A 57671-nucleotide genomic window follows, 5' to 3' on the forward strand; every position below is an offset into this window, starting at 1 on the left:
ACGGTGTGGAGCGGTTCTTCTCCAAGGTCGTGGTGGCCACGCCGCAGCATGAACTGCGGTCGCTGGACCGGCCTGACGCCGCTCCGGCCTCCGAGGAGGAGTAGCTCTAGCGCCCGCCCGGTTCGCCGGGCGGGCTCTTAGCCTTGGTTCGGAATCGCCGTAAGTTGCTCACCTTGAGTTGCCGAATTCGACGCCCGTTAAACCCGGCGAGTTTACAATGTCGTCAGAACGCGCACTGTAGGTTGGCGAATGGATGGAAAGCTAAACCAGCTTCAGCGCCTTTTGCCCGATGGCCTCCTGGCGGACGCCCGTTGGCTGCAGCGCCATGGCTACTCACGCAGCCTCGTCGCCAAGTATGTCAAAAGCGGCTGGCTTCAGGCGCCCATCCGAGGGGCCTATCAGCGCGCGGGCGACACATCCGACCAGGCCCTCTCGGCAATTGCGGTCGTCTTGTCGCTGCAGCGTCTGCGCCCTCCCCTCCTCGCGGTCGGTGGCCGGACGGCTTTGGAGCTGCTGGGGCTCGGCCACTATGGTGCTCCTGACGGGCCAACCCAGTTCCACCTCTGCGGCGCTGCGCCGCCGCCAGTCTGGGCACGCAGGCTCTTGGGGAACCGGCTGGTCTATCACCGGCCGACCTTGTTCACGGCCGACCCGCTTCTCGCCGACGATCCGAAAGCCGGGGGGTTCGACCGACATTTCACGCACCCTTCGGCGGGCGGCCTGGAATCCCAGCTCATCATCTCGACGCCGGAACGAGCTCTGCTGGAGGTCCTGGACCTCGTCCCGCAGGTCGCCTCCTTCCATGAGGCTGACGTCCTGATGCAGGGCCTGTCATCCCTCAGCCCTCGGCGCCTTTTCGCGCTCTTGGCCGACTGTCGGAGCGTCAAGGTCAAGCGTCTCGCGCTGTGGTTCGCCGATCGCCACGGCCATGCCTGGGCGAGCCGCCTCGAACGGGGCGCCATCGACCTTGGCAGCGGCAAGCGCGTCCTTGAACCGGGCGGGCGCCTCGACAGCACTTACAACATCACCGTTCCTCGCGAGATGGGGGACGCATGACCGCGGCCTTCCACTCGCGCCCACAGAACCACGCCGGCAGGCCGCCTAAAAGCGGTGCTCGGAAAGTGACCGCGACGGCGGTTTACGGAGAAGTTGCCAATTGGCAACTTCTGGGGCTGAGGCCCCTTCACTTCCCCAAGATCGTCGCTCGTGGTGGGGTTGGTGATGTCTAAGCGCGCGATTCGACAGCAGGAGTTTGATCTGTTCGTCCCTCGGATGAACAGCCTGCCGCTGAAGGATCAGCGCGAGGTGATGGAGCGACCGTTCTTCTCGCTGTCGAAGCGCAAGCGCCTGAAGCCGATCGAATACACCAGCCCCGATGGCGAGGTCTGGGTCCACGTCAGCGCCAACCCCTCCTTCGGCATCGCCACCATCTGGGACGCCGACATCCTGATCTGGGCGACCTCACGCATCAACCAGATGCGGGAGGCCGGCGAGAACGACCTGCCCCGGACCCTGCACACCACGACCTATGATCTGCTCAAGGCGATCAAGCGCGACACGGGCGGCAAGGGTTATCGAGAACTCCAGGCCGCTCTTCAGCGGTTGGAGGCCACGACGATTCAGACTTCGATCCGGGGGACCAAGCGCAACACCAAGGCGCAGTTCGGCTGGCTCGACGAGTGGATGCTGGAGTCGGACGCGGTCACTGGTGCCCCGAAGGGGCTGACCCTCACCTTGTCCAACTGGGTCTATGAGGGGGTCATCAAGGACCGGTCGCTGCTGACGCTGCACGCCGACTACTTCGCCCTCTCCGGCGGTGTTGAGCGCGCCATCTACCGGATCGCCCGCAAGCACGCCGGCGACCAAGCGTCGGGCTGGACGTGCCGGGTGAGCGTGCTGCACGACAAGACCGGCAGCGAGAGCCCGCTGAAGCAGTTCAACTACCTGCTCAAGCGAATCATCGCCGCCAACGACCTGCCCGAATACGACGTCAGTTTCGTCAACGCCGCGGACAACTCGCCGGCCGTCCATTTCATACGCCGCGACGCCGTCGAGCGCGCCGCGATCAAGACGGATCTGGCTCGCCTGGCCGCTGATTCGGAGCGCCGGACCCGTGAGGACGCCCGCACGCTCGCCGTCGATGGCATGTTTGAGAAGCGCAAGGTCCCATCCTCGGGGGAACGGTGACCTATTCCACGGGGGAACGGTGACCTGAGGCACGGGGTTTCAGTGACATTGGGCTCGGGGTATTGGTGACCGAGGCGTTTCTGAAACCCCTGTATCGTATGGGTTTTCTGGGCATTTTGCGGCCTCTAACTCTGTCTAACTTTGTCCCTAAGAAATTCTCTAACGGGGCGCGGCGGACAGGCTGGCTTGCCGTCTCCTTGAACCATGAGGGTTCAGGCTCGGCGCGCTGTTAACTCAATATTCATTGCATCCGACCAGAAACTTGGCAAGTTCGAGCTATCTCGTTAGATATTTGCAAAGGAGGAGGCCATGGCGAAACTTGCACTCGCTGAAAGTGCGGTCTCTGGACCCGTCCTCCTCGACGCCATGACGGCGCTCAGCGACCGCGCCCATGACGTCATCACCCGGCTGCGGGCGACGGTGTTCGCGCCCGGCGAAGAGAAGATCATCGATCTGCGCTTCACAATCACCAAGGCCGCCGAGATGGTGGGCCGGACCTCCGAGGCGATCCGCCAGGCCGAGGCTGATGGCCGCCTCCCCGCCCCCAGGCTCAGCGCTTCGAAGCGGCGGGAAGGCTACAGCCTGGCGGAGATCAACCAGATGCGCGACGTCTTCGGGACCCGGCCGCGTCGAGGCCCCGAGGATCCGCCGATCGTCCTGGCAGTCCAGAACTTCAAAGGCGGCGTCGGCAAGAGCACCCTCACCTGTCATGTTGCGCAGTATCTCGCGCTCAAGGGCTACCGGGTGGCGGTGATCGATTGCGACAGCCAGGCGAGCACCACGACCATCTTCGGGTTCAACCCCGACATCGATATCGACGACGAGCAGACCCTCCTCCCCTTCTTCCGTCACGGCGGTGAACCAGATCTCAAGTATGGCCTGCGCGCTACCGCCTGGCCGGGCATCGATTTGATCCCGGCAAACCTCGGGCTATACCAAGCGGAATATGAGGCGGCAGCACGGCTTCGCGGCAATCCCGACGCCTTGGATCGGCTGCGTCGCGGCGTCGAAAGTATGGCCGATGAGTATGACGTAGTCTTACTGGATCCGCCGCCCGCACTAGGGATGTTGTCGTTGGCAGTACTGCGTGCTGCCAACGCCCTTCTGATCCCAACACCGCCTTCGACCGTAGATTTCGCCTCGACCGCCCACTTCTTGCGAATGATCGTGGAGACCCTGGAGGTCATGCAGAACCATCTGGGCGCGCGGGGCTATCACTTTCTCCGCGTCGTCGCGACCAAGGTCGACGAGGGCAAAAGCGCCCACACCCAGATCCGCGACATGATGGAGGCGGTCTTTGGCGCCGACATGCTGTCGGCCTCGCTGCTCGACTCCGCCGAGATCGACAATGCCAATGTGCAACTGCGCACCGTCTATGAGCTGTCGGGTCCAGCGACGAAGACCTATGAGCGCTGCCGAAACAACCTCGACCGCCTGAATGGCGAGATCGAGCTTTTGATCCGCAAGGCGTGGCCCAGCCATCGGCCGGACCTTCGCCGGCTTGGTCTAGGGTAGGGGAGGGCGGTCATGGCATCCACAACAGGCAAGAACCGCTCCATCCTCGCGGGCCTGGTCGGCCCGGCGGTCACCGAAACCCCGACGCCGGAGCGCGGCGCGCCGGCCACTGAGCGCTTGAACACGCGGCTGACCGGGCTCGCCCGCGTCACGGCCGGCGACATCAAGGAAAAGACGCTCAAGCTGGTCGATCCGACTCGATGCCGGATGTGGGAACGGCACAATCGCCGCTACGATCTGCTCAACGAGAGTGTCTGCGGTGACCTTCTTGAAAGCCTTCGCTCCCAGGGGGAGCAGGAGTTTCCCGCGATCGTGCGGCGGGTCGAGGATGACCCGGCCTTCGATTTTGAGGTCATTTGCGGCGCGCGCCGCCACTGGGCCGTCAGCTACCTCAAGAATGTCGAGCATCGCGATATTCGCTACCTCATCGAAGAGCGCGAGCTCACCGATGAGCAGGCCTTCCGTCTGGCTGATGTCGAGAACCGGTCGCGCAAGGACATCAGCGACTACGAACGGGCCCTGGACTATCGCCACGCCGTAGAAACCTTCTATGGCGGCACCGCTCAGCGAATGGCCGAGCGGCTTGAAGTGCCAAAGGCTTGGCTTTCACGTTTTCTCGACCTCGCTAAGCTGCCGACCGATGTCGTCGAGGCCTTCGGCGATGTGCGGCAACTCCGCGAGAACCATGCCCGCGAGATCAAGCCCCTCCTGGCCGACGGCGCGTCACGCCCTCGGGTGATGGCCGAGGCGAAGCGCCTGGCGGTTCAGCAGGCGGAAATGATCGGCAAAGGTCAGGGTCCTTTGGACGCGCCGAAGGTCATGGTGCTCCTGAAGCGCGCCGCCGCCGGTGACACGATGCCGGTGAGCAAGGCGGGCAAGCCAGGTACGGCAGTGACCAACGCAGCGGGTGCGACCCTGTTCACTCTGGCGACCAAGGGATCCAAAAAGGTGGTCCTGGAACTGGCGCTAGATGCCGCCGCCAGCAACGCGGATTTCGCCGAAGCCTTCCAGCGTGAGCTACTCCGGATGCGGCCCAAGGGCTGAAGTTGCCAATTGGCAACTTTCGAATTGGAGCCCAAAGCGGCTCCTTTTCGCTCCCCGCTATCGCTGAGTTGCCAATTGGCAACTGAGCAAACCGTCGGGGTTTCAGTGACCGGCGCCCGACGGCGCCTTGCGCGGTCCTGTCCCGATCGCGCGAACGGCACCACCCAGAACCGATGCGTCAGCTCTGGTAGGGCAGGGGACTTATTGCCATAAAAGGCACTCAATGAAAGTGCATCCAGCGCTGTATTCCAACGCGCCCACCCCGTGACAGATCGCAACCGGGCGGCGTCTCGTGGGGCTGAGACATGATCCATGGCCTTGTGAGACGCCGGCGACGCAGGCTCCTGGTTATCGCGTTGGCGATGGCCCCGGCCGCGCTGCTGGGCGGCCTGGCCTTGGTCGTTCCGGCTCCGTCGCTGCTGTGGAACCGCTCGGAAAGTGAGCCCAGGGGCCTCTATGCTCGTAGCATCGCGGCCCCAACCCGGGGCCAGATCATCGCCTTTCCAGCCCCGCCATCGGTCCTGACCTACGCCAGCGGTCGCATGGCCTATCTGCGCCATATGCTGATCCTGAAAGAGGTCGCGGCGACGTCCGGGGACACCGTCTGCACCCTCGATGGCAAGCTGGTGATCAACGGCGTGTGGCGCGCGCCCGTGCTCGCCCATGACGGCGAGAGCCGGCCGCTACCGCACTGGCGCGCCTGCCGCCGTCTGGGCGAGGGCGAGTTCTTTGTGTTCTCGAACCGCATCCCCAACAGCTTCGACAGCCGGTACTATGGACCGGTTCGCCGCGAGGCGATCGTCGGCGTCTTCCGCCCGATCATGACGCGGATCGACCGCCCAGGTGACGTCTGATGGACGCCGCCGCCCTCGCGGGCCTCTGCGCCCTTCTGGCTCGCGGAATGAGCGCCCAGCCGCTGCCGGCCGGCGTCAATTGTCCGGCGGCGATGGCCACGTCGCCTTCCATATCGGCCGCAGCCGCACCCCCGTCAGGTTCAACGTCATTGGCCGTCCGCCTGGGTGGACCAGAGGCTCGCGACGCCATCGCCCGGGTGGCCTTCGCAGAGGCCGCGAACCAGGGCGACAGCGGCCTGGCGGCCGTCGTCTACACCATCCTGAACCGGCTGCAGGACGGTCGCTGGGGCTCAAGCGTCGAGGCCGTGCTGAACGCCCGCGGGCAGTTCGAGCCGGTAATGCGGGCCGGCGGCAGTTGGCGCAATCTGCCGCCCGTCTCGGAGGCCCAGCGGGCTCGGGTCAGCACCATCATCAACCTGGCGATCGAGGGCCGCTTGCCGGACCTGACGAACGGCGCGCGGTTCTTCCAAAACGCCCGGATCGTCGCGGCCCGGGAAGCGGCGGGCGCGGTGTCGCCGGGCCTGACGAACTTTGGCGGCGCACCATCCTCCGCGGTGATTGGCGCCCACACCTTCTATGTGGAAGCGGGCCGTGGAGGCGCCGCCAAAGGGGAGGGGAGCAGGGGAGGGCGTTCGAGCTGGGCCAGGCCGTCGCCGGCCGGCTCCGGGATCGCTTTGAGCGCCCCGAACGACGGCATCTTCGTAGGCGAGAACCGGGCGTTTCCCGGGCCTGCCACTTTGCCGCCGGAGCCCATTGAAGGCGCGGTTCCAGTCCTTACGCCGGTCCCGTCGGGGGCGGATTTCCAGGCGGCGCCGGCGGACCAAAGTAGCGATCAGCCGGTCGATCCCAGCCGGGCGATCTTCGTGCTATCCGATGGCCGCCCCAGCGACCGCCGCCACTAGGCCGGCTGGCGCCAGGTGGCGTCCAGGTCGGCATAATCCTTGTCCAGCTCGCTCGGCGTAAGGCGCTCGTCGTCGTCTGCCAGAGCCGACTCCGCCATCGCATCGAAGTCGGGCGGTTCGCCGCCTACGGCTTCCAGCGCGCCCAGTAGATCCTCGCTGGGATCGCCGCCTTGGCGCAGGGGAAGGGGCACGTTTCCGAGCAGTTCGCGCACCGTCAGCCGGTCCCTGACGCTCTCCACCCGCCGGTCTAGGATGTCGACCAGCCGATGCAGAAGGTCGGCTCCGCCCTCCTGCCAAGCTTCGTCGGCCGCCTCCGCCAAAAGGGCGCCGCCGAGGATGATCTTGCCCCGGGTTTCGCGCTTTCTCTGGTTGATCGCCCACAGTGCTTCGAGGCGTTCGACCCGGGCTTTCAGCACGGCGAAACGCTGGCCGTCATCCGCGATATCTTCGAGCGGAACGGTGTGGCGCTTGTTGTGGATTCCTGTGCGGCCCATGTCCCGCAGAGCCGCCTCAAGCTCCTCCAGCCGAAGTTTCAGCGCGCCTTCTTCGTTGATCCGGCGCCCCAGTTTGCGGTCGGCTTCACGGGCGGCCCAGAGGTCCCTGCGCTTCTGCTTCTGGGTCTCGCTGCGGGGTCGATATTTGGAGGGCCGAGTGTTCCGCTTGCGCTTATCGACAGCGATCATGACAGGCACCCTTGATGAAGAAAAAAAGCGTGATGCACTTTTTCTATCCAAATAGCGCCTGATGGTCCATGGTGGTGGCAGAGGTGTTGCAGACAATGGCGCATATCCTCATTGGTTGGGCTACGCCCAGCCAACGATGCGGTCAGGCGCCGCCCGACACCCTCAAACCCCCGCACGGCCTGCGACGGCCTGGGGTTTGAGCCAAGGGCCGAGCCCTTAGCGATCCCGCCGGCTCACGCCGGCAGGGGAGGGCAGTTCAGTGGCGTCGTTCCTGTGTCAGGTGCAGACCATCCAGCGCGGCCTTGGCCGCTCGGCCGTGGCCGCGGCGGCGTACCGATCAGGCCAGTCGCTGACCGATGACCGCTTGGCCATGGAGTTCGACTTCTCGAACAAGGACGGGGTCGAGCACGCCGAGATCATGGCGCCGGATGACGCGCCGCAGGCCTACAGGGACCGCGCAGCCCTGTGGAACGCCGTCGAGGCTGCGGAGCGCCGTAAGGACGCCGTGCCCGCCCAGGAGGTCCTCCTGGCGCTGCCGCACGAACTTGATTTTGACCAGCGCCGGGACCTGGTCCGCGCCTTTGTGCAGGAGCACCTGGTCGCCAAGGGCATGATCGCCGACGTCGCGATGCACCGGCCCGGCAAGGAGGGCGACCAGCGCAATTTCCACGCCCACATCATGGTCACGACTCGCCGTGTCGATCGCGCCGGTTTCGCGGGCAAGAACCGCGATTGGAACCACGCCAGCTTCATCCCGCAGCTGCGCGCCGCGTGGTCGGACGTGCAGAACCGGGCCCTGCGTCATCACCTTGGTCCGGACGCCCCGCAGGTCTCGCATTTGAGTCTGGCGGCGCGCGGCGTCGACCGCGCCCCGACTGTGCATCTGGGGCCGGCGGCCACGGCGCTGGAGCGCAAAGATATCGCCTCTGAGCGTGGCGAATTGAACCGCGATGTTCGGGCCCGCAACGACAAGGCGCGCGACCTTCGACGTGACTATCAGGCGACCGCCGACCGCATCGCCAAGACCGCTCCGGAGATCGAAGTCGCGGTCCCGAAACTGGTCGTCGAAGCCGAGCAGGTTCTAGGCAAGATGGTCGTCCAGAGGACAGCGTGGGCGGCCGAACGCGAGGCGCTTTCCACGCCGAAAATTCCCAGCGCCGGCCGGGTCGAACGCGAGCTGACGGCGGAGGCCGCGACCGCCAAGGCGCGGGCGAGGGCTCACCTTCAGCAGACCGAGGAGCGTGTGAAGAAGACCCGTTCGCGGCGCCTGGAACTGGTGGCCTGGGTCCGCAATCCGGCGCGGATGATCTGGGCGAAACACGCCGAGCTGAACGCCATCGGACGCGCCCGCAAGGCCTATCGCCGGGCTGAGGTTGGCCTGCAAGTTCGCCAGGATTGGGTCCGCTCGCCCAAGGGCCAGGCGTTCGTCGCGGCGCGCCGGCAGCCGGGCCTGGAAGCCGCGGCCGACGTGGTTCGGCAACGGCGCACGCTGGAGCGGAAGATCAAGCGGATGGACAACCGGACCCTGTTGGCCGGCCGCACGATCAGCGACCTGCGGCTGGTGCACGAACTTGGCCAGCGCGAGCTTCGTGTCCCCAACCAGTCGCCCGACGAGACGCGCTTCTTTCGGGATATCGGCCGCCCGGCGCGCGAGGCCCTGCAGCGCTTCCCGACGCCGGTCCAGGAACAGGCGCTGGAGCGTCTGCGACGTGGCCAGGGCCGGTCGATTGGCCGCGCCATCATTCCCGGCCGCTAGGAGCGACACGCCCCATGAACGCCCGCCCCAAGATCGTCCTGCCGCTAGCAGCGGCCAGCGTGTTGATCGCCCTATCGATCGCCACCCAGATCGTCGCTCACGACTTCCACTACCCGCGTGAGTTCGGCCGCGGCCTGCTGGATCTGGGGCCGACGAGGATCTACGCGCCGTGGGCCTTCGTCGGCTGGTATGGGCGCTTCGCGGCGCGCTACCAGCAGGCCTTCGACATGGCCGCGATGATCTCGCTCGCGGCCGTGTTCGTCCCGTCGATGTTTCTGATCGGGCTGACCAAGAGCACGCGCCGGGCGCCGCGAGAGTTTGGCAAGGACGCCTGGGCGACGCAGGCCCATGCCCGCAAGGCCAAACTCGTCCATGGCGACGGCCAGATCAGCGGGCGGGTGCTCGGCCGGTTGGGCGGCAAATACCTCACCTATCGCGGTGTGGAGCACGCCATCATCGTGGGCGCGTCCCGCAGCGGGAAGGGGGCCGGCCACGTCGTTCCCACCCTGATCGCCTGGCCGCAAAGCGCCTTCGTCTACGACCGCAAGGGCGAGCTTTGGCACATCACGGCCGATCACCGGAAGACGTTCAGCCACGTCTTCTATTTCGCGCCGACCGACCCCAACACCGTGCGGTGGAATCCGCTGTTCGAGGTGCGGAAGGGGCCGATGGAGATCGCCGATATCCAGAACGTCGTCGGCATCCTAGTGGACCCGCTGGGCCGCAAGGCGGGCGACCTCAATTTTTGGGACCAGAGCGCGACGGACTTCTTCACCGCGATCATCCTTCACGTCCTCTACAGCGAGGAGGACACCAAGAAGAACCTGGCCCAGGTCCGCCGCCTGCTGATCAATATCGACCCGACCCTCCATGCGATGAAGCACACCAAACATCGCCAGAGGCCGGACCTTCATGCGCCGGACGGGCTGGCGCAGGGCGCCGATGGCAAGCCCATCGCCGAGGTCCACCCGGAGATTCTGCTGGGCGCCACGGCGCTGGACAGCATGGACGAGCGGGTGAAATCCAATGTGCTGGCCACCTGTCGGGCGTCGCTGTCGCTGTGGGCCGACCCCTATGTGGAATACGCCACCAGCTGGTCGGACTTCTCGATCGGCGACCTGGTGTGCTCGGAGAGCCCGGTCACCTTCTACATCATCACCCCCCAGGCCCATGCTGACCGGCTGGCCTTCCTGGTGCGGGTGTTCACGCGCCAGACCATCAACAGCCTGATGGAGCGCGAGCATTTCGACAGCCGGGGGCGGCGCAAGGCGCACCGCCTGCTGCTGCTGCTCGACGAGTTTCCCAAGCTCGGCAGCCTGCCGTTCCTGGAGAACGCTATGGGCGAGATGGCTGGCTACGGGATCACCGCCCACCTGATCTGCCAGAGCTTCAACGACGTGTTCTCCAAGTACGGGGACAAGACGCCGATCTTCGACAACATGCACATCACCGCCACCTTCGCGACCTCGGAGCCGACCAGCATCGACAAGGTGATCCGGCGGGCCGGCAAGGCGCTGGAGATGCGCGAGAGCTATAGCGATCCGCGCAGCATCTTCGGCAGCTCGCACCGCTCGACCTCCCAGAGCGAGCACGAGCGTTACATCCTGACCGAGGACCGGGTCCGCGAGCTGGATGACAACCAGCAGTTCCTGTTCGTGAACAACACCAAGCCGATCCGGGCGGAGAAGATCCGCTACTACGACGAGCCGTTCTTCAAGGCGCGGACGGGGGACTATTTCCACGGCGTGCCGGCCAAATACGAGCAGCGGCCGGGCGCGGCTGACCTGCCGGGCGCAGCCCAGATCGACTGGCTCGGGGTTCGCGCCGCAGAGCCGGCCCCGGCCGGCCTGAAGGGCGTCGTTCCACCGCCGGCTCCCGCGGCGCCGGATGACGGGCCTCAGCCCGCCGGCGCCGGCGGGCATGGCCTCCACGCGCCGGTCTCGAGCCTGCGGTGGACGGGCGATGACGATGATGACGGCAGCCTGGGCTGACGGACCTGCAGAGACGCCCACGCCCCGCTGACTCCAGTTGAATTGGATTTCCGATGCCGCAGCACCATCCCGTCGTCACCGATCGCAAGGTCGCCGCGCTGAAGCAGGCCATGGGCCCGGTGATCGCCAGCGCGCTCGCCGACCGCATGGTCGTGGAGGTCATGGTCAACCCAGACGGCAAGATCTGGGTGGACCGGATCGGGGAGGGGAGGTCGTTCACCGGGCAGAGCCTGGACAGCGCCGACGCCGACCGGATTCTACGGCTGCTGGCCGACCATGTGGGCGAGGTGGTCACCCGGGACCGGCCTCGGGTCAGCGCCACGCTTCCAGAGACCGGCGAACGGTTCCAGGGCGCCTTCATGCCGATCGTATCCAGTCCCGCGTTCGCGATCCGCAAACGGCCGGAGGTAGTGTTCACCCTGCCAGAATATGTCGAACAGGGAATCATGACCGAGCACCAGGCCGCCGTGATCCGCGAGGCGGCGACGGCGCGTCAGAACATCCTGATCGTGGGCGGCACTGGCTCGGGCAAGACGACGCTCGCCAACGCCATCCTGGCGGAGCCGGCTTTTGCCCAGGACCGGGTGGTGCTGATCGAGGACACCGCCGAGCTCCAGTGCTCGGCCGAGGACAAGATCCAGATGCTGACCAAGCGGACGGACCCGCCGGTGACCATGACCGACCTGGTGCGCGACACCCTGCGCCTGCGGCCGGACCGCATCATCATCGGGGAGGTGCGGGACGGGTCGGCGCTGGATCTCTTGAAGGCATGGAATACGGGCCATCCGGGCGGGTTGGCGACCATACACGCTAACAGTGCCTTGGAGGGGCTGACCCGGCTGGAGGACCTGATCGGCGAGGTCACTCAGCGCATTCCTTACCGGGCGATCACCCAGGCCATCAATGTCATCATCTACATCGAACGGACAGTGACGGGGCGGCGGGTGAAGGACGTGAGCCGCGTTGTTGGCCGAGAGGGGGAAACCTATCAACTCGAAGCCACAGGTTCGGCCGGCGCCAGCTCGCTCCGCACGGACTAACGGGGTCAGCGGCCCTCCTAGACCGATACGCGGTCCGCCGCTGCATGGTCTTGGGTGCAGAGATCGTGATTGCCGAGCGACTCGATCACGCGGCACTTGGCCGCCGGGCCGTTGCATTGCGTGGAGACCATACGCCCCAGTTCGACTCGCAGGGCCTCGAGCTGGGCGATTTTGGCTTCCACGGCCTGCAGTTGGTCCTGCGCAATGGTGTTGGCTGCCTCGCACGCGCGTTCAGGGTGATCCGCCAGGTCGAGCAGGTCGCGGATCGCATCGACTGAGAAACCGAGCTGGCGCGCGTGCTTGATGAACGCGAGCCGTCGAACGGCGGCCTCGTCGTAGACGCGGCGGTCGCTATGGGTCCGGCTCGGCTCCGGCAAGAGCCCGATCTGCTCGTAGAACCGGATGGTGGTGACCTTGACGTCGGTGCTCTTGGCCAGTCGCCCGATGGGCATGCTCAGGCCTCTTCCTGGCCGGATTGGGGGTCTTCGTCATCGGGATGGCGGCATGGCGCGCTCTGAACGCCGTCCCTCCCGAGGCGGAGTTGATGGGCGGCATTGGCGTTGCGGCCCTGGCGGTCAACGTCGTGGCCGCCTGGATCCTCTCTCGCTTCAAGGAAGGCGATTCCAATGTTCGGGCCGTCTGGCTGTTCTCACGCAATGACGCCCTGGCCAATGTCGCGGTGATCGTCGCGGCCGGCCTGGTCTATTGGACCCAGAGCGCCTGGCCCGACTTGGTTGTGGCGGCGGCAATTGCGCTGCTGTTCTTGCACTCGGCCACCGAGATCATCAAAGACGCCCGCCGCGAGCTGAACGAACCCGCACATGTCAGCTGATTGCGCGCGCCTGCCGTCTCGGATCGAGTCCGGATTCCGAAAGCTTCTACTTCTCAGTCTCATCACTGTGAGCTGGGCGGTACTCGCCGCCGGCGCCGGCGCCCGCGCCGAAGCGACGCCCGCCGAGACGATCTGGCGGCTGCTCGACTACGTGGCCGTCGACTACTCCGGGGCCGTCAAGGACGGCCGGGTGTCCAACCCGGCGGAGTACGCCGAAATGGTGGAGTTCTCCGCCTCGGTTCGGACCCGCCTGAACAGCCTGCCGGGCGTCGAATCGAGGCCGGTGCTCGCGCAGGGGGCCTCCGAACTCGAGAAGGCCATCGCCGACAAGGCCGCGCCCGAGCTCGTCGCGACCCGCGCGCGCAACCTGGCGGCCGAGCTCTTGGCCGCCTATCCCGTAGCGCTGGCGCCGCAGATCGCCCCGGACCTCCAGCGCGGCGCGGCCCTCTTTGAGCAACAGTGCGCCTCGTGCCACGGCGCGAGCGGCGACGGGAAGGGACCCGGCGCCAAGGGCATGGATCCGCCCCCGATCGCCTTCACCGACCAGGCGCGAGCCGGCCACCGAAGCGTGTTCGCGCTCTACCAGGTGATCGACCAGGGCCTGGACGGCACGGGGATGGCGAGCTTCGCGCACCTTCCGCCCGAAGACCGATGGGCGCTGGCCTTCTATGTCGGCCGGTTCGCGTATGACGCGGAGGCCGCGCGACGTGGCGAGCGGCTGTGGCGCGGCGATCCGAGTATTCGCGCGGCGTTCCCGGACCTGGCCGCGGTCACCCGCGTGACCCCGGCTAGCCTCGCCGCGACCCTGGGCGCGAAGAACGCGGCCGACCTGACCGCCTTCCTGCGTCGGAAGCCTGAGATCGTGACCACTCGGTCGGACGGTCCGGTGTTGGAGGTGGCGCGGACGAAGCTCGCGGCCACCGTGAAAGCCTATGCGGCGGGAGATCGGCGGGCCGCCACGGACTTGGCGCTTTCGACCTATCTTGACGGTGTCGAGCCGGTGGAGCCGGCGATCGCCGCCCGCGACCGCGCCTTGTTGGTGCGCATCGAAACCGCCATGGGCGAGTTCCGACAGCGCATCGCCCGCGGCGCCCCGGTCGAGGCGGTTCGCGAACAGGCCCTCCTCATCGAGGACCTGTTCGGCGAGACCGAGGCGATCCTCGCCCCGGCCAAGGCCGATATGGCTTCCGCGTTCCTGGGCGCCTTCACCGTGCTCCTGCGCGAAGGCCTGGAAGCCCTGCTCATCGTGGTGGCCATGATCGCCTTCTTGAGGAAGGCCGAGCGGCAGGATGTCCTGCCTTTTGTACACGGCGGTTGGGCGAGCGCGCTCGCCGCCGGCGCCGCCACCTGGGTGGCCGCCACCTATTTGATCACCATCAGCGGGGCTAGCCGCGAATTGACGGAAGGTTTCGGCGCCCTGTTCGCCGCGGCGGTCCTGCTCAGCGTTGGAATCTGGATGCACGGCAAGAGCCAGGCCGACGCTTGGCAGCGCTACATTCGCGACAAGCTCCCGAGCGCTCTCGCGCCGCTCAGCTTGGTTCCTGTTTCTGCTGACCTTCGTCGTGGTCTACCGCGAGGTGTTCGAAACCATCCTCTTCTATGCCGCGCTGTGGAATCCGGCGACGGCGACGGCGGTGCTCGCCGGCGCGGCAACGGCCGTCGCAGCGCTCGGGGCCATCGCCTGGGCGATGCTGCGTTACAGCCGCAAGCTTCCGATCGGGAAGTTCTTCGCGTTCAGCGCCGCCTTGGTCGCGGTTCTGGCCGTGGTGCTCGCGGGCAAGGGTGTCGCCGCGCTTCAAGAGGCCGGGATGATCAGCGTCTCCGCGGTGCGAGGTTGGCCGCGCATCGAGGTGCTGGGCATCTACGCCACCCTGCAGACCCTGGCCGCGCAGCTCGCCGTGTTGGGCGTGCTGATAGCCGGCTTTTTCCACAACCGTCGCACCGCCGCGGTCCACGCGGCGAACGCGCCCTAGCGGGGAGGGCGATCTATGGCCGCCCGTCACCCGCCCATCCGCGGCGTGGAGCCTGCCCGCCCCGAACTCGTGCAGGCCGTGGGCCGGGCCGTCGATCACTACAACGCCGGACGGTGGCGCGCGGCCGAGACCGAAGCTCGCCTCGCCCTAGGGTTCGCGCCCACCGATCCGTCGGCGCTCAACGTGGTGGCCGGCGTGGCGATGCAGGACGGGCGGACAGCCGACGCGGTCGCGCTCTTCCAACGCGCGCTGGCGGCTCAGCCCAGGAACCCGTTCATCCAGTTCAACCTCGGCGAAACCCATCGCCGGGCCCACGCCTTGGCCAAGGCCCTGCCGCACTTCGAACGCGCCGCCGAGCTGAAACCGGACTTTGCCGAAGCCTTCGCCTACGCGGCCGAGGCTCTGCGCGGCCTGGGACGCGTGGAGGCGGCCGAACGACGCTACCAGACCGCGCTGCACCTCTCGCCGAAGCTGCCGGTGGCGCTCAACGGTTACGGCCTCCTGCAGCTTCGGCGTGGGAAACCCTCCCATGCGGCGCCCCTCTTCGCCGTGGCGCTAGATGGGATGCCCCCAAGCCATCCGATGGTCCCGGGCCTGTTGTCGAACCTTGGGATAGCCCGCCTCCAGCTCGGTCAAGGCCTCGAAGGGCTGACCGACCTGGCGCGCGCCGTGGAGTTGAGCCCGCACGCGGCGGACCTATGTCGCCTGCTGGCCAGCAGCTTGCGCCACACCAAGGTCGTGCCGTCTAGCGGGATGTTCCGCGAGGTTCTGATCAGGCTCTTCGACCGCGACGACATCAATTCGCGTAATCTGGCCACGGCGGCCCTGGCGGTCCTACGACACGATGTCGGGGTCGATCGACTGCTGCGCGCCATCGAGGCGCGCGCCGCCGACGCCGGGCGGATCATCGCCGAAGACGGCGCGGTCGCCGCGCGCCTGGTCCAGGATCCGCTGCTCCTAGTGCTGCTGGGATCGGCTCCCATTCCAAACGTCGCGGTCGAGCTGCTCATGGTGCGCCTGCGTTCGGATCTGCTTGCCGCAACCGACGAGGCGCCCGAGGCTCTCGATGACGAATTGCCCTTGGCGACACGCTTGGCCCGCCAGGCCTTTCTCAACGAGTACGCCTACTTTGTCAGCGCTGACGAAGACCAGGGCGTCGAACGGCTCGGCCAGGCGCTCGACCGTGATGATCTGGGCCGCCGTCCTGGCGACGCCGTTCGGATCGCCATCCTGGCGGCGTACCGACCTCTGAGCGCGACCCCGCTCGCGGCCAGGCTGTTGCGCGATCCCGTGGCGGACATCGCCGACTTGGTCCGCGAGCAGGTCACCGAACCGGCGCTGGAGACGGAGTTGCGCGCCAGGCTGCCGGTGCTCAAGACGGCCACCGACCCCGTCTCAATCGCGGTCCAGCGGCAGTACGAAGAGAACCCCTATCCCCGGTGGACGCGCTGCGGCCTCGGGGCGGCTCTGCCCTTCGCCGACGCCGTGCGCATCGCCCTGCCGCATCTTGGCGATGGACAGGCGCCGGAGGTCGCACGCCCGCGGATCCTCATCGCCGGCTGCGGCACCGGATTGGAGACCATGCGGGTCGTCAACACCTACAAGGATGCGTCGATCTTGGCCGTTGACCTCAGCGGAGCGAGCCTCGGCTATGCGATGCGGAAGACCCAGGAATACGGCCTCGCCAACGTCGAGCACCTGCAAGGCGACATCTTGGACCTTCCGGTCCTGGCTGAGCGGTTCGATCTCATCGACAGTTTCGGCGTGCTGCACCACATGGCTGACCCGGCCGCGGGTCTGCAGGTGCTGTCGGGTCTGCTCAAACCCGGTGGCCTGCTGTCTATCGGCCTCTACAGTGAGCTAGGACGCGGCGGCGTGGTCGAAGCCCGCGCCCACATCGCCGCCCGGGGCTATCCCGCCACGCCCGAAGGGGTCCGCAACCAGCTCCAGGCTTCGTTGATCGCGTGTACAAGCGGAGCTTCTGAACCATGGGCTCCAGGATGGCCGCTGTCGCCGGATCGAGCGGTCCGGTGGGGCGTGCGTCGAACATCGCCACGGGGATGCCGACGGCCTCGGCCGTTGGTCGGTCGCCCGCCTGCAATTGCGCGACGCAGCTCGACGAGCGGTCGCCTGCTGCGGAGCATACGACGCACGAAAGCCGCTAGCGACGTGGCGCTCAGGATCAGCAGACCAAGGATCAGCGGCGACACCCGGTCCCGTCCAGGGGTTTCCTTGAGTCCGATTTCGAGCGCCGCCAGGGCAATCGCCAGTAGGCCAAGGCCTATGAGGTCCAGCCCTTGCCACAGGCGGCGTTGCGCGCGCTCGCGCGACAGCAACAGCGCTGCGCCCACCGCTGCAACAATGCCTGGCGCGATGTTGATCAGGAACAGCCATCGCCAGCTGAAGGTCTCGGGTATCCAGCCGCCAACGATGGAACCCACCGTCGGGGCCAGTACCGCGAGGATGCCGGCGAGCGTGGTCGCCAGCGCCTGACGCCGCTCCGCGAAGAGGAGGAACACCGCCGAGAAAACCGTTTCCTCGGCCATCCAAATTACGTTGTCGTCGTTGCTGAGATCGCGGTGCTGCCTCTGGCCTTCGGGCTCGTAGGACCGGCAATCCTGTTGTCGGCGCTCAACGTGCTGGTGCTCTGGATACGCGCGCGCGCCGAAGCCCGCGCGTTGAGGAACTGACAAGCCGGCAGCGGGGTGGGGCGACTTACCAAATCGGAAGAGCCCGACCGTCCGACCTGGCGCGAGATGCCGATGGGGCCCTACTTTGCGGACATCTGTCGCGCTACCGCGATGGCGGCGCAAATGTGCGATCTGTGTCGCTCTGCACACTGAACGACCTGATTCAACGCCTAGCAGTGGCCGAGGACCGTTAGACCTAGCGCTGTCTCGAAGACAACGATCCAGCGAAGTGCGCGCAAAGCCAACTCCGCAGGTACGCCGGTGGCCGCGCCGTGCCCGATCTAAGCAACGCACGCCGTGACGGTGTCGGCCGGGACGGCTGCAATGGTGCCGCCGCCACGAAGAAAGAGCCCAGAGACGCTGAGCCGCCGAGGCGAGCTCCTCGGGCGGCGTGAGGCGTTTGCGACAAGGCGCGGCGCTCGGGGCAATCCCTTCGCGCCGCCCTTGGCTGCTCGCGGGCGGCCTAGTTCGGCTCTGCGGGATAGCCGGCGGCGGCCAGCGCCCGGGTGACGTCGGCCGGGTCACTCGAGGTGGTGATCGACACCGCTTTCGTCCCCAGATCAATGTCGACCTTGGCGTTGGCATCCACGCTATGCACCGCCTCAGAAACAACGCTCGCGCAATGGCCGCAAGTCATGTCGGGGACCTTAAGCTTCAACATTCTAAACTCCTCATATGCAGGCCGACGAAGTGCGGCAGGACCACTGTCGGACTTCCACTCGCTGGAAGGTCAAGCGGCGATTTCGTTGAAGTGATGCTGCCCATCCGCGCGGACCGGTCCGGCGATGATGACGTGTAGATTAGTCGGCATTTCAATGATTTGGTGCGAGCGGGAAAAATGTTAGGTAGGGCCTTGACCCTCCGGTGACTGGAAGCATTAGACCTCTGGCCGAACGATACTCAGAGGACCAGTTCCATGAACGCTCCCTTCAACCCGAACGGCGTCTCCATCCGACAAAACTTCCCGATCGCCGGTATGACCTGCGCGTCCTGCGTGCGCCGTGTCGAACTCGCCATCGCCAAGGCGCCGGGCGTGGCCGCAGCGACCGTGAACCTCGCGACCGAAGCCGCCGACGTCACCTTCGACGTCGGTGTCAAACCTGACGCCGCCGGGGTGATCGCCGCGATCAAGGGGGCCGGCTATGAGGTTCCCGTCGAAGCCTCGGAAGTCGAAATCGAGGGCATGACCTGCGCCTCGTGCGTGCGCCGGGTCGAGCTCGCCATCGCCGCGGTCCCCGGCGTCCTCAAGGCCTCGGTCAACCTCGCCACCGAACGCGCGACGATCGAGACCCTGGCCGGCGACGCACCCCGGGCGGCCATCGACGCGGCCATCCGCAAGGCGGGCTATACGCCTCGTCGCAGCGCCGCCGGCGCCGCCGCGGCCACCAACAGCCGGGAAGAAGCCCGCGACCGCGAGATGGCCCACCTCAAGCGCGACCTCGGGATCGCCGGGGTGCTCACCCTGCCGATCTTCGTGCTCGAGATGGGCGCGCACGCGATCCCGGCGCTACATCATTGGCTGGCGATGACCCTGGGCCAGCAACCGCTCTATATCGTCTTCTTCGTGCTGGCGACGATCGTGCAGTTCGGTCCGGGCCTGCGGTTCTACAGGAAGGGCGTGCCCGCCCTGGCGCGTCTGGCGCCGGACATGAACTCGCTGGTGGTGCTCGGCTCGACGGCCGCCTGGGCCTATTCGGTGGTCGCCGTCTTCTCGCCAGAGGTGCTGCCGGCCGGGACGGCCAACGTCTATTTCGAAGCCTCGGCGGTGATCATCACCCTGATCCTGCTGGGCCGCGTCCTCGAGGCCAAGGCCAAGGGGCGCACAAGCGAGGCGATCAAGCGGCTGATGGGCCTGCAGGCCAAGTCGGCCCGGGTCGAGCGCAACGGCGAATTCGTCGACGTGGCGCTTGAGGACGTCGTCGCCGGCGACGTCATCCAGGTGCGCCCGGGCGACAAGGTCCCCGTCGACGGCGTCGTGCTGTCGGGCTCGTCGTTCGTCGACGAAGCCATGATCTCCGGCGAGCCGATCCCGGTCATCAAGGAGGCGGGGGCCGAGGTGATCGGCGGCACCATCAACAAGACCGGCAGCTTCACCTATCGCGCCACCAAGGTCGGGGCGGACACGCTGCTCGCCCAGATCATCCGCATGGTCGAGACCGCGCAGGGCTCCAAGCTGCCGATCCAGGCCCTGGTCGACAAGGTCACCGCCTGGTTCGTGCCGGCGGTCATGGTCGCGGCCGCCCTTACCTTCGCCGTCTGGCTGGTCTTCGGGCCGCAGCCGGCTGTCGCCTTCGCGCTGGTCAACGCCGTGGCGGTGCTGATCATCGCCTGCCCCTGCGCCATGGGGCTCGCCACGCCGACTTCGATCATGGTCGGCACCGGCCGCGCCGCTGAACTGGGCGTTCTGTTCCGCAACGGCGGGGCGCTGCAGTCGCTGAAGTCGGTCCAGGTGGTGGCGCTGGACAAGACTGGCACGCTCACCGCCGGCAAGCCGGTGATGACCGATCTGGAAGTCGTTGAAGGTTTTGAGCGCGCTCAGGTCCTCTCGCTGGTCGCCGCCGTCGAGGGACAGTCCGAACACCCTGTGGCGGGGGCCATCGTCGCCGCGGCCCAGGCCGAAGGGCTCACCCTCGACGAGGTCAGCGCCTTCGATGCCGTGCCCGGCTACGGCGTCAACGCCGTGGTCCGCGGCCATCGCATCGCCGTCGGCGCAGACCGTCACATGGTCCTGCTGGGTATTGATGTGCGGCCGTTCGCCGAGACCGCGGCCCGTATGGGCGAGATGGCCAAGACCCCGCTCTATGCCGCCATCGACGGCAAGCTGGCCGCGGTGATCGCCGTCTCTGACCCGATCAAGCCGACCACGCAGCAGGCCATCCGCGCCCTGCATGACATGGGCCTCAAGGTGGCGATGATCACCGGCGACAACCGCCGCACGGCGGAGGCCATCGCCGCCCAACTCGGCATCGACGAGGTGGTCGCCGAGGTGCTGCCGGACGGCAAGGTCGAGGCCATCAAGCGCCTGCGCGCCGGCGGCCGCGCCGTGACCTTCGTCGGCGACGGCATCAACGATGCGCCGGCCCTGGCCGAGGCCGATGTCGGCGTCGCCATCGGCACCGGCACGGACGTGGCCATCGAGAGCGCCGACGTGGTGCTGATGTCCGGCGACTTGCTGGGCGTGAGCAACGCGATCGCCTTGTCGAAGGCGACCATCGCCAACATCCGCCAAAATCTGTTTTGGGCTTTCGCCTACAACGCCAGCCTGATTCCGGTGGCTGCGGGCGTCCTCTATCCCATCAGCGGCACGCTGCTGTCACCGATGCTGGCGGCCGGCGCCATGGCCCTCTCGAGCGTCTTCGTGCTGGGCAACGCCATGCGGTTGAAGCGTTTCAAAGCGCCGGTGCGCATCGCCGTCGACCCCGTGGTGGGGGCCGGCCGCTGATCCCCTCGGCTCGCCCTTGACCTTCCAGGAACTGGAACCTTTATGCTGACGGAAGTCGGATCGGAAATCGCCTCATGAACATTGGAAACGCAGCGGAAAAATCGGGCCTGTCGGCCAAGACGATCCGTTACTACGAGGACATCGGCCTGCTGCAGGCCGACCGGGCAGGCAACGGCTATCGGGACTACTCGATGTCTGACGTGCATCGCCTGCGCTTCCTCCAGCGCTCTCGCAGCCTCGGCTTTTCGGTCGAGGAATGCCGGCAGCTCCTGTCGCTCTACAGCGATAAGGATCGCGAGAGCGCGACCGTGAAGGCGATCGCCAAGGCCAAGCTGACAGAGATCGACCGTAAGCTCGCCGAGCTGACCGAACTCCGCGACACGCTGCGGGTCCTGATGCGCAGCTGCCATGGGGACAAACGCCCGGATTGCCCGATCATCGAAGGGCTGGGCGGCAAGGACCGTGTCGCGGCTTAGCGTTGTTCACTGAATTGCTATCGCACTGCCATTCGCAGCGCGTTTTAGCATTCCTCCCTAGTCTGGGGCTTGAGGTCGGCGACCGCGGAGGTTGCTGCGGCTACGCGGCCAATGGCCAAGCCAAAGGCTAGGCCGAGCCTGACTAAGGCGCCGCCGCGGGAGCAAGCGCAGCGCTGGCGCGCGATCTGGCGCACCGCGCGCGACAATGCCGCGGCTGACACCGGCATCAAGACCCCCGAGCGTGCGGTCGGGCGGCGCCGCGGCCAGCTGTTAATGAGGTGTTCCAGTCTTTGGTTTCTCGTCAGATCCCCGCCCTTCACAATTTCCACGACTCGCATAGCCCCAATCCCCCGACCATCGGGCAACAAGCGCTACCGTCGGCCCACCGTGAGGGGCGCGCACGCCTCCGGGCGTATACCTAACGGAGGTACGGCGAGCATGAATATCGGGCGGGCGGCGGAAGCCTCAGGCGTATCAGCCAAGATGATCCGCTACTATGAGCGGATCGGCCTCGTGCGCCCGGCGGACCGGACTGATGGGAACTACCGGAGCTTCGGCCCGCGTGAAGTGCACGAGCTGACCTTCATCCGGCGCGCCCGAGACCTTGGGTTTTCAGTCGAGGAGATCACGCAGCTGCTGGAGCTGTGGCGCGAGCGCGAGCGGCCGGCCGAGCAGGTCCACGCAACCGCCAACCTGCACCTCGCCGACCTTGAAGCGCGCATCGCCGGGCTGCAGGCCCTGGCAGATGTGTTGCGCGACCTGTCGGAGGCCTGTGCAAAGGGCGAGCGCCCGGAGGCGCCAATTCTCCCCAAGGCGATCGGCCTTCCCCTACTTGCGGCGGATAGGACCGGTCCGAGGCGCGGAACCTACTTGAGCTGAATCGCCGTCAGCCTGGTCGCACCACTCATCTGCATGGGCTTGAATCGAACGGCCTGACCGGCCTTGACGGTCTGCAGGATCGAAGCCGCCGGCGTCCTGAACAGCATGGTCATGCCCCGCCACTTCAGGGCGGAATCGGGGCGTGCCGGATCGTAACGGTCCCGGCCTTGGCGTCCACGGACTTCACCACGTCCTCTCCATCGGCGAGGACCATGGCGGCGTAGTCGGCCTCGTGCGCCATCGTGGTGTCCGTCCCGCCGGACTGGGCAAGGAGGGGTCCGGCGGCGGTGTACGCCAGGACGGTGGCGAGCCGCAGTCTCATTGTCAGTCTTCCAGCAGGTTCGATGCACAGCGCGTGGGGCGCAGGGACTACGCGTGGCGGCGGAGTTTCCCTAGGCGAGCCTGCAATGGCCGTGGAAGGATAGCGATAAGTAGCCGCTGTAGCCCACCAAGTCGTCGTCCCGGGCCTCATGACCCTATGGGGGTAGCGCCATGACGCCAGGGGCCAGAAAGCATCGTCTGGCCTGAGCATCCTGAGCCCCCTGGCAACATCCGGGTCATTCGGGCGGGGGCGCGGTCGAACGCGCCGCCCTAGCCGACCGACCGCGCAGTAGCAGGTAGGCGGCGGGGATCACCAGCATCGACAGCAGTGGCGCGGTCAGCATGCCGCCGATCATCGGCGCGGCGATTCGGCTCATGACTTCGGAGCCGGAGCCGTGGCCAACCAGGATCGGCAGCAGGCCGGCCAGTATAACCGCCACGGTCATGGCCTTTGGACGGACCCGCAGCAGGGCACCTTCCCGCACCGCGGCGGCGACCTCCGTTAGGCCGGGAGCGGGGCCCCGCTCGGCCAGAGCTTGTTTGAGATAGATCAGCATGACTACGCCGAACTCCGCCGAGACCCCGGCTAGGGCGATGAAGCCCACGCCGGTGGCGACTGACTGGTCGTAGCCCAGCCAGTAGAGCATCCAGACGCCCCCGGTGAGGGCGAAGGGCAGTGTGGCCATGATCAGGGCCGCCTCGTCGAAGCGACCGAAGGTGACGTAGAGCAGCAGGAAGATGATTAGGAGCGTCGCGGGGACGACCAGTTTCAGCCGTTCGACCGCGCGCTGCAGGTACTCGAACTGTCCGGAATAGGAGATCGAGACCCCTGCTGAGAGCTTGACGTCGCGTGCCACCGTCTTGCGCAAGTCAGTGACCACTGAGGCGAGGTCGCGTCCGCGGACATCGATATAGACCCAGGTCGAGGGGCGGCCATTCTCGGTCTTCAGCATCGGCGGACCGTCAGCGATCTCGATCCGGGCCACGGTCCCCAAGGTGATCTGCTGGCCGGAAGGCGTGAGGATGGGCAGGGCCCTCAGGGCCTCTAGGCTACCCCTCAATTCGCGCGGATAGCGCAGGCTGATCGGATAGCGCGCTAGGCCCTCGACGGTCTGGCCGACGTTCTCGCCGCCGATGGCCCCCGAGACGATCGCCTGGACGTCGGCGATGTTCAGACCCAGGCGCCCGGCTGCCTCACGGTCGATGTCCACATCCACATAGCGCCCGCCGGCCAGGCGCTCGGCTAGGGCCGAGCTCACCCCCGGGACCGTCTTGGCGACGGTCTCGACATCGCGGGCGATGCGGTCGATCTCGGGGAGGTCCGCGCCAGAGACCTTTACCCCGATCGGGCTCTTGATCCCAGTGGCCAGCATGTCGATGCGATTGCGGATGGGCGGCACCCAGACGTTGGTGAGGCCCGGGACCTTCACGGCCCGGTCCAGTTCCTCGATAAGCTTCGCCGGGGTCATGCCCGGCCGCCACTGCGCCTTTGGCTTGAACTGGATTGCAGTCTCGAACATTTCCAGCGGCGCGGGATCTGTGGCGCTCTCGGCCCTTCCAGCCTTGCCGAAGACCGTCTCGACCTCCGGGACCGTCATGATCAGGCGGTCGGTGGTCTGCAGCAGCTGGGCGGCCTTTTGGGCCGACAGCCCCGGCAGGGCCGAGGGCATGTAGAGCAGGTCGCCCTCGTTCATCTGCGGCATGAACTCACCGCCGAGCTGGCTGAGCGGCCAGGCCGTAGTGGTGAAGACCAGGGCCGCAGCCACGAGGGTTGCCCGGGGTCGGCGCATCGCAGCGTCCAGGGCTGGTCGATAGAGGGTGGTAAGCCCGCGATTGAGAGGATTGGAGCTCTCGGCTGGGATGCGCCCGCGGATCAGCCAGCCCATCAGCACGGGGACCAGGGTCACCGACAGGATGGCGGCGCCGGCCATGGCGTAGCTCTTGGTGAAGGCCAGCGGCGAAAACAGCCGCCCCTCCTGGCCCTGCAGCGAGAACACCGGCACGAACGACAGGGTGATGATCACCAGGCTGAGGAACAGCGCCGGTCCTACTTCGGCCGCCGCCTCGGTGATCACCTCCCAGCGCGTCTCGCCTTCAAGGCGCTCGCCCGGATGGTCGTGTTCCCAGTGCTCGATCTTCTTGTGGGCGTTCTCGATCATCACCACGGCGGCGTCGACCATGGCCCCGACCGCGATGGCGATGCCGCCTAGGGACATGATGTTGGCGTTGACTCCCTGGGCCCGCATGACCAGCAGCGCGAACAACACCCCGAGCGGCAGGGTCAGAATGGCCACCAGGGCTGAGCGCGCGTGCCAAAGGAAGAGCCCGCAAACCAGGGCGACGACGATGAACTCCTCGATCAGCTTTTCGCGCAGGTTGCCAATAGCCCGGTCGATGAGCTGGGAGCGATCATATGTGGGCACGATCTCGACGCCCGCGGGCAGGCTAGCCTTCAGGTCGACCAGCTTGTCCTTCACCGCCGCTATGGTCGTCCGCGCGTTCTTGCCGGAGCGCAGGATGACCACGCCGCCGGCCACCTCGCCCTGGCCGTTCAGCTCCGCGACGCCGCGGCGCATCTCAGGACCGATCTGGATCGTGGCGACATCGCCCAACCGCACCGGGGTTCCGCCGGCGGTGGCGCGCAGCGGGATGGCACGGAAGTCGTCCAACGACTTCAAATAGCCCGAGGCGCGGACCATGTACTCGGCTTCGGCCAATTCCAGAACGGAGCCGCCGGTCTCCGAATTTGCCTTCTGGATCGCCTCGGTCACCTGGGCCTGGGTGACGCCGTAGGCGGCGAGTTTCACGGGATCGAGGACCACTTGGTACTGCTTGACCATGCCCCCGATGGAGGCTACCTCGGCCACGCCCGGCAGTGTCTTCAGCTCGTAGCGCAGGAACCAGTCCTGCAGGGACCGGAGCTGAGTCAGGTCGTGGCGTCCGGTCCTATCGACCAGGGCGTATTCATAGACCCAGCCCACCCCCGTGGCGTCCGGCCCCAGCGACGCCCTGGCCTCGGCGGGAAGCCGGCTCTGCACCTGGTTTAGGTATTCGAGCACCCGAGAGCGGGCCCAGTAGAGGTCGGTGTGATCCTCGAACAGCACATAGACGAAGCTGTCACCGAAGAAGGAATAGCCGCGCACCGTCTTGGCGCCCGGGACCGAGAGCATGGTGGTGGCTAGCGGATAGGTGACCTGGTTCTCGACGATCTGGGGCGCTTGACCGGGATAGGTCGTACGGATGATGACCTGCACGTCCGAGAGGTCCGGAAGGGCGTCGACGGGGGTGGTGCGCAGCGCCATGACGCCGGTGACCAGCAGGGCCAGGGCGGCCAGCAGGACAAAGACGCGATAGCGGACAGAGGCGCGGATCAGGGCGGCGATCATTGGGCGCGCGCCTTGATGATGCGGCGGACGACGGCGCCGGACGGCCGTTGCTCGAAGCCGAAGGATACCCGATCACCGATGTTCACCGCCTTCCCCAGGCTGGGCGGATCCAGGGTGAACGTCATAGTCATAGCCGGCCAGCCAATCGCCGGCACCGCCTCGTGGCTGAGGGTGATCTGATCGCCCGCCAACGCTTCAATGCGCCCGCGCGTCTCGTTGAGAGCGGCTGCAACTGCTGCAGGTGGAGGTGTCGATGCGGGAAGCGGCCGGGCGTCGAGGCCGGAGAGGCTCGCCTCGGAGTCGATGAGGAACTGGCCGGAGGCCACCACCTTGTCGCCTTCGTCGAGACCGGCGAGGATTTCGGTACGATCCCCGTCCTCGCGGCCGAGCCGTACCTCCACCGGCTGATAGCGTCCGCCCGGGGCGGAGAACATCACCAGCGACCGCTTGCCGGTGCGAATCACGGCCTCGGATGGCACGAAGAGAGCGGACCCCAAGGCGCTGTCCAGGTGGACGGTGGCGAACATGCCGGGCTTCAGCCGACCATCGCGGTTCGCGAGCTCGATCCGGGCGGTAACGGTGCGGCTCTCGGCCTGGGCGGCGGGCAGCACGGCGGCGACCCGCCCGCTGAAGGTCTCGCCCGGATATGCGGCGAGCTCGGCCCGGGCGGAGGCGCCGACGCGCAGCTGTCCGGCCTGGGCCTCCGGTACAGCGGCGTTCAACCAGACCGTGGATAGGCCCGAGACCTGGGCGAGGGTCTGGCCCATGCTCACGGTCATGCCCTGGCGGACATCGAGGGTCTGGATCGCCCCGCCCACGGGGGTTGTGACCGTTACCACAGCCCGCGGCCGCCCGTCGCGGGCGACGGCCGCGATCAGGCCCTCGGGCATGCCCAAGAGCCGGAGGCGCTGGCGCGCGGCGGCCTCCAGCGCCGGGCTCTCGGAGCGTCGCACCGCCAGGTACTCAGCCTGCGCCCCGCCCCAGCTCGGGACCAAGAGGTCAGCGATCGGGGCGCCGGCTGCGATCACGTCCCCCGGCGCGCGGGCATAGACCCGTTGAACGAACCCGGCCGCGCGGGCCTGGACGACGGCCACCTCGCGCTGGTTAAAATCGATGAGGCCGGTGGTGTCTAGGCGCTGGGCGAAGTCGCCCCGTTGGACGGTGGCGAGGCGCATCCCGAGGTTCTGGGCCGCGGCAGGGTCCATCCGGACACCCACGGCCCCAGGCGCCGCATCGGCGTACTTGGGGATCATCTCCATCCCCATGGGCGACCTGCCCGGCTTGTCGAAGTGCTGGTCCGGGACCATCGGGTCGTACCAGTAGAGCACCTTGGGGCCGGGACCGGGGGCGGCCGCGGTCGGCGGGCGCGCCGCCATGCGGCCGTGGCTGAGCTGGGCCAGGCCGAAACCGGCTGCGCCGGCGGTCAGAGATAAGGCGGCGGCGGCCAGGGCCAGCCGCGCGCGGGAAGAGGTCTGGACGGTCATGGCGCTTCGGTTCCGTAGGTGAGGGCGATGCGGACTGTGTCGCGAGAGAGCGCCGCCTCGCGATCCAGGCGGTCAATGTGGGCGTCGGCAAGGGCCAGGAAGGCCTCCAGCACATTGTCCAGGCCGGCCGAGCCTGCGGCGTAGCTTGCAGTCTCCAAGTCGGCGCGGCGCTTTGCCAACGGGATCAGGGTGGCCTCCGCGCGCGCTAGCCGGTTACGGAGCAGCGCTTGGTCGGCGAGGTCGGTGTCGAACGCCGCGCCAATCTGGCGGCGGGCGGCCTCGCGCTCCAGACGCACGCGGCTGGCGCTGGCGGTGCGGGCCGCGACGAGCGGGTCCTGACGTTTGCGGGCGAAGATCGGGAGGCTGACCGTCGCGCCGACGGAGATCATGTCGCCCCACATGGGATCGCGGCGCTGGTAGGCGAACTCCCAGCTCCAGTCGGGGTGTTTGTCGGCCCTGGCGACCGCCAGATCGGCGTCTGCCTGGCGGGCCAGAGCCTCAAGGGCGGTGAGCGCGGGAAGTGCGTCCAGGCCGGCGCGCAGACTCTCGGGGTCCAAAGAATAAGACGGCGGCGCGCCGGCGGCATCAGGGGTCGGGTCTCCGGTCCACCGAGCGAGGTCGGCTCGGGCTTTGGCGATAACGGCGGTGAGCTCGGCGCGGCGGTCGCCTAAGGCCGCGGTCAACTGATCGACCTCCAGAACCTGGGCGGGCCGCGCGGCGCCGGCCATGATCTGGGCAGGCGCGGTCTCGCGAAGGGGGGCCAGGGCCTGGCTTACCTCCTCCAGCGCGGCCAGCCGGCGCTCGGCGTAGTGGAGGTCGATCCAGGCCAGGGCCGCCCCCAATCGCACGTCGCGGACCTCGAGCCGGCCGGAGGCCTCCGCCACGCCAATGTCGGCAGCGGCGCGGTCTCGCGCCGCCCGGCGCTTGGCGGCGCTGGGCACGTCCTGCATGACGCCCAGGGTGGCCATAGTCATGCTCTCCGGGCCGAAACGCCAAGCCGGCGGGCCCGAGACCGGGAAGTTGTCGAGACCCACCCGTAGCTTGAGGTCGGGCAGGCGGCCAGCGGCGATGGCGGACGATCGGGCTGCGACGACATTGAGCGACTTGGCCGCGAGGCTGGGCGCGCTCTGTTCGGCGAGCCTCAGCGCGGCGTCGAAGGTGAGGGGGGCGGCTTGGGTCGCGCTGGCCAGCATGGCCGAGGCGGCGAACAGCCAGGCAGTGCGCATCTGGGGCTCCTGGGGCGAGATCAAGGACAGGGACGGTCGCGCGGAAACGCCGACGAGTGCTCGTGAGCACCCGTCGGCGCCCTCCGTCGCCGCGCCAGGGGATAACCGGCGTGGCGGGGAAGCTGGCTAGCCGGGCAGACCCGGTGTGGCGGGCTGAGCCTGCGGGTCGCCCCCGGGCGTCATGGGCCGCCGGTGCAGGGCGCCGGCGTCCTTCATCATCGGGCAGACGCAGTGGGTCTCGCCTTGGTTGGGCTTGGCGACCCGATCGGGCGCGGGGCGCGGGGCTGGCGCTAAGCTGTAGTTGCCGCCCTTGCCATGGGGTTGGGCGGCGGCCGGGGCGGTAAGGGTCAGGACAAGGCCGAGCGATAGCGCGCTGGCGGCCAGAAAATCACGGATGGACATGGGAAGGCTCCCTTCAAGGTTCGATGGCTATGGCCGGATGGAGTCCGGCCGGCTGGCGCGCAGGTGCGCGCGATCCCGCCGGCGCAAAGCGCCGCGGGTTCAGCCCATCGATCTGGGAGGTCGTTCGAGCCGGGCCTGCCTCTGGGAGGCCCGCGAGGTCATCGAGGTCGGGCGGACAGCGGCGGCGGTCGCATAGCAGGCGACAGAGACTTCCGGGCTTGGCAGGGCCACAATGACAGCGCAGGCTGCGGCGCAGGCCCGGACGCAGCTCAGGTCAGCCGTCTTGGACTTTCCCGATTGGTCGCAGCAGGGATCGGCGGTCGCCGTCTCGGGGCTTGCGTGAGACATGTCGGGCATCGTGGCGATGCCCATGCTGCTCATGGCAGTCGCGGCCCCATGGGCGGTGCAGGCGACCTGAGCGGCCCCGGCGGTCGCCGGGTTCCCGAGCAGGGCCAGGACGGCCAGAAGGGCGAGTAGGAGTCGCATCGCCTCTTTTCTACAGCCTCTGGCGCGCCAGGTCATATGATCAAAATCAATTGCCGGCGGCCACCGCCGCCGACCGCGCTCCAAGCCGGGTGCGATCGCGTTGAAAGGGGACGCCGTGGCGGCGCATGGCGTCGCGCGCCGGGCGTTCGACCAGGTGGTGCAAGACCATCGCTGCGGGAACGACGCCGACGACCAGTGCGAGCCAAAGTGGCAGGGGCAAAGGCCCGTCGGGGAGGCCCAACCCGCGGTGGGCGGCCTTCACGAAGACCAGCTGCCAGGGAATGCAGACCATGTAGACGGCGAAGCTGACCTCGCCGAGATAAACCAGGGGCGCGGCGGTCAGCAGTCGCGACCCGGCGCTGGCGAGGCCGGCCAGGCTGAAGATCAGCCCCCCGAACAGCCCGATGGCAACCGCGTCCGGTGCGCCGGACTGAAGAGCCAATAGGATCGTGCCGAGGCTCACGGCAGCGACCGCGATCGCCAAGGCCGGCCGGCGGATGGGATGGGCTGACCACAGGAGGTAGACGGCGCAGCCCAGGGCAAAGCAGGGTACGATTCGCAGCGCGCCCCAGGCGATGGTCGCCTGAGTGAGGGGGAAGCCAGCGAACCGCTCGAAACCGGTCTCCAACGCCGCAACGAGCACTAGGGCCAGGAGCACGGCGACGCCGGGGCGGTGGCGCAGACGCCAGGCCGCCCACGCGAAGACCGGGAAGGTCAGGTAGGCGAACCATTCGGCCGAGATCGACCAGGAGGGATGGTTCCAGCCGCCCTGCAGGCCCAGACCCCAGGCCTGGGTGAGGGTAAACTGGGCCGGCAACGAGGACCAGACCAGCACTTTGCCGCCAGCCTCAACGCCCAGCAGCGTGGCGCCGGCGATCAGGGCTCCCATGCCGAGGAGAGTCGCTAGGTGGACGGGATAGACGCGCGCCAGGCGAGCCCAGAGGAAGTCGGCGTAGCGGAATTTGCGCTCCCCAAAGCCCTGCAGATAGACGTGGCTGAGAATGAATCCGGAGAGCACGAAGAACAACTCGACGCCGAGATAGCCCTTGCTCACCAGGCGCGGCGTGACGGCTGTGAGGTCATGCCAGTAGTCGAAACTGACCACCCACATGGCCGCGATGAAGCGCAGACTGGTCAGGGCTTTGAGGTTCTGCGGCATGGCGTATCCGGCGTGTTTGCGCGGCCTTGGACAGATGGGCAGCTCCAGTGTGCCGTCCTGGTCCTAATGGAATGCAAATGCCGAAAAGAATTGGCAAACATTGACACAGCTGGAATGTTCTCTCGTGGCGCCAAATACTACAATTACATAGAGCCATAGGGTGGACTCTGAATATTCGGGCGCGGACCTGTGGGCGGCTGTCCGTCGCACGTAGGAGGCGTGGCCGTCGCCGCGCTCCATGGCCTCGCGCGGGGCCAAGGGTCCCGGCAGGCTGACCAGGGCGAGGACGGCGATGGCGGCGGCGGTCTCTGGGAGGAGGCTTCGTCGCCAGAGATCCACCGAGAGTCGCACTCTTATGTCGGGGTGTCCCGGGATCGCAAGTTCGATACGACGGCCGACTATGCCCGGGGACGGCGACAATGCCAGATAACGAGCCTGTCGTAGGGATGCGTGCGTTATTTTGAGGGCGAAGACGCGGAGACCGCTAGCCTTAGCCGTCGATCGGCCCGTAAGCGTCCCGCGCCTGCGGCGTCCTAACCAGCGTCGCCGTTGAGGGCGTGGTGGAGGCAGGCGCGTGACCCACGATTGGGCCGAGGCATGGAAGGACGGCTATGGCGTCCTGGAGCGCCAACCCGACACGGTGGCGAAGGTCGAGGCGCTGGTCGAACGTCTGGTGCGGCGCGGCGGCTGGCCAGACGCTGAAAGCATTTATCGCGTGCTGGCTGCGGCCGACCGTCTGACCCGGGCGGCCATGTGGCTGATCGTTCACATGAGCTACGCCCGCAAGGTCGATCTCAGCGGGGCGGCGCTGCCGGCCCAGAGCTTCAAGTCCGATCCCGAGGGCCATACGGGCGGATCGCTCAACATGGCCCCCGCCTTCGCCGGCTACCTAGCGGCGAATGTGCTCTCAGGCGTCACCCGCGCGTGGGTGATGGGGCAGGGTCATTGCGTGGCGGCGATAGAGGCGATCAACGTCCTGACGGGCGATGTCTCGCCGGCCCAGCGCCAGCGCTACGACCGCACCGAGGCCGGCCTCTCGCAACTGGTCAGCGACTTCTACGGCTACGGGATCCGGGCGGACGGGGCGCCGGCGGCTCCGCTCGGTAGCCACGCCGGGCCGCAGACCGCCGGGGCGGTCTCAGAAGGTGGCTATCTCGGCTTCGCGGAACTCCAGTACGTCCACATGCCGTTGCGCGGCGAGAGCCTAGTGGCCTTCCTAAGCGACGGCGCGTTCGAGGAACAGCGGGGCTCCGACTGGGCGCCGCGCTGGTGGCGCGCTGAGGACAGCGGCCTGGCGACGCCGGTGATGATCCTGAACGGCCGGCGGATCGAGGAGCGCTCCGAGATCGAGCAGGAGGGCGGACAAGTTTGGCTGGAGCGCCACCTCGCGCTTAGTGGCTTTGACCCCGTGGGGATCGATGGGCGCGATCCCGCCGCCTTCGCCTGGGCGATCCTGGAAAGCGAGGAGCGCCTGAAGCGGTTCAGCGCCGACCCGGAGCGCCGCTATCCGGCCCCCTTGCCGTATGTGATCGCTCGGACGATCAAGGGGTTCGGGTTCCCGGGCGCCGGGACGAACCGCGCCCACAATCTGCCCCTCTCCGGAAATCCCAGCACCGACGCTGGTGCGCGCGAGGCGTTCAACGCCGCGACCGCGCAGCTCTTCGTGCCCATGGCCGAGCTCGACGCCGCGGTGGGTGTCCTGCGGACCCATGCCCTGCAGCATCGGCCGCCCGAGAGCCTGCAACCTGCCGCCACCCGTCGGCCCGAGGCGCCGCGCGAGCCCGCGCTTAACCCCGTCATGGGCGAGGCCTCACCGATGGAGGCGCTGGACGCCTGGTTCGTGGACCTTGTGGCGGCGAACCCGCACCTACGGCCCCGGGTCGGCAGTCCGGACGAACTGCGCAGCAACCGCATGGGCAAGACCGTCGACCGCCTCAAGCACCGGGTGAACCGACCCGAGCCGGGGACGGCCGAGGCGGTGGATGGGGCGGTGATCACCGCGCTGAATGAAGAAGCGGTGAGCGGGGCGGCCCTGGGCAACAAGGGCGGCCTCAACCTGATCGTCAGCTACGAAGCCTTCGCCATGAAAATGCTGGGCGCGTTGCGCCAGGAGATCGTTTTCGCCCGGCGCCAGCGGGAGGCCGGTGCGCCGGCGGGCTGGATCTCCATCCCACTGCTCGCAACCTCCCACACCTGGGAAAACTCCAAGAACGAGCAGTCTCACCAGGACCCGACCCTGGGCGAGGCCCTGCTGGGCGAGATGTCCGACACCGCGCGGGTCCTGTTCCCCATCGACGCCAATAGCGCCGTGGCGGCGCTGCAAAGCGTCTATCGCACCCGCGGCCAAATCGCCTGCCTGGTGACGCCCAAGCGCGTCCTGCCTTGGCTGCTCGACGCGGCAGGGGCCGCGGGTCTGGTGGCCCGGGGCTGGGCGCATCTGGCCGGGGCGCCGGACGACGCCCAGGTGCAGATCGTGGCGGTCGGCGCCTACCAAGCGCTTGAGGCCTTGAAGGCCCGCGACAGGCTCGAGGCCCGCGGACATCGCGCCTGCGTCACCGCGGTGCTCGAGCCCGGGCGCCTGCGCGCGCCGCGCGACGCCCTGGAAGCCGAATGCACGCTCGCCGACGCCGAGATCGAAGCGGCCTTTCCCCGCGCGCTCCCGCGGGTGCTGGTGAGCCACACGCGGCCCGAACCGATGCAGGGGCTCCTGCGCAGGATCGACGGTGGAGGCGATCAGCTGATCTCGCGGGGCTATATCGGCCGCGGCGGCACGTTCGATGTGTTCGGCATGCTGTTCGCCAACCGCTGCACCTGGGCCCACCTGATCGAGGCGGCGGCGCGGAGCCTGGACGTCTCGCCGAGCGACCTACTCACCGAACCCGAACTGAAAGCCGTGGCCGGTCGCGCCAACCCGCGCGCCCTCGACATGGCCACATTCTGAGGAGGACAAAAACGTGATCAGTCTCACAAGTCTCGGCGGCGCGGGAACCGTCACCGGCTCGAAGCACCTCTTGGAGACGGACGGCCAGCGCCTGCTCGTCGACTGCGGCCTGTTTCAAGGCCTGAAGGCCCTGCGGGAACAGAACTGGCGTCCCCTCCCGGTCCAGCCGGGCTCAATCGACGCCGTGGTCCTGACCCACGCCCACCTCGATCATTCGGGCTATCTTCCGAAGCTGGTGAAGGACGGTTATCGCGGACGGATCCACGCCAGTTCGGCGACCCAGGACGTGGCGGCGCTGATCCTGCGTGACAGCGCGCACATCCAGGAGAAGGATGCGGAGGACGCCAACCGCCACGGCTACGCTAAGCATAAGCCGGCCCTGCCGCTCTACGGGGTTCACGACGCAGAGCGGACGATCGAGCAATTCGAGACAGTCGCCTTCCACGAGGAGGCGCGGCTGGCCGGGGGCGCGCGGCTCACCCTGCGCCGGGCGGGCCACATCCTGGGGGCGGCGACCGCGCAGGTGGATTGGAAGGGGACCAAGGTCGTCTTCTCCGGCGACCTGGGCCGCTATGGCGATGCCACCATGCTCGATCCCGAGCCGGTGGAGGACGCCGACTACCTGGTCATCGAGTCGACCTACGGCGACCGCAAGCATGATGACCGCGACTCCGACGACGCCCTCGGCGAGATCATCGAGAGGACCACCGCCCGGGGTGGGACGGTGATCATCCCGACCTTCGCCGTGGGCCGCGCGCAATCGCTGCTCTATCACCTGTGGCGGCTGAAGCAGCAGGGCCGGCTGGGCCTAATCCCGATCTTCCTGGACAGTCCCATGGCGATCAGCGCCACGGACATGCTCTGCGCCCACCTGGAGGACCATCGGCTGCCCGCGGACGTCTGCGAGGCGTCCTGCGCGGTGGCGACCTATGTGCGCGACGTTGAGGCCTCAAAGGCGCTGACGTCCAACACCATGCCCAAGGTGATCCTAGCGGCCAGCGGCATGGCCACCGGCGGACGCGTCCTGCACCACATCAAGGCTTATGGCCCGGACCGCCGCAATACCATCCTGTTTTCCGGTTTCCAAGCCGCCGGCACCCGCGGGCGGGCCATGGTCGAGGGCTCCAAGGAGGTCAAGATTCACGGCCAATGGATTCCCATCAACGCCGAGGTGCAGAACCTGCAGATGCTGTCGGCGCATGCCGACGCCGACGAGATCCTGCGCTGGCTCTCGGGGTTCCGCCGGCCGCCGAAGAAGACCTTCATCGTGCACGGTGAGCCGAACGCGTCGGATGCCCTGCGCCTGCGGATCACCGATAAGCTAGGATGGGATTGCGTGATCCCGCAGATGATGGAGCGGCACCAGCTGTGAGCCTTCGCCCGCCGGCCCTCGCGCCCAGTCCGCGGCTTCGCGCCCGGCGGCTTGGCCTGTTCACCCAGCATGAGGCCATCGTGCTCATGCGGCGAGACTGCCATGTCTGTCGCTCCGAGGGCTTGTCCGCCCGCGCGCGGGTCTTGCTGACCGCGGGGAACCGGGAGGTCTATGCGACCCTCTTGCAACTCGACGGCGACCTGATCGCACACGATGAGGCGGCGCTCTCGGAAGAGGCCTGGCGGCTGCTTGACGTGCAGCCGGGCGATCCCATAGGGGTGCGCCATGCTCCGGCGCTCGAATCCTTGTCGAGCGTCCGCCGCCGCATCTATGGCAGCCGGCTCGACGCGCCGGCCATGGCGGCCATCGTCGGCGACGTCGCGGCGGGGCGCTACACCGACATCCATCTGGCGGCCTTCCTCACTGCGTCGTCGGCCATGCCGCTCGACGAGGCCGAGACTGTGGCCCTGACCCAGGCGATGGTGGACGTCGGCGACCGGCTGACCTGGGACGCCCCGGTGGTGATCGACAAGCACTCGATCGGCGGCTTGCCGGGCAACCGCACGACCCCCATCGTAGTGGCGATCCTCACCGCATGCGGCCTGATGGCTCCGAAGACCTCCTCGCGCGCCATCACCTCGCCGGCCGGCACGGCCGACACCATGGAGACCCTGGCGCCCGTCGACCTCAACCTCGCCGCCATGCGCCGGGTGGTCGAGGCGGAAGGGGGATGCCTAGTCTGGGGCGGAGCGGTGAGCCTCAGTCCGGCCGACGACATCTTCATCCGCATCGAACGCGTCCTGGACGTGGACACCGAGGGCCAACTGGTCGCCTCGGTGCTGTCGAAGAAGATCGCCGCCGGGTCCAACCATGTGGTCCTGGACCTGCCCGTCGGCCCGACGGCCAAGGTCCGCTCCGAGGCCGCCGGCCAGCAGCTCGCGACGCGCCTCACCGAGGTCGCGGCGCGCTTCGGGGTCAAGGCGCGCTGCCTGCTGACGGATGGCAGCCAGCCGGTGGGGCGCGGCGTGGGCCCCGCCCTAGAAGCCTGGGACGTCCTAGCGGTGCTGCAAAACCTCTCGGACGCGCCCCAGGACCTGAGGGCCCGGGCCTGCCTGCTTGCCGGAGCCGCACTGGAGCTGGCCGGCGCCGCGGTTCCCGGGACAGGCGCACGCCTCGCCGAGGCCGTGCTCGCGGACGGTCGGGCCTGGTCCAAGTTCCAGCGGATCTGCGAGGCGCAGGGGGGGATGCGCACCCCGCCCAAGGCGGCGGTCCGCTCGCCGATCCTCGCGCGCCGGGCAGGCCGCGTGGTGCTCATCAACAATCGACAGGTCGCCACCCTGGCCAAGCTGGCGGGCGCGCCGGACCGCAAGGCCGCTGGCCTGACGCTCGAGGCGCGGTTGGGCGACGAGGTGGCGCGGGGGCAGCCGCTGTTGACCGTGAACGCCGAGACCTCGGGCGAACTCGCCTATGCGCTCGACTACGCCACAGCGCACCCCGACATGATCGAGATCGAAGCATGAGCGCCTTGCCGATCATCATGCCCTTGCCGGGCTCGGAGTCCCTGGGACGGGATCTGGCCGCCCAATTGCACGCCGAGCTCGGCGTGCTGGAGACCCGGCAGTTCCCGGACGGCGAATCCTATGTCCGCGTGCGATCCGACGTGACTGGCCGGACGGCGATCCTCGTCTGCAGCCTGACCCGCCCGGACGCGCAGTTCCTGCGGCTGGTGTTCGCCGCCCGGACGCTTCGCGAGCTCGGCGCGACCCGCCTGATCCTGGTCGCGCCCTATCTGGCCTATATGCGCCAGGACAAGCGCTTCCTGCCTGGCGAGGCGGTGACCTCGACCCACTTCGCGCAGCTGATCTCCGCCGAAGTTGACCGGCTGGTGACCATCGACCCGCATCTGCACCGTCACGCTGCTCTGTCGGAAATCTACACGGTCCCGGCGACGGCGCTGCACGCCGCGCCGCTGCTCGCCGACTGGATCGCCGCCCAGGTGGAATTGCCCCTGATCATCGGCCCGGACAGCGAGAGCGAGCAGTGGGTGACGGAGGTGGCGCGACGGGCCGGGGCGCCGCACCTGGTCCTGGAGAAGTCTCGGCATGGCGATCGCGACGTCGATATCGCCATGCCCGACCTGACGCCCTGGCGCGACCGGCGTCCGGTGCTGATCGACGACATCGTCTCCTCCGGACGCACGATGATCGAAGTGGCCGACGGTCTTCGCGCCCGTGGGCTGCCGCCGCCCGTCTGCGTGACCGTGCACGCCCTATTCGCCGAGGACGCCTTCGCCGAACTCGCCCGGCGCGCCGAACGGATCGTCTCGACCGACACCCTCCCCCACCCGAGCAATGGGATTTCGGTGGCGGGCCTGCTCGCCGACGCTCTGCGGGACGAGGGCGCGGTCGGCTGAGTCGCTCCGCGCCGCCTCAGGCGATGCGGTCGAGGAAGCGTTGGGCGAGTTCACAGCGGGTGGCGCAGGCCGCGCAGCGCGCCTGCATGGCCTGGCGCAGCGCCTCGCGGGCGCGATGCACCCGCACGCCGGCGTTGTTGGCGGTGATCCCCAGATCGCCCGCCAAGCGGCGCAGGGGGGTCTCCTCAAGCTCGGCGCGGCGCAGGAGGTCGCCGGTTCCGGGCTTCAGCTCCGTGAGCGTGTTCGAGAGGCAGGCCAGCGGCGCCTCCAGTTCCGTCTCGGCCTCGACCGGCGCCGCGGGCTCGGCCTGGGCGGCCTGCTGCAGCCGGACGCGCCCGGCGTTGCGACGGTAGCGGTCGAACAGGGCGTTGCGCAGGGTGACGGCGAGCCAGGCGTCGACCTTGGCCGGATCGGTCAAGCGTTCGGCGCCTTGGACGGTCTTGAGGGCGAACTCCTGCAGCACGTCCTCGGCGTCCTCCCGCGAGCGCAGGCGGCTGCGCAGGAATCGCATCCGTCCGGCCTGGCCCTCGCGAAGGCGCTGTTCGACCAGCCGCAGGATCTCGGCGCGTGGCGTCGGTCGGGCCATCAGGTGAAGATAGGCGCCGGGGGCCGGCGGACCTTCGACGATGCCGCGGGTGACTTGGGTCATGGGGGTCCGATCTCGGTCTGCGAGCGAAGATCAATCGCAACTGGCGAAAACTCTTTGATGGAGATCAACTGACGGTCCGGAAAAGACAGCATTCAATGGAAAATGACCTGAATCTCGGAATAGTCGACAGAAAAGAACAAGATTCCAATTGTGGTAAGGTTTGAATACATCGCCGAATCCTTGCCGTAACTGTAAGGTTGCGATTTTAGTCCGCGTCGAATTCCTATCCGTACAGATAGATAACTCCATCCAGGAACACCTCGGCCTCGCAGGCCATCGGGCGGGCAGGGCGGTGATCGGCGAGCGCAGTGCGGACTTCGGCCACGGCCGGCGTGGCGATGGTCGCGCCGACCCACCTCACCAGAAGGGATTCGACACGGAGGACCTCGGGCAGGTCGGCGACGATGCGGCGGGCGACGGCCTGGGCGGCCACGGAGGTGTCGGTCACTGTGAGATAGACTTCGTTGAGGTCGGGGCGGCCGGCCGCGTTCACCGCGACCTCGACCGAGGCGAAACCGAAGCCCGCCGTTTCAGGACCAGGGCCTCCAGCGGGGACTTTCGCCCAGATAGGCTTGAGGTTTGGCAGGTGGCTCAAATCGTGGCGCTGGAGAGGGTCAAGCCTAGTCGGTCCCCGGATCGGACCCCATGACCTTGACGTCCTCGCCCAGGCGGGGCGCTGGCCCGGCTCGGCCTGGGCCACCACGGCGCGTTCGACGGCGAGCACCATGCGCTCACGCGGGCTCAGGGGCGCATAGCCCACGCCTATGGGGGTGTCGTTGGCCTGCGGAACCCCAGTCCGGGCGGTGTCGACAGGCTACGAAGGTCCGCCGATCCGGGGCGGCGCCTGTAGCGTTTCGGCCCTGCCGGTCGACGTCGAGCGCGTGAAGATGGTTCGCGAGCCGGCGCAGGCGCCTTCGACGGCGATTTCCGCCGACGCACCTCCGCCGAGATCGGCGTGAGGATAAAGGCGTCCATCCGACGCTAGGGAGCGAGCTTTAGGTCCGAGGCGCGGCGAAGGCGTTGTAGAGCCAGCCGCAGACCAAGGCGACGTACCAGCCGCAGGCGAACGCCCAGGCGGCGCCGGCGATGATCAGGGCCGGGCTGGTCCAGTCCAGAGCGGGATAGAGCGCCGAGAGGAAGTGCAGGTTCTCTAGGCCGGGAAGGAAGCCACCGAGCGCGCACAGCAGGAAATTGCCGGACAAGAACAGCGAGAGGGTGAGGCCGAGCGGAATGATGGCGACACCGCCGGTCGTAGCGCGTGCGACGCCGGACGGGTGCTCAAGCGAGGCGGACATGGGGTCTCCTCCAGAGGCGCCGCAGGGGCGGCGTGCTTGGGATAAGACGTTGGTCGCGCCCCGGCCTTACAGGCAGGGGTCTTTCTGTCCTGCGAGCGCGTCAGCGCGCCCTCAGATCCCGGGCGATGCTCTGGTCCTGGCGTCCGGGGCGGAGACAGTCTTCGCGCCCAGGCGGGTGCGTTTCAGCATCAGGGCGTTGACCGCCACCAAGGCCGAGCTGCCGGACATCGCCAGGGCGGCGACTTCGGGGCTGAGCGTGATGGGATAGAGCACCCCGGCCGCGAGCGGGAAGGCGACGACGTTGTAGCCGACCGCCCACCAGAGGTTCTGATGCATCTTGCGGAGGGTGGCCCGCGAGAGCTCGATTGCCTTGACCACGTCGGCCGGATCGCTGCGCATCAGCACCACGTCGGCGCTTTCGATGGCCACGTCGGTGCCGGCGCCTATCGCAAAGCCCACGTCGGCCTGGGTCAGCGCCGGGGCGTCGTTCACGCCGTCGCCCACCATCCCCACCTTCTGGCCCTGAGCCTGCAGCTCCTTGACCTTGGCCGCCTTGTCCCCCGGCAGGACGTCGGCGAGCACGATGTCGATGCTGAGCTCGCCGGCGATCCGCTGGGCGGTGCCGAGGTTGTCGCCGGTGATCATGGCGACCTTAACGCCCAGTTCCTGCAGACGCCGGATCGTGGCCTTTGCGGTCGGGCGGACGGCGTCGGCGACGGCGATCAGCCCGATCACGTGTCCGTCGCGGGCGATGTGCACCACCGTGCGCCCGGCGCCCTGCAGCCGCTCGGACTCCGCCGCCAGTTCGCCAAGGTCGACGCCGTTGTCGGCCATCAGCATACGGTTGCCTGAAAGCACGGTCTTGCCCTCGACCGTGGCTCTAAGGCCCTTGCCGCCGAAGGACTCAAAGCCGCTGGCCGCCAGCACCGGCAGGGTCTTCGCCCGTTCCAGGACCGCCTTGGCGATGTGGTGCTCGGACCCGCGCTCGAGAGCCGCGGCCGTGGTCAGAATCATCGCCTCATCGAACCCCGCGGCGGGGGTGACCTGCACCACCTTCGGCTCGCCCAGGGTGAGGGTGCCGGTCTTGTCGAAGATGATGACGTCGAGCTTGACGGACTCCTCCAGCGCCGCGGCGTCCTTGATGAGGATGCCGTGCTGCGCCCCGAGCCCGGTGCCCACCATGATCGCCATGGGCGTCGCCAGGCCCAGGGCGTCGGGGCAGGCGATGACGAAGACGGTGATCGTCAGTGTCAGGGAAAACAGCAGCGTCTCCCCGATCACCCAAAACCACACCGCGAAGGTGGCGAGGCCGACGGCGATGGCCGCCAGGACGAGCCACTGCGAGGCCCGGTCGGCGAGCAGCTGGGCCGGGGCCTTGGAGTTCTGCGCCTCCTGCACCAGCTTGACGATCTGGGCGAGCGCGGTGTCGGCCCCCACCTTGGTGGCGCGGTAGCGGAAGGCGCCGGTCTTGTTGATCGAGCCGCCGATCACGGTGTCGCCGACCGTCTTAGACACCGGCAGGGACTCGCCCGTCAGCATCGACTCGTCGATCTCCGAAGCGCCGTCCTCGATGGCGCCGTCCACGGGGATCTTGCCGCCGGGGCGGACGACGACCTGGTCGCCGACCTGCACCTGAGAGGTGGGAACGTCAATCTCGACCCCGTCTCGCAGCACCTTGGCCGTGGGCGGGGCGAGGTCCATCAGTTTGCGGATGGCGTCCGACGCTCCGGCGCGGGCCCTCATTTCCAGCCAGTGGCCGAGGAGGATGAAAACCAGTAACAGCGCCGAGGCCTCGTAGAACTGCTCGGCCTCGAAGAAGAAGGTCGCCCCGACGCTGAAGAGGTAGCCGGTGCCAACGCTCAGCAGGACCAGGACGGCCATGTTGAAAACCCGCCGGCGGAGCGCGCGAACGGCGGCGACGAAGAACGGCCAGCCCGGGTAGAGGATAGCCGCGCTGGCCAGCACGAAGAGAGTAGGCTTCAACGGCAGGCCGAAGGGGGGATCGACCCGCATGGCCTCCATGCCCATCGGCGCCAGGAAGAAGATCGGGATCGTGAAGACCAGGCTGACCACAAAGCGGTTGCGCATGTCCCGCGCCATCGCCTGCATGTCCATCCCGGGGCCATGGCCCATGCTGGCCATATCGTCATGGTCGGCCTTCTCTGCGGCCTTCGGCGCCGCACCGCCATGTCGGGTGTGGTCGTGGCGGCCGGGCCCGTGGGACACGGTGTCCTCGCCCGGCGTGCAGACATGGCGCGGGACCACCTCGCCGCGGCAGTGGAATCCGCAATCCCGCACCGCCTGTTCGAGGTCCGCGGCGCCCACCTTCGCCGCGTCGTAGTCGACGCTGGCGGTGGCGGAGGCGAAGTTGGCGGTGGCCTTGCGGACACCCTTCAACCCCCGCAGGTGCTTCTCGATGACGAGCGGATCCAGGGGCGTCCGGAAGCCGGACACATCGACGGTGATCGTGGACATCGGACCTCGACTGGCTTGTGTGGCGGATCAGGAACGCCCGAGCGCCGTGTCGGCGCCGCGGTCGCGGCGGGTGAGCTTCGGGAGAAACGCCGGGGTGACGCGCGTGTAGGCGGCGTAGGGCTCGCCGAAGGCCGCCAGCGTATCCTTCTCCTCCGACCTCGCCAGGCGCCAATACATGAACACCAACACCGGGAACATCGCCAGGGTGAGGATCGTCGGCCACTCTAGGAGGAAGCCGAACATCACCAGCACGAAGCCCGCGTACTGGGGGTGGCGGACCGATCTGTAGGGACCCGTGGTGGCGAGCTCGCCTGTCCGTTGGGCGTTGTAGAGCACCCGCCAGGCGGCCGAGATCAGCCAGAAGCCGCCGCCGATGAACAGCGCGCTGATGATGTGGAACGGCCCGAAGTGCGGGTTGGCCTTCCAGCCGAACAGCGTCTCCAGCAGGTGGCCGGCGTCGTGCGAGAACCAGTCGACGCCCGGATAGCGGCTCTGCAGCCAGCCGGACAGGACGTAGATCGTCAGCGGGAAGCCGTACATCTCGGTGAAAAGCGCCACCAGGAAGGCGCTGAAGGCGCCGAAGGAGCGCCAGTCCCGCGCGGTGTTTGGCTTGAAGAAGCTGAACGCGAAGAAGATGAAAAGCACCGAGTTCAGGATCACCAGGGACCAGAGCCCGTAGGCTTGCGGTTCTTGCATCGCCGGCTCCTTAGGATTGCGGTTGTTGGGGGGGAGTCCGATCACCCGGGTTGGCCGGATCGGGCGGGTGGCCGTGGCCGCCATGTCCCTGGTGTCCGCCATGCATGGTCATGTGCAGCAGCGGGCAGGCGAGGAGGATCAGGAAGGGCAGGTAGCCCAGCAGATGCACCCGGTGCTCGCCAAAGAAGAGATAGGCCAGGGTCGCGGCGAAGGCGGCGATCATGAGTCCGCGAAGCAGGCCGCGTGAATTGGGGAGGTTGGGCACGGTCTTGTGTTCCTCTCGGCTAGGCTGGCCGTTCCAGCGTGAAGCGGGCTCTTGCCGGCTGGTGCTTGCCGGATGGCGTGACGCGGAATTCGAGCCGATAGGGTCCGGGTTCGGGCAGTACGACGTAATGGCCGTAGCTCGCCTGGCCGTTGACCGACATCGCCTCCATGGGCGCGATATTTGTCCCCGGATGGCCGGGGCCGGAGAGCCCCACGGCCACTTCCGAAGCACCGACCTTTTGGCCGGTCTTCGCGTCGGCCACGCTCAGCACTACGTGGTAGGTGTGCGGCTGGGCGGGCGCGCCGCCATGCATCGATGGATCGGGATGGCTCGCGGGCGGGGCGCCGCGAGCCGGTTCGGCGACGAGGCCATAGTCGAACTTGAGGCCGTCGACGACCTGCGACTGGCCCTGGACGGGACGGGGGGAACATGCGGCCAGAGTCGCCGCCGTCACGGTGATCGCGGCAAGGGTGCGGCTGGACCCGGTGCGAGCAGCTTGCATGTCCATGTCCTTTCGCTGGAGCAGACGCCGAGGAGACCCGAGCCTGAGGGAGCGATGTTCAGTCTGACGCAGGACGCGCGCAGCCATTACGCGACGGCGCGGCAACTGGCCGCGGGCTCGTCGCCAGGCCTCTCACGCACGAGCGTCATGTCGGCCTGCAGGGCCACGGCGGCGGCTACGCGCCTGCCTATGACGCCGTAACCGTTCACAGCCGGGTCTGTTCGCCAGTCATTGTGCGCTCCGTTGGCCTCCGGGTAATGTCGCTTGCCCCCGGGCGGTGCGATGTTGGCCCCTGGGCGGTGCCGACTCCAAAGACGCGGCGGCTTCGTCGACATTACTGCGGCCGTGGTTTTGTCCGCGTAAGGGTGGAGGGGCTTCTGCGTCAGTTGATTCATCCTGCCCGCCCGCGGCGGTATTTCTGTCGCTCGGCGATCGTCCGCTCGCCAAGATTGACGCCATGAGTAAGCCCGCTCACCGAGCGCGCGGGGACGCCCATGACCCAGCATGTTCTCGCAGTGAACACCGGCTCCTCGACGACCAAGCTGGGCGTTTTTGACCTGCAGGGCTCCGATGTGCAGCCCATCCTTCGAGCGCGATTGAGCCATGGACCTGTCGATCTCCAGGTACTGGCTTGGAACGCCAAGGGCGCTGCGCCGCCGTCGCCTGTGCGGAGCGGGTAGCAAGCGAGGCCATTCTCGACCTGCTGACCTGGTTTGAGCGCCGGCTTGAAACGCCTGTCCGGGCGGTCGGCCACCGCGTCGTCCACGGCGGTCCGCAAATCCGCCAGCCGACGAGACTTACGTCGGAGATCGGCGAGGCTTTGAAGTCGCTCGCTGCGCGACCCGGCCGCACACCGCGATTGGCCTGTAACAAGGCGCCGGTCGCCGCGTCCTAATCCAATGCCGGCGCCATGCGATCAGGAGGGTGGGCCTTGAAGTTCTCGCCAAAAGCCGCCGCGGTGCTCGTCGCGCTCGGGCTCATCGCCATCGCGTCAGCGTCTGGCGTCACCTACTGGCGCATGCGGCCGGAACCCCTGCCGGCGCAGCTGATCTACGGCAGCGGGCGCATCGAGGCGGACGAAGTGCGGATCGCGCCCGAAGTGCCCGGTCGCGTCGTCGAGAACCGCGCGGTCGAGGGCCAGTCGGTCCGGGCGGGCGAGACCTTGGCGCGTATCGATCCCGCCGACTACACGCTGCTGGGCGAGCGGGCCAAAGCCCAGCGGGTGGCCGCGCTGCGGACCGCTGCGCAGATCGACGCCCAGATCGGGCTCGCCGCCCACCATGCGCGGACCGCCCGGACCGACCTGGCGCGATACGAGTCGCTCGGACAGCAAGGCTGGATTCCCGCGCAGCGGCTCGACGTCGCGCGCAACAGCTACGCCGCGGCAAGCGACCAGGTGAGCGTGCTGCGCCAGCAGCGCGCGGAGGCTGACGCCCAGGCGATGGTGGCGACGAAGTCCCTTGCGCTCGCCCGTTCGCAGATCGCCAAGACCGAGGTTGTCGCGCCGCTCTCGGGCGCCGTCCTGGAGCGCCTGGCCGAACCCGGCGAGGTGGTGGCCGCCGGACAGCCGGTGGCTGTGCTAGCGAACCTCGCCACCGTGAGGCTGAAGGTCTTCATCCAGGAAAGGGACCTGGGAAAGCTGCGCCTGGGCGCGCCCGCGCGCATCCGGGTCGACGCCTTTCCGGGTCGCGATCTCCCCGCCCGCGTGGCGCGTGTCGACGCCCAGGCCCAGTTCACGCCGCGCGACGTCCACATCGCCGACGAGCGCAGCCGCACGGTGTATGGCGTGACGCTGGAGGCGGCCAATCCCGGGGGCCTGCTGAAGCCGGGAATGCCTGCTGACAGCTGGATCCTGTGGGACTCCCGGCGCGGCTGGCCGGCCGCGCTCCGCGTGCCGGATTAGGCGGGTGGACGCGACCCCGGTCATCGAGGCGGACGGGCTTGGCCGCCGCTTTGGCGGGCGCTCTGTCCTGCAGGACGTGGGCTTCCGCGTCGGGGCCGGCGAGGTGTTCGGCGTGGTCGGGCCGGACGGCGCCGGCAAGACGACCCTGCTGCAGATGGTGGCCGCCATCCTGCGTCCCACGGAGGGTGCCTGCAGGGTGCTGGGCGAAGACGTTCGCAAGCGGCCGGACCGCGTCCAGGCCCGTGTCGGCTACATGTCGCAAGGCTTCTCGCTTTACGACCGGCTGACGGTGGCCGAGAACCTCGCCTTCGCCGCCGCCATCCGGGACGTCCCGAAGGAGGCCTTCGCGCCTCGCAAAGCCAAGCTCCTAGCGATGGCGGGCCTGGAGCGCTTCCAGACGCGGCGCGAGGGCGCGCTCTCCGGCGGGATGCGCAAGAAGCTCGCGCTCTGCGCCAACCTCATCCACGAGCCGCCGCTCCTGATCCTCGACGAGCCCAGCCTCGGCGTCGACCCGCTCTCGCGTCGCGAACTCTGGCGGATCCTGGATACGGCGCGCGGCGAGGGGCGGTCGATCCTCTTCGCCACCTCCTATATGGACGAGGCCGACGCCAGCGACCGCGTGCTGCTGCTGCGCGACGGCCGGCCGCTGGCGATGGGCGCGCCGGCGGAACTTCGCGGGATGGCGCGGGGGCGGGTCTACAGCGTGCGCACCCCCGATCCGGCGGCGGCCGAGGCGGTGCTGCTGACCTCGCCGGAGGTGCTGAGCTTCCAGCGACGCTCGGCCGAGGAGGTCCGCGTCCAGCTTCGCGCCGCCGACAGGCCGCCCGCCCTCGGGCTGCCTTGCCGCGAGCTGAAGCCGGTCGAGCCGACGATGGAGGACGTATTCACCGTGGCGGCCTCCGGCGACGGCCCGGCCGACGCCCTGCAGCCGGAACCCGTCCGCATCGCAAGGTCGCAGGTGCTCGTCGCCGCCGAGCACGTCACCCGCCGGTTCGGCGACTTCGTCGCGGTCAGTGACGTGACGGTGGCGGTCAAGGCCGGCGAGGTGCTGGGCCTGCTTGGTCCCAACGGCGCGGGCAAGACCACCCTGATCCGCATCCTCTGCGGGCTGCTGGCGCCCAGCGAGGGCTCGGCGACGGTGGCCGGCTTCGATGTCGCCCGCCAGAGCGAACAGGTACGGTCCAGCATCGGCTATGTGTCGCAGAAGGTCTCGCTGTTCACCGACCTCACCGCCGGGGAGAACCTGACCTTCTTCGCGCGAGCGTACGGGGTCCCGGGCGCCGAGATGAACGCGCGCATCCGGTGGGCCTGCGACCGCGCGGGCTTCCCGACGGCGGACCAGGGCCTGGTGCGCAACCTCTCTAGCGCGCTCCGCCAGCGCCTGGCGCTGGCCTGCGCCATTGTCCACCGGCCGAAGGTGCTCTTCCTCGACGAGCCCACGTCCGGCGTCGACCCGCTATCCCGGTTCCGCTTCTGGCGGCTGATCTCGGCCCTGGCCAGCGAGGGCGTCGCGGTGATCGTTTCGACGCACTACCTGGAGGAAGCCACCTACTGCGACCGTCTCGGCCTGATGATGGACGGCCGGATGATCGCGCTCGGGACCCTGGCCGCCCTGAACGCGGAGCTCGGCCTTGCGGAGGCGCGCGTCGAGGACGTGTTCCTCGGATTCATCGCGCGGGCCCGGGGCGAGGCGAGGGCGGCATGAAGCTCTCGCGCATGCTCGCGTTCGCGCACAAGGAGGTCCTGGAGATCGTCCGCGATCCGATCACCGTCTGGATCGCGCTCTTCATGCCGCTCGTGATGCTGTTCTTGTTCGGCTACGCGCTCTCCTTCGACGTGGAGAACGCCCCGCTCGTCATCGTCGACCACGACAAGAGCGCCGCCAGCCGCGCGCTCTCGAACCAGTTCCTGAACACCCGCTACTTCCAGTTCGCGGGCGCCCCGGAGGACGAAAGGGTCGCCGAGCACGCCCTGATGCAGGGCACGGCGCGCGCCGTGCTCTCCATCCCGCCGGGGTTCGGACGGCGCCTCTCGCGCGGCGAGGCGGCCCCGGTCGAGTTCCTGGTGGACGGCACCTATGCGTCGACGGCGTCCATCCTGTCCGCCTACGGCCGCGCGATCATGTACGCCTTCCCGAACGGGACGCTGCAGATGCCGGTCCAGCCGGAGGTGCGCGTCTGGTACAATCCCCAGCTGCGCAGCCGCGACTTCATCGTTCCGGGGCTGTTTGCGGTGATCCTCATGGCCTTCCCGCCGCTGCTCACCGCCCTGGCCGTGGCGCGCGAGAAGGAGCTGGGCACCATCGCCCAGATCTACGCCTCTCCCCTGACCAAGATCGAGTTCATCATCGGCAAGCTGCTGCCGTACGTCACCATCGCCGCCCTGCAGCTCGCCATCGTGCTGGCGGCGGGCTTCCTGTGGTTCAAGACGCCGATGCACGGGAGCCTGGCGCTCCTGGCGGCGCTCGGGCTCGTGTACGTCGTCTGCACGGTCTCGATCGGGCTCCTGGTGTCCACCCTGGTCCGCACCCAGGTGGCTGCCATGCTGGTGACGCTGATCGTGACGTTGATGCCGTCGTTCCTGTTCTCCGGCTTCGTCTATCCGGTCTTCACAATGCCCGAGTTCTTCCAGGGCTATTCGGCACGGATTCCCACGATGTACTTCGTGAACATCTCGCGCGGGATCGTCATGCGTGGGTCGGGGGTGGCAGAGCTCTGGACCAATGTGGTCGTGCTCGTGGTCTACACCGCCGTCGTCCTGGCGCTCGCTACCTGGCTCTTCAAGAAGCGGATCGCCTGATGGTCCGCGGACGCCTCTATGGCCTGATCGCCAAGGAATTCGCGCAAATGCTGCGCGACCCGGTGGTGCTGTTCCTGATCTTCTGGCTGACCACCGTCGAGGTGGTCATGTGCACCATGGCGCTGGGCTTTGACGTGAAGGACCTGAAGCTCGGGGTGATCGACCACGACCGTAGCGCGGCGAGCCGCGCCCTGGTGCGCGAGCTCACCTCCGCCGACACCTTCGTGCTGCACGACGAGTTCACCTCCATGCGGCAGGCGGAGAGCCAGCTGCAGCGCGGCGCGGTGGACGCGGTCGTGGAGGTTCCGCCGGACTTCGGGGCGCGCATCGCGGCCGGTCGCCGGGCGTCCCTCGGCGTGGTCGTGGACGGTTCGAACGCCAATGTGGCATCCCGCGCCCGGGCCTATATCGTCGAGATGACCGCGAGCTTCACCCGCGAGCAGCTGATGGGATCGATGGCCATGCGGGCCGGCGTGCAGCCCGTGGTGCGCGTCTGGTACAATCCAGACCTCACCAACACCCGCTTCATGGCGCTCGGCATGCTTGCGCAGGCGGGGTTCATGCTGGCCGTGATCCTGCCGGCCGCGGGGATGGTCCGTGAGAAGCAGAACGGCACGCTGGAGCAGATCCGGGTCACGCCGATCCGGGCCCACGAGCTCTTCATCGGCAAGGTGACGCCGCCGATCGTGATCTGCCTAGGCTCTCTCTTCCCCACCCTGCTGGTGCTGCGCCTGCTGGGCGTGCCGATGAACGGCAGCTTGACCACCCTCATTGGGCTGGATCTCCTGTTCCTGCTGAGCGCCGTGTCGATCGGGGTGTTCGTGGCGACCATCACCACCACCTTGCAGCAGGCCATGCTGACCAGCTTTTTCGGCCTCTTCCCGTTGCTCTTCCTCTCGGGGAGCATCGCGCCCATCGAGAGCATGCCGGCCTGGTTGCAGCTCGCGACCGAGATTAGCCCGCTGCGCCACTTCATCGAGAGCGTCAGCGGCCTGTTCCTGAAGGGCGCCGGCATAGGCGAGCTATGGCCTCACGCCATTGCGCTCGCCGCGATCAGCGCGCCCATGTTCCTGACGAGTTGGCTTCTCTTCCGTCGTCAATGGTGAGCCCGTTCCAGGCGGGGCTTTCCGCCCCGAGAGGCGGCCGGAACCTCGCACGCGTCAATGCGTCACCGACGCCTGGCAGTAGCTGCAGGACGGGTTGTTGTACACCACCAGCTGGCCGGAGGGCTCGTGCGCCGGTCTAAGTTACTCCGCGTCGGAGATGTGTAGTCGGGAGCCCCTTAGTTATTTCGCGGCTTGCGGCCGCCGCAGGAGAGTCATCGAGGATCGGAGCAGCACCGCCGGGTCGAGCTCGCCATGGTAGATTGGGGGAATGGGCGCATCCAAGTCCAGCAAGCCGTAGACGGCGGTCTGGGCGGACCGGACCGAGTACTCCACGGTAAACACGACGTCCTGCGGGAGCTCGCAGAATTGACCGATAAAGGCCAAGTTGTGGATCTTCGGTGGGCGTACCGGCGCCCGGTCGCCGGGCGCTCGCAGCATGAACTGGCTCGTGATGTAAGGCATCATGCAAGGAATGCAGTTGGCGGACGCGAGAATCTTGCCCTGCAAGGCTTGCAGCCTGAGGTGGCCCAACAACTCGATGAGGATGTCCTCACCCGTGCACTCCGCCATCGACTTGCCGACGAAGTCTCCGACCTCATCGACGAACAGGCCATAGCCCCAGAACACGAAGACGCCATCCGGCTGGTCGATGAAGTGGGGTTGGTGCGCCAACACCACCGACATCAGCCAGCTCGAATCCTTGAAGGTCACGAGTCCGCCGGTTCCCGCGGGATTGCCGGTGAAGGCTTCCATGAGCTCAAAGAAGGCCGGGTCACGGAGCGTCACGGTGAAGGACAGCCATCGCGATCCCGCTGTGTCGCGGGTGAAGACGTCCGGGCGCCCGAGACCCGGTTCACTCTCCGCCAGCGTCTCCCAAAGGGTCCAGGCGCCGCCCTTGTCCTGAGGGGTCGCGGCTGCCGGCGTGTGCATGGAGCCGAAGGTGGCGCCGGCTGTCATCGAGCCGTTGGTCACAAGCACCAGGTCGTCCCTGCCGACCTCCGCGACCCGCACGGCTTCGCCCACGCGGTAAAGGAGCTGGTCCACGTGCCGGCCAGTCCGGCCATAGCGGTATTGCAGGTCGTCAACCCTTGCGCTGTGATGGATCCGAACACCTAATCCTTCCAGCCAGCGCTGTAGCGGCAGAACAATCGAGTCATACTGGTTGAAACGCGTCCGTCGTACGCCACCGAGCGTGTGCAGGCGTGGAAGTTCTTGGACGAAGCGGTGCATATAGCGCTTCAGCTCGATTGCGCTGTGCCAACGTTGGAAGGCGAATGTCGTCGCCCACATGCACCAGAAGTTGGTCTCAAAGAACTTGGGCTGGAATAGATCCTCAATGCGCTTGCCCCCCATGGCGGCCTCCGAGCTCGCCATCACTTTCGCCAGGTCGAGCTGGTCACGGCGGGTCAACTGCAGGTCCGAGGCGTCCAGCCGCCGTCCGCCAGCCACGAGCCGCGCGTGCGAATCAGAGCGGAGCTCCGTGTTGAACGCAAGCATACCGTCCTTGAGCGAGACCGCGGCGTCTTGGAGCGACGGTATAGAGTCGAGTAGCGCGAGCGTGCAGGTGTATGCCTCATAGGTGAACATGCGCCCGCCGCGGACGACATAGCCCAGGTCCGCGGTCCCCGAGCCGTCGAGACTCCCGCCCAGGATCGGCGCCTCCTCGAAGATTTCGACGTCGGAGCCCCGAAAGCCGCCGTCTCGCACCAGGAAAGCAGCTGCGGCGAGGGAGGCGATTCCGCCACCGACCAAATAGGCTCGGCGGTTGGGGGCAGGGCGGGCAGGGGTCATGGCGGGGTCCTTACATGGGCGTAGTCGGTCGGTTGGGATCAGATGCGCGACGGCGGCGCGTTCAGGACATTCGACGCGCGGCCGCGCAGGCAATTTCACGGTGGATGAAGAAGTCCAGGGCAGTCAGCAGAGCGGTGCAAGGGCGATGCGCATGATGTGGGCCGCCAGCAGAAACTCCAGGGCGCGAAGGTCCGCGCCAGGTGCAGGCGCACGTCCTCTGTGAGGTCATGCGAGCCCTGCGACCGGCCTGCCGCCGCGCATGCCAACGTGCAGGCGAGCGCATCCAAGACGGCCATACCGGTCCACGCGACGGCCACGGTGGCGGCGGCAAGCTCGACGGTCACCTCCTGAACGATCCCGACAATCACATTCGTATCCACTAACCTTTGCGCCCTTCTCAACAGGTCAGTGTCGCGAGAGGGCCGCCCCGGCCCTACATGGCCATGTGCCCGCACGCCGCGCCGCAGTCCCGGCAGGTGACCGCACACAGGGTGAGCACGGTATCGTTTTTGTAGGCGTCACAGGCCTGGGCGCACGCGGCGCAGAGGTCAGCACAGGCACCGCACAGAAGTGTGTGCGTCGGCGCACCGCGGACCATCGAATTGGCTGTGGTCTGGCAGAGCTCAGCGCAGTCCTGCAGTAGCGCCACCAGCTCCGCGGGGGCATTGAGTTGCGGCTGTTCGAGCACGTGCCGGGCGCTGGTCAGACAGCTGCGATGCGAGGCGACACAGAGCGTCACGCAGTCGTCCATCGACATCGCATGCGGATCGGCCGCCGTTTTGGCGGCCGGGCCTTGCGCCGCGGCAGGCATTCCTGCCGCGGCTCCAGCGAGGGCGAGGGCAGTCAAGAGTTCTCTGCGATCGCGCAATTCTCTTCTCCTCTAATTGTCTGAGACGGGCGACTCCGTTGGAGCCGGTTGGATGCGCTAGGTGTAGATTATAACTTTAAGAGCTTGAGTTTCGGCCGCCCGCCGAAAGGTGTCATAGGCCTCGACGGCATCATTCAAGCTGAAGTGGTGAGTAATGAGTCGCGTCGGATCAAGCTTACGCGACTGAACGGTCTTCAGGAGCATCGGAGTGGTCACAGTGTCTACCAGGCGCGTGGTGATGGTGATGCTCTGCGACCATAGCCGCTCCAGGTGTAGGTCGACCTTGTGGCCGTGTACGCCGATGTTGGCGATCACACCGCCCACCGCGACCAGATCCTGGCAAAGCTCGAACGTCGCCGCTAGGCCGACAGCTTCGATTGCGGTGTCCACGCCGCGCCCGTTGGTCAGCGCCTTAACGGCGTCCGCGGCCTTACCGTCCGCGCTGTTGATAGTGTGCGTGGCCCCGAACTGGCGGGCGATACCCAGCCTGTTGTCATCTACGTCGATCATGATGATCTCGGCGGGCGAGTAGAACTGGGCCGTAAGCAGTGCTGCGAGGCCGATGGGTCCCGAGCCCACGATCGCGACGCTAGAGCCCGGCGCCACCTTGCCGTTGAGCACTCCGCATTCGAATCCCGTGGGCAGGATGTCGCTCAGCATGACCAGCGCCTCTTCATCCGCTCCAGTGGGGATGGGATAGAGGCTGGTGTCGGCATGCGGCGTACGGACAAATTCCGCCTGAGTGCCGTCAATGGTGTTCCCGAGGATCCAGCCGCCCGTCGTGCAGTGAGAGTACATCCCCCGCCGGCAGAATTCGCACTTGCCGCAAGACGAAATGCAAGAAATCAGCACATGATCGCCCGGCTTAAAGGCTCTGACTCCCACCCCGACAGACTCGATGACGCCTACGCCTTCATGACCGAGGATGCGGCCCGCAGCGCAGGTCGGGACGTCGCCCTTTACGATGTGCAGATCGGTGCCGCAGATCGTGGTCTTCAGCATCCGGACGATCGCATCGCCCGGCTCCTGAAGCTCAGGCTTAGGGCGCTCCATGAGGGTAAGCTGGCCAGGGCCGCCGTAGACAAGTGCTTTCATGATCGTTTCCTCCGAAATCCTAGAATGAAGCCGCGGTTGGCTCATGCGAACGGAGAGCGAGGTCGGCTCGCCTGCGCGGGTTTTCGTTAACGCGCTTTCAGTTCGACCAAATCGAACTTTCTAGCCTGGCCGCTGACTAGGGTCGCCTCGGCGAAGTGCCCGTCGATCACCCGGTCGATGCGGACTGAACCGACATCATCGCGGCGCGGGATGCGGGGCGCGCCTTTGGCGGCACCTGGCGTTCCTACGAACCTGACAACAGTGAGGACCTGTCCGGGCTTTGCCCCTTCAGCGGTCCCGACGCACAGGATCATCGCCTCACCTTGCATCTCCACGACCTGACCACGCATGATGAACCGGTGCCAAACCTCGTTTGTGGCTGCTGAACCCAGCATAGGCATAAGAGCGAAGAGCGCCGAGAGGCCTAGGGCCCGTCCAATCGTCCTGTTCATTCAAACCTCCTCAAACTAGCGCCCGTGTCCCGTCCTGCAGCCCGGTGGCGACCGCACCAAGCGACAACACGCATCGTCACGCATCGTCACGCATCGTCACGCATCGTCACGCATCGTCGTTTTCTTTCCTACTGACGCAGCCGGCGAGCGAGCGTTACAGCGCCGGAAACCGCGGGGAGTGGGGGCAGCCACCTTTGCGGTCATGTCCACGCTCCGCAGCGTCGACGGTCCCCTTGACCAGATGCTGTAATGGCCACCGGTGCACATGCGTCTCATGAAAGATGGACATTGCCCCTGGACAAGACACTGGCGTCAGATTCGATCGGCGCGGACGTGACCATGCTAAGCGCGGCGGGCTTACGCCATGCCGATAGATTTGGTTCGACACGTGCTGGAGCGTAGGTCCGGGGGCCTATGGTCGAACGAGACGCCCATTCGCGCCGAACTGTTCAGCGTCGAGCGACTTGAGGCGCACGCTAAAAGCCTTGCCCTGGCTCAGCCCGTCGAGCGCAGCCTCCAGCCCGGCCGCAGTCTCACGCGCCGGCTGCTTGACAATCAGCAACGGCTCATCGAGGCCTTTACAGTGCTGCAAAGCTCGGGTGGCGGCAACGACGGCGCAATGCCCGCGGCGCAGTGGCTACTCGACAACTTCCATGTGGTCGAAGAGCAGATTCGAGAGATTCGGCGCGATTTGCCGCCCGGCTATTACCGCCAGCTTCCGAAGCTAATCTCAGGTCCCTTCGCCGGCTACCCACGGGTGTTTGGCCTTGTCTGGGCGTTCGTCGCTCACACCGACAGCCGCTTCGACGTGGATATGCTGCAGCGTTACGTCCGCGCCTACCAGAGCGTTCACCCGCTCACCATCGGCGAGCTCTGGGCGGTGGCCATCACCCTGCGCCTCATTCTCGTGGAGAATCTACGGCGCCTCGCCGACCAAATCTTGGACAGTCGCGAGGCCCGCATCACCGCCGACCAACTGGCGGACCGGCTGCTCGGCGCCTACGGTCGCGCCCCCGAACCCGCTGCCGCAGCGCTCCAGGGCTGGGAAGGTCGGCGGCGGCGGCCGGACGCCTTCACGATGCAGCTGGTGCATAGGCTGCGCGATCAGGATGCGAGTATCGCCCCCGTGTTGAGCTGGCTGGATGAGCAGCTCGCTGGGCACGGCGTTACAGCTGACGCGGTCGTACGAGGTGAGCACGATCGACAGGTCGCCGCCGCGGGCACCGTCCGTAACATCGTCACGAGCCTGCGGCGCATCTCGGAGGTGGACTGGCTGGAGATAGTCGAGCGGATGAGTCTCGTCGATGCGGCCCTGACGCGAGCAGGCGACTTCGGGAAGATGGATTTCGCGACCCGCAATCTCTACCGCACCGCGATCGAGGCCCTTTCGCGGGGCAGCGAGAAGAGTGAAATGGAAGTGACTCGGGCCGCCATCGCACGCGCTGGGGCCTGTGCTGGCGAGGTGGCGATCTGCCATGTCGGCTGTCACCTGATCGGGTCGGAACGGCGCGCCTTCGAACGGGCGCTAGGATTTAGACCGCCGCCGCGCGAGTTCCTGACCAGGGCCTTCCAGCGCCTCGGCGCCGGGGGCTATGCCGCAGCGATCATCTCTGCAGCGGCGCTTATCCTGCTATTGCCGCTCCTCCATGTGCGAGACCTGGGAGGCGCCTGGCTGGCCGCCTTGGCGGTGCTCGGAGCCATCCCGGCGTTGGAGCTCGCCGTCGCCCTCGTCAACGCGTTCGTCACTCACAGCGTTCGGGCAGACACCCTTCCAGCGCTCGAGCTGGCGGGCGGAGTTCCTGCCGAGCATCGCACTCTCGTGGCGGTGCCGATGATGCTCACCAGCCCCGAGGCGATCCAGGAGCAGGTCGAGGGCTTGGAGATCCACTATCTCGCCAGTGTCGAAGGCGACGTCCATTACGCACTCCTGTCAGACTGGGTGGATGCGGATCGCGAGAGCGAGCGGGTCGATGCCGAACTCCTAGGCCTGGCAGCCGATGGGATCGCTAGTCTGAACCAGAAATATGGTCCAGCGCCCGGGGGAGACCGCTTCCTGCTGCTGCATCGCCGTCGTGTGTGGAACGACAGTGAAGGCCGCTGGATTGGCTGGGAGCGCAAGCGCGGCAAGCTTCACGAGCTGAACCGCCTGCTGCGCGGGGCGCAGGACACGACGTTCGTCGCCGCGCCCGAGGGACCGATCACCGTCCCGGAGGGCGTGCGGTACGTCATTACGCTGGATGCCGACACGCGCCTGCCGCACGACACGGTGCGCCGGTTGATCGGCAAGATCGCCCATCCCCTAAACCGCCCGCGCCTCGACGCCCAAAATCAGCGGGTGGTGCAAGGTTACGGGATCCTCCAGCCAAGGGTTACTCCCGCTCTACCTGTGGGTCATAGGGGCTCGCTGTTCCATCGGCTGTTTTCGGGAGCGAGCGGGATCGACCCCTATGCCGCCGCGGTCAGCGACGTCTATCAGGACCTGTTCGGCGAAGGCTCCTACGGGGGCAAGGGGATCTACGACGTGGACGCCTTCGAGGCGGCGCTTTCCGGGCGCGTGCCGGAATCAACGATGTTGAGCCACGACCTGTTCGAGGGGGTCTATGCGCGCACCGGTCTGGTGTCCGATGTCGAGGTGGTTGACGATGCCCCCACCCGTTACGACGTTGCGGCCCTTCGGCACCATCGCTGGGCCCGCGGCGACTGGCAATTGTTGCCTTGGATTCTTCGCATACCCGCAGGCAGGCGCCTCGCGCCGGAGCCGCTTCCGGTCATCGGCCGGCTGAAGATGCTCGACAATCTACGGCGGACCCTGACCGCGCCGGCGGCCGTGGCGGCGCTGTTCGCGGGGTGGGCCGCCCCCCGCAGCCATGCCATCGTCTGGACGCTGTTCGTGCTGGGCTCCGTCGTCGCGCCGGCGCTCATGCCGCTGATCGATGACCTGGCGCCGAGGACCGCCGGGATACGCACGCGAGACCGACTGAGAGGCATGGGCGCGGACCTCCGCGTCGCGACCGCCCGCGCCCTGCTGCTGGTCACACTCCTGCCTCACCAGGCCTGGCTCATGTCCGACGCCATCGTCCGGACGCTATGGCGACTGTTTGTCACGCGCCGCCGACTGCTGGAATGGGTGCCCGCAGCCCAGCTCGCCGTCGGCCTGCGGCTAGACGTCTCAGACTTCTATCGACGGATGTGGGGCGTATTGCCCCTGGCCTGCGCAGGCCTTGCGATTAGTGCGATCGGGTCCAGCGAGGCTTGGCCGCTGGGGGTCAGCATCTCTTTCGCCTGGCTGTTCGCGCCGTTGGTCGCTCAGCGGATCAGCCGAATCCAACCCTTGCCGGAAGCGGGCGAGCTGACCGCGGCCGACACGGCCGCGCTGCGCCTGACGGCGCGCCGGACCTGGCGCTACTTCGAAACCTACGTCACCGCGGCCGACAACCACCTGCCGCCGGACAACGTCCAGGAAGATCCCCCAGCCGTCGCCCACCGCACATCTCCCACCAATATCGGTCTCTACCTGCTCTCGACCGTCTGCGCGCGGGACCTCGGTTGGATCGGCGTCGGCGACGCCCTCGAGCGTATAGAGGCCACGTTGGCCACCTTGCACCGCATGGACCGGCGCCACGGCCACTTCCTCAACTGGTATGACACGCGCGATCTGCGCGCGCTGGAGCCGCTCTATGTGTCCACCGTGGACAGCGGCAACCTGGCTGGATGTCTGCTGACGCTCGCGGCGAGCTGCCGCGCGTGGCGGGGCCAGCCGCTCCCCCCGCAGGCGCGATGGGCCGGTGTGTGCGACGCCATCGACTTAGCCAGAGAGGAATTGGCGCCGCTCTGCGCGCCTTCTGTGGCCGCGCATCAGACCTGGGGGCGCCTGGACGAGGCGCTGCGGGACCTCGCGCGGACCTTGCGCCGAAGCGAGGAGGGAAAGGACGCCCGAACTTTGGACGATGTCCTGCGCGAATGGGCGGGGCTCGCCAGACCGCTGCAGGGTCTGCTGGCGGAACGCGAGGACGCTGCGGAGCTGGCCCATTGGCTAGCCGCGGTGGAGACGGGGCTCCGCAGCCATCTCCGCGATTTGGAATTCTCTGAGCTGGACCGCCGCCTCGCGGCGGCGGAAGCCGCCACGCGCCAATTGGCGCTGGAGATGGAGTACGGCTTCCTGCTCGATCAGGACCGCAAGCTGCTGTCGATCGGCTACCGCGTCGCCGATGGGGAGTTGGACGCCAACTGCTACGATTTGTTGGCCTCCGAGGCCCGGCTGGCGAGCTTCCTCGCCATCGCCAAGGGCGACGTGCCGGCGCGCCACTGGTTTCGACTCGGT

47 protein-coding genes and 2 pseudogenes (1 of these 49 running past the window's edge) are annotated in these 57671 nt (G+C 67.5%); 26 read left to right on the plus strand and 23 right to left on the minus strand.

Annotated elements, in window-relative coordinates; all coding sequences use genetic code 11:
* The first annotated feature begins 249 nt into the window (after nt 1–249).
* The 6 genes from OCL97_RS07500 (at nt 250) to OCL97_RS07525 (ending at nt 6502) form a co-directional block, all read left to right on the plus strand.
* On the plus strand, nt 250–1056 hold the full coding sequence (locus OCL97_RS07500) for a type IV toxin-antitoxin system AbiEi family antitoxin domain-containing protein (RefSeq protein ID WP_377368980.1): 807 nt from the start codon (nt 250–252) through the stop codon (nt 1054–1056).
* A gap of 165 nt (nt 1057–1221) precedes the next feature.
* Complete coding sequence (locus OCL97_RS07505; protein ID WP_377368982.1) at nt 1222–2187, plus strand: replication initiator protein A; 966 nt, start codon at nt 1222–1224, stop codon at nt 2185–2187.
* Nucleotides 2188–2496: 309 nt separating this feature from the next.
* Nucleotides 2497–3702: an AAA family ATPase gene (locus OCL97_RS07510; RefSeq protein WP_377368984.1), complete on the plus strand. Its 1206-nt coding sequence runs from the start codon at nt 2497–2499 to the stop codon at nt 3700–3702.
* Between the two features lie 12 nt (nt 3703–3714).
* Nucleotides 3715–4746 (plus strand): ParB/RepB/Spo0J family partition protein, encoded by a 1032-nt coding sequence (locus OCL97_RS07515; protein WP_377368986.1) that lies wholly within the window; start codon nt 3715–3717, stop codon nt 4744–4746.
* 362 nt (nt 4747–5108) lie between these two features.
* Entirely contained in the window at nt 5109–5600 is a 492-nt protein-coding gene (locus OCL97_RS07520) for a S26 family signal peptidase (protein ID WP_377368988.1), read from the plus strand.
* Nucleotides 5600–6502, plus strand: a complete 903-nt coding sequence (locus tag OCL97_RS07525) for a cell wall hydrolase (RefSeq protein WP_377368990.1) — start codon at nt 5600–5602, stop codon at nt 6500–6502. The genes OCL97_RS07520 and OCL97_RS07525 overlap by 1 nt, the downstream gene beginning before the upstream one ends.
* Here the strand turns inward: OCL97_RS07525 and OCL97_RS07530 are convergent.
* The gene (locus OCL97_RS07530; protein ID WP_377369132.1) at nt 6499–7185 is read right to left on the minus strand and encodes a hypothetical protein; all 687 of its coding nucleotides are present in this window, start codon (nt 7183–7185) and stop codon (nt 6499–6501) included. The genes OCL97_RS07525 and OCL97_RS07530 overlap by 4 nt on opposite strands.
* 259 nt (nt 7186–7444) lie before the next feature.
* Here OCL97_RS07530 and mobQ point away from each other — a divergent pair, with 259 nt between their 5' ends.
* Genes mobQ through trbB form a run of 3 tightly spaced genes read left to right on the plus strand, consistent with a single transcriptional unit; the run spans nt 7445 to nt 11972 of the window.
* Nucleotides 7445–8941, plus strand: a complete 1497-nt coding sequence (gene mobQ, locus OCL97_RS07535; protein WP_377368992.1) for a MobQ family relaxase — start codon at nt 7445–7447, stop codon at nt 8939–8941.
* 14 nt (nt 8942–8955) lie between these two features.
* Nucleotides 8956–10932, plus strand: a complete 1977-nt coding sequence (locus OCL97_RS07540; protein ID WP_377368994.1) for a type IV secretory system conjugative DNA transfer family protein — start codon at nt 8956–8958, stop codon at nt 10930–10932.
* A gap of 53 nt (nt 10933–10985) precedes the next feature.
* Nucleotides 10986–11972: a P-type conjugative transfer ATPase TrbB gene (gene trbB / locus OCL97_RS07545; protein ID WP_377368996.1), complete on the plus strand. Its 987-nt coding sequence runs from the start codon at nt 10986–10988 to the stop codon at nt 11970–11972.
* 17 nt (nt 11973–11989) lie between these two features.
* Here the strand turns inward: trbB and OCL97_RS07550 are convergent, their stop codons facing one another.
* On the minus strand, nt 11990–12424 hold the full coding sequence (locus OCL97_RS07550; protein ID WP_377368998.1) for a MerR family transcriptional regulator: 435 nt from the start codon (nt 12422–12424) through the stop codon (nt 11990–11992).
* Nucleotides 12425–12468: 44 nt separating this feature from the next.
* Between OCL97_RS07550 and OCL97_RS07555 the strand changes: the two genes are divergently transcribed.
* From OCL97_RS07555 to OCL97_RS07575, 5 genes and pseudogenes are all read left to right on the plus strand, one after another.
* Nucleotides 12469–12804 (plus strand): cation transporter, encoded by a 336-nt coding sequence (locus tag OCL97_RS07555; RefSeq protein WP_377369000.1) that lies wholly within the window; start codon nt 12469–12471, stop codon nt 12802–12804.
* 217 nt (nt 12805–13021) lie between these two features.
* Nucleotides 13022–14266 (plus strand): annotated as a pseudogene (locus OCL97_RS07560) (FTR1 family protein); the annotation flags it as partial.
* Nucleotides 14267–14366: 100 nt separating this feature from the next.
* Nucleotides 14367–14777, plus strand: coding sequence for an FTR1 family protein (locus OCL97_RS07565; protein ID WP_377369002.1), 411 nt, complete (start codon nt 14367–14369; stop codon nt 14775–14777).
* Nucleotides 14778–14792: 15 nt separating this feature from the next.
* Nucleotides 14793–17270: a methyltransferase domain-containing protein gene (locus tag OCL97_RS07570; RefSeq protein ID WP_377369004.1), complete on the plus strand. Its 2478-nt coding sequence runs from the start codon at nt 14793–14795 to the stop codon at nt 17268–17270.
* Nucleotides 17267–17467 (plus strand): isoprenylcysteine carboxylmethyltransferase family protein, encoded by a 201-nt coding sequence (locus OCL97_RS07575; protein ID WP_377369134.1) that lies wholly within the window; start codon nt 17267–17269, stop codon nt 17465–17467. Before OCL97_RS07570 ends, OCL97_RS07575 begins: the two co-directional genes overlap by 4 nt.
* A 463-nt stretch (nt 17468–17930) precedes the next feature.
* On the opposite strand, the gene OCL97_RS07580 is transcribed toward OCL97_RS07575, so the two are convergent.
* A complete protein-coding gene (locus tag OCL97_RS07580) occupies nt 17931–18128 on the minus strand; it encodes a heavy-metal-associated domain-containing protein (RefSeq protein ID WP_377369006.1) in 198 nt (65 codons plus the stop codon).
* 255 nt (nt 18129–18383) lie between these two features.
* On the opposite strand from OCL97_RS07580, the gene OCL97_RS07585 reads away from it, so the two are divergent.
* The 3 genes from OCL97_RS07585 to OCL97_RS07595 all read left to right on the plus strand — a co-directional run bounded on the left by OCL97_RS07585 (nt 18384) and on the right by OCL97_RS07595 (nt 22264).
* On the plus strand, nt 18384–20909 hold the full coding sequence (locus tag OCL97_RS07585; protein WP_377369008.1) for a heavy metal translocating P-type ATPase: 2526 nt from the start codon (nt 18384–18386) through the stop codon (nt 20907–20909).
* Between the two features lie 74 nt (nt 20910–20983).
* Nucleotides 20984–21385: a Cu(I)-responsive transcriptional regulator gene (gene cueR / locus OCL97_RS07590; protein ID WP_377369010.1), complete on the plus strand. Its 402-nt coding sequence runs from the start codon at nt 20984–20986 to the stop codon at nt 21383–21385.
* Between the two features lie 438 nt (nt 21386–21823).
* The gene (locus OCL97_RS07595) at nt 21824–22264 is read left to right on the plus strand and encodes a MerR family DNA-binding protein (protein ID WP_377369012.1); all 441 of its coding nucleotides are present in this window, start codon (nt 21824–21826) and stop codon (nt 22262–22264) included.
* Here the strand turns inward: OCL97_RS07595 and OCL97_RS07600 are convergent.
* The 8 genes from OCL97_RS07600 to OCL97_RS07635 all read right to left on the minus strand — a co-directional run bounded on the left by OCL97_RS07600 (nt 22252) and on the right by OCL97_RS07635 (nt 30728).
* The gene (locus OCL97_RS07600) at nt 22252–22377 is read right to left on the minus strand and encodes a copper-binding protein (RefSeq protein ID WP_377369014.1); all 126 of its coding nucleotides are present in this window, start codon (nt 22375–22377) and stop codon (nt 22252–22254) included. The two genes, OCL97_RS07595 and OCL97_RS07600, sit on opposite strands and share 13 nt — an antisense overlap.
* An 11-nt stretch (nt 22378–22388) precedes the next feature.
* Entirely contained in the window at nt 22389–22586 is a 198-nt protein-coding gene (locus tag OCL97_RS07605) for a hypothetical protein (protein ID WP_377369016.1), read from the minus strand.
* A 235-nt stretch (nt 22587–22821) separates the two neighbouring features.
* Nucleotides 22822–25971 carry an efflux RND transporter permease subunit gene (locus tag OCL97_RS07610; protein ID WP_377369018.1) on the minus strand — a complete coding sequence of 1050 codons (3150 nt, stop codon included), beginning with the start codon at nt 25969–25971 and terminating at the stop codon, nt 22822–22824.
* Nucleotides 25968–27455 (minus strand): efflux RND transporter periplasmic adaptor subunit, encoded by a 1488-nt coding sequence (locus OCL97_RS07615; RefSeq protein WP_377369020.1) that lies wholly within the window; start codon nt 27453–27455, stop codon nt 25968–25970. Before OCL97_RS07615 ends, OCL97_RS07610 begins: the two co-directional genes overlap by 4 nt.
* Nucleotides 27452–28681, minus strand: a complete 1230-nt coding sequence (locus OCL97_RS07620; RefSeq protein ID WP_377369022.1) for a TolC family protein — start codon at nt 28679–28681, stop codon at nt 27452–27454. Before OCL97_RS07620 ends, OCL97_RS07615 begins: the two co-directional genes overlap by 4 nt.
* A 126-nt stretch (nt 28682–28807) precedes the next feature.
* Nucleotides 28808–29083 (minus strand): hypothetical protein, encoded by a 276-nt coding sequence (locus tag OCL97_RS07625; RefSeq protein ID WP_377369024.1) that lies wholly within the window; start codon nt 29081–29083, stop codon nt 28808–28810.
* Nucleotides 29084–29182: 99 nt separating this feature from the next.
* A complete protein-coding gene (locus tag OCL97_RS07630) occupies nt 29183–29569 on the minus strand; it encodes a hypothetical protein (protein ID WP_377369026.1) in 387 nt (128 codons plus the stop codon).
* A 46-nt stretch (nt 29570–29615) separates the two neighbouring features.
* Nucleotides 29616–30728 (minus strand): acyltransferase family protein, encoded by a 1113-nt coding sequence (locus OCL97_RS07635; protein ID WP_377369027.1) that lies wholly within the window; start codon nt 30726–30728, stop codon nt 29616–29618.
* A 574-nt stretch (nt 30729–31302) separates the two neighbouring features.
* Between OCL97_RS07635 and OCL97_RS07640 the strand changes: the two genes are divergently transcribed.
* From OCL97_RS07640 to OCL97_RS07655, 4 genes are read left to right on the plus strand one after another with little or no spacing between them, the layout of a single operon-like run.
* On the plus strand, nt 31303–33669 hold the full coding sequence (locus tag OCL97_RS07640) for a phosphoketolase family protein (RefSeq protein WP_377369029.1): 2367 nt from the start codon (nt 31303–31305) through the stop codon (nt 33667–33669).
* Nucleotides 33670–33682: 13 nt separating this feature from the next.
* Nucleotides 33683–35041 (plus strand): MBL fold metallo-hydrolase RNA specificity domain-containing protein, encoded by a 1359-nt coding sequence (locus OCL97_RS07645; protein ID WP_377369031.1) that lies wholly within the window; start codon nt 33683–33685, stop codon nt 35039–35041.
* Nucleotides 35038–36561 carry a thymidine phosphorylase family protein gene (locus OCL97_RS07650; protein WP_377369033.1) on the plus strand — a complete coding sequence of 508 codons (1524 nt, stop codon included), beginning with the start codon at nt 35038–35040 and terminating at the stop codon, nt 36559–36561. Before OCL97_RS07645 ends, OCL97_RS07650 begins: the two co-directional genes overlap by 4 nt.
* Nucleotides 36558–37454, plus strand: a complete 897-nt coding sequence (locus OCL97_RS07655) for a ribose-phosphate pyrophosphokinase (protein ID WP_377369035.1) — start codon at nt 36558–36560, stop codon at nt 37452–37454. The genes OCL97_RS07650 and OCL97_RS07655 overlap by 4 nt, the downstream gene beginning before the upstream one ends.
* Nucleotides 37455–37470: 16 nt before the next feature.
* Here the strand turns inward: OCL97_RS07655 and OCL97_RS07660 are convergent, their stop codons facing one another.
* The 8 genes and pseudogenes from OCL97_RS07660 to OCL97_RS07695 form a co-directional block, all read right to left on the minus strand.
* Nucleotides 37471–38103 (minus strand): sigma-70 family RNA polymerase sigma factor, encoded by a 633-nt coding sequence (locus OCL97_RS07660; protein ID WP_377369037.1) that lies wholly within the window; start codon nt 38101–38103, stop codon nt 37471–37473.
* 223 nt (nt 38104–38326) lie between these two features.
* On the minus strand, nt 38327–38698 hold the full coding sequence (locus OCL97_RS07665; protein WP_377369039.1) for an S-adenosylmethionine synthetase family protein: 372 nt from the start codon (nt 38696–38698) through the stop codon (nt 38327–38329).
* Nucleotides 38699–38803: 105 nt separating this feature from the next.
* Nucleotides 38804–38890 (minus strand): annotated as a pseudogene (locus OCL97_RS07670) (methionine adenosyltransferase); the annotation flags it as partial.
* 208 nt (nt 38891–39098) lie between these two features.
* Entirely contained in the window at nt 39099–39398 is a 300-nt protein-coding gene (locus OCL97_RS07675) for a hypothetical protein (RefSeq protein WP_305705136.1), read from the minus strand.
* A 111-nt stretch (nt 39399–39509) separates the two neighbouring features.
* The gene (locus tag OCL97_RS07680; RefSeq protein WP_377369042.1) at nt 39510–41873 is read right to left on the minus strand and encodes a heavy metal translocating P-type ATPase; all 2364 of its coding nucleotides are present in this window, start codon (nt 41871–41873) and stop codon (nt 39510–39512) included.
* A 27-nt stretch (nt 41874–41900) separates the two neighbouring features.
* Nucleotides 41901–42569 (minus strand): methyltransferase family protein, encoded by a 669-nt coding sequence (locus OCL97_RS07685; protein WP_377369044.1) that lies wholly within the window; start codon nt 42567–42569, stop codon nt 41901–41903.
* 10 nt (nt 42570–42579) lie between these two features.
* Nucleotides 42580–42834: a DUF2933 domain-containing protein gene (locus tag OCL97_RS07690; RefSeq protein WP_377369046.1), complete on the minus strand. Its 255-nt coding sequence runs from the start codon at nt 42832–42834 to the stop codon at nt 42580–42582.
* 19 nt (nt 42835–42853) lie between these two features.
* Nucleotides 42854–43342 carry a hypothetical protein gene (locus OCL97_RS07695; RefSeq protein WP_377369048.1) on the minus strand — a complete coding sequence of 163 codons (489 nt, stop codon included), beginning with the start codon at nt 43340–43342 and terminating at the stop codon, nt 42854–42856.
* A gap of 925 nt (nt 43343–44267) precedes the next feature.
* Between OCL97_RS07695 and OCL97_RS07700 the strand changes: the two genes are divergently transcribed.
* The 4 genes from OCL97_RS07700 to OCL97_RS07715 are packed head-to-tail and all read left to right on the plus strand — an operon-like array spanning nt 44268 to nt 49144.
* On the plus strand, nt 44268–45239 hold the full coding sequence (locus OCL97_RS07700; RefSeq protein WP_377369050.1) for an HlyD family secretion protein: 972 nt from the start codon (nt 44268–44270) through the stop codon (nt 45237–45239).
* 4 nt (nt 45240–45243) lie between these two features.
* Nucleotides 45244–46944, plus strand: a complete 1701-nt coding sequence (locus OCL97_RS07705; RefSeq protein ID WP_377369052.1) for an ATP-binding cassette domain-containing protein — start codon at nt 45244–45246, stop codon at nt 46942–46944.
* 11 nt (nt 46945–46955) lie between these two features.
* Nucleotides 46956–48038 carry an ABC transporter permease gene (locus OCL97_RS07710; protein WP_377369054.1) on the plus strand — a complete coding sequence of 361 codons (1083 nt, stop codon included), beginning with the start codon at nt 46956–46958 and terminating at the stop codon, nt 48036–48038.
* Entirely contained in the window at nt 48038–49144 is a 1107-nt protein-coding gene (locus OCL97_RS07715; protein WP_377369056.1) for an ABC transporter permease, read from the plus strand. The genes OCL97_RS07710 and OCL97_RS07715 overlap by 1 nt, the downstream gene beginning before the upstream one ends.
* Nucleotides 49145–49324: 180 nt before the next feature.
* On the opposite strand, the gene OCL97_RS07720 is transcribed toward OCL97_RS07715, so the two are convergent.
* The 4 genes from OCL97_RS07720 to OCL97_RS07735 all read right to left on the minus strand — a co-directional run bounded on the left by OCL97_RS07720 (nt 49325) and on the right by OCL97_RS07735 (nt 53350).
* Nucleotides 49325–50935, minus strand: a complete 1611-nt coding sequence (locus OCL97_RS07720; protein WP_377369058.1) for an oleate hydratase — start codon at nt 50933–50935, stop codon at nt 49325–49327.
* Nucleotides 50936–51368: 433 nt separating this feature from the next.
* A complete protein-coding gene (locus OCL97_RS07725) occupies nt 51369–51746 on the minus strand; it encodes a four-helix bundle copper-binding protein (protein ID WP_377369060.1) in 378 nt (125 codons plus the stop codon).
* Between the two features lie 114 nt (nt 51747–51860).
* Nucleotides 51861–52898 carry a zinc-dependent alcohol dehydrogenase family protein gene (locus OCL97_RS07730; protein ID WP_377369062.1) on the minus strand — a complete coding sequence of 346 codons (1038 nt, stop codon included), beginning with the start codon at nt 52896–52898 and terminating at the stop codon, nt 51861–51863.
* Between the two features lie 86 nt (nt 52899–52984).
* Nucleotides 52985–53350 carry a hypothetical protein gene (locus OCL97_RS07735; RefSeq protein WP_377369064.1) on the minus strand — a complete coding sequence of 122 codons (366 nt, stop codon included), beginning with the start codon at nt 53348–53350 and terminating at the stop codon, nt 52985–52987.
* A 364-nt stretch (nt 53351–53714) separates the two neighbouring features.
* Between OCL97_RS07735 and OCL97_RS07740 the strand changes: the two genes are divergently transcribed.
* On the plus strand, nt 53715–57671 hold the start of the coding sequence (locus tag OCL97_RS07740) for a GH36-type glycosyl hydrolase domain-containing protein (protein WP_377369066.1). Its footprint extends 4569 nt past the window's final position; the window shows 3957 of its 8526 coding nt (coding positions 1–3957); its start codon is at nt 53715–53717; its stop codon lies beyond the right edge, outside the window.

Source organism: Phenylobacterium ferrooxidans (genome assembly GCF_042714595.1).
GTDB classification, from domain to species: Bacteria; Pseudomonadota; Alphaproteobacteria; order Caulobacterales; family Caulobacteraceae; genus Phenylobacterium; species Phenylobacterium ferrooxidans.

Coding starts and splice junctions, on each gene's coding strand:
- OCL97_RS07500 (WP_377368980.1), top strand. CDS start 250: ATGGATGGAAAGCTAAACCAGCTTCAGCGCCTTTTGCCCGATGGCCTC.
- OCL97_RS07505 (WP_377368982.1), top strand. CDS start 1,222: ATGTCTAAGCGCGCGATTCGACAGCAGGAGTTTGATCTGTTCGTCCCT.
- OCL97_RS07510 (WP_377368984.1), top strand. CDS start 2,497: ATGGCGAAACTTGCACTCGCTGAAAGTGCGGTCTCTGGACCCGTCCTC.
- OCL97_RS07515 (WP_377368986.1), top strand. CDS start 3,715: ATGGCATCCACAACAGGCAAGAACCGCTCCATCCTCGCGGGCCTGGTC.
- OCL97_RS07520 (WP_377368988.1), top strand. CDS start 5,109: ATGGCCCCGGCCGCGCTGCTGGGCGGCCTGGCCTTGGTCGTTCCGGCT.
- OCL97_RS07525 (WP_377368990.1), top strand. CDS start 5,600: ATGGACGCCGCCGCCCTCGCGGGCCTCTGCGCCCTTCTGGCTCGCGGA.
- OCL97_RS07530 (WP_377369132.1), bottom strand. CDS start 7,185: ATGATCGCTGTCGATAAGCGCAAGCGGAACACTCGGCCCTCCAAATAT.
- OCL97_RS07540 (WP_377368994.1), top strand. CDS start 8,956: ATGAACGCCCGCCCCAAGATCGTCCTGCCGCTAGCAGCGGCCAGCGTG.
- trbB (WP_377368996.1), top strand. CDS start 10,986: ATGCCGCAGCACCATCCCGTCGTCACCGATCGCAAGGTCGCCGCGCTG.
- OCL97_RS07550 (WP_377368998.1), bottom strand. CDS start 12,424: ATGCCCATCGGGCGACTGGCCAAGAGCACCGACGTCAAGGTCACCACC.
- OCL97_RS07555 (WP_377369000.1), top strand. CDS start 12,469: ATGGCGGCATGGCGCGCTCTGAACGCCGTCCCTCCCGAGGCGGAGTTG.
- OCL97_RS07570 (WP_377369004.1), top strand. CDS start 14,793: ATGGCCGCCCGTCACCCGCCCATCCGCGGCGTGGAGCCTGCCCGCCCC.
- OCL97_RS07580 (WP_377369006.1), bottom strand. CDS start 18,128: ATGTTGAAGCTTAAGGTCCCCGACATGACTTGCGGCCATTGCGCGAGC.
- OCL97_RS07585 (WP_377369008.1), top strand. CDS start 18,384: ATGAACGCTCCCTTCAACCCGAACGGCGTCTCCATCCGACAAAACTTC.
- cueR (WP_377369010.1), top strand. CDS start 20,984: ATGAACATTGGAAACGCAGCGGAAAAATCGGGCCTGTCGGCCAAGACG.
- OCL97_RS07595 (WP_377369012.1), top strand. CDS start 21,824: ATGAATATCGGGCGGGCGGCGGAAGCCTCAGGCGTATCAGCCAAGATG.
- OCL97_RS07600 (WP_377369014.1), bottom strand. CDS start 22,377: ATGACCATGCTGTTCAGGACGCCGGCGGCTTCGATCCTGCAGACCGTC.
- OCL97_RS07605 (WP_377369016.1), bottom strand. CDS start 22,586: ATGAGACTGCGGCTCGCCACCGTCCTGGCGTACACCGCCGCCGGACCC.
- OCL97_RS07610 (WP_377369018.1), bottom strand. CDS start 25,971: ATGATCGCCGCCCTGATCCGCGCCTCTGTCCGCTATCGCGTCTTTGTC.
- OCL97_RS07615 (WP_377369020.1), bottom strand. CDS start 27,455: ATGACCGTCCAGACCTCTTCCCGCGCGCGGCTGGCCCTGGCCGCCGCC.
- OCL97_RS07620 (WP_377369022.1), bottom strand. CDS start 28,681: ATGCGCACTGCCTGGCTGTTCGCCGCCTCGGCCATGCTGGCCAGCGCG.
- OCL97_RS07625 (WP_377369024.1), bottom strand. CDS start 29,083: ATGTCCATCCGTGATTTTCTGGCCGCCAGCGCGCTATCGCTCGGCCTT.
- OCL97_RS07630 (WP_377369026.1), bottom strand. CDS start 29,569: ATGCGACTCCTACTCGCCCTTCTGGCCGTCCTGGCCCTGCTCGGGAAC.
- OCL97_RS07635 (WP_377369027.1), bottom strand. CDS start 30,728: ATGCCGCAGAACCTCAAAGCCCTGACCAGTCTGCGCTTCATCGCGGCC.
- OCL97_RS07655 (WP_377369035.1), top strand. CDS start 36,558: ATGAGCGCCTTGCCGATCATCATGCCCTTGCCGGGCTCGGAGTCCCTG.
- OCL97_RS07660 (WP_377369037.1), bottom strand. CDS start 38,103: ATGACCCAAGTCACCCGCGGCATCGTCGAAGGTCCGCCGGCCCCCGGC.
- OCL97_RS07675 (WP_305705136.1), bottom strand. CDS start 39,398: ATGTCCGCCTCGCTTGAGCACCCGTCCGGCGTCGCACGCGCTACGACC.
- OCL97_RS07680 (WP_377369042.1), bottom strand. CDS start 41,873: ATGTCCACGATCACCGTCGATGTGTCCGGCTTCCGGACGCCCCTGGAT.
- OCL97_RS07685 (WP_377369044.1), bottom strand. CDS start 42,569: ATGCAAGAACCGCAAGCCTACGGGCTCTGGTCCCTGGTGATCCTGAAC.
- OCL97_RS07695 (WP_377369048.1), bottom strand. CDS start 43,342: ATGGACATGCAAGCTGCTCGCACCGGGTCCAGCCGCACCCTTGCCGCG.
- OCL97_RS07710 (WP_377369054.1), top strand. CDS start 46,956: ATGCTCGCGTTCGCGCACAAGGAGGTCCTGGAGATCGTCCGCGATCCG.
- OCL97_RS07715 (WP_377369056.1), top strand. CDS start 48,038: ATGGTCCGCGGACGCCTCTATGGCCTGATCGCCAAGGAATTCGCGCAA.
- OCL97_RS07720 (WP_377369058.1), bottom strand. CDS start 50,935: ATGACCCCTGCCCGCCCTGCCCCCAACCGCCGAGCCTATTTGGTCGGT.
- OCL97_RS07725 (WP_377369060.1), bottom strand. CDS start 51,746: ATGCCTGCCGCGGCGCAAGGCCCGGCCGCCAAAACGGCGGCCGATCCG.
- OCL97_RS07730 (WP_377369062.1), bottom strand. CDS start 52,898: ATGAAAGCACTTGTCTACGGCGGCCCTGGCCAGCTTACCCTCATGGAG.
- OCL97_RS07735 (WP_377369064.1), bottom strand. CDS start 53,350: ATGAACAGGACGATTGGACGGGCCCTAGGCCTCTCGGCGCTCTTCGCT.